The 55499-nt window shown below is 70.6% G+C and carries 58 protein-coding genes, 1 tRNA gene and 1 pseudogene (2 of these 60 running past the window's edge); 24 read left to right on the top strand and 36 right to left on the bottom strand.

Annotated elements, in window-relative coordinates:
- From ACXR8F_RS14975 to ACXR8F_RS14925, 11 genes are all read right to left on the bottom strand, one after another.
- On the bottom strand, window positions 1-58 hold the 5' portion of the coding sequence (locus tag ACXR8F_RS14975; RefSeq protein WP_458801604.1) for an NAD-dependent succinate-semialdehyde dehydrogenase. 1328 nt of this gene lie to the left of the window's left edge; only the first 58 of its 1386 coding nucleotides appear in the window; the start codon lies at window positions 56-58; its stop codon lies beyond the left edge, outside the window.
- Window positions 48-791, bottom strand: a complete 744-nt coding sequence (locus ACXR8F_RS14970) for an SRPBCC family protein (RefSeq protein ID WP_458801602.1) — start codon at window positions 789-791, stop codon at window positions 48-50. The genes ACXR8F_RS14975 and ACXR8F_RS14970 overlap by 11 nt, the downstream gene beginning before the upstream one ends.
- A gap of 49 nt (window positions 792-840) precedes the next feature.
- A complete protein-coding gene (locus tag ACXR8F_RS14965; RefSeq protein WP_458801600.1) occupies window positions 841-1509 on the bottom strand; it encodes a phosphoglycerate mutase family protein in 669 nt (222 codons plus the stop codon).
- Window positions 1510-1520: 11 nt separating this feature from the next.
- Window positions 1521-1814: a putative quinol monooxygenase gene (locus ACXR8F_RS14960; RefSeq protein ID WP_045186737.1), complete on the bottom strand. Its 294-nt coding sequence runs from the start codon at window positions 1812-1814 to the stop codon at window positions 1521-1523.
- Between the two features lie 61 nt (window positions 1815-1875).
- Window positions 1876-2736 (bottom strand): fumarylacetoacetate hydrolase family protein, encoded by an 861-nt coding sequence (locus tag ACXR8F_RS14955; protein ID WP_458801597.1) that lies wholly within the window; start codon window positions 2734-2736, stop codon window positions 1876-1878.
- The gene (locus tag ACXR8F_RS14950; protein WP_458801596.1) at window positions 2733-3176 is read right to left on the bottom strand and encodes a (2Fe-2S)-binding protein; all 444 of its coding nucleotides are present in this window, start codon (window positions 3174-3176) and stop codon (window positions 2733-2735) included. The genes ACXR8F_RS14955 and ACXR8F_RS14950 overlap by 4 nt, the downstream gene beginning before the upstream one ends.
- Window positions 3173-5440 (bottom strand): xanthine dehydrogenase family protein molybdopterin-binding subunit, encoded by a 2268-nt coding sequence (locus ACXR8F_RS14945; protein WP_458801594.1) that lies wholly within the window; start codon window positions 5438-5440, stop codon window positions 3173-3175. The genes ACXR8F_RS14950 and ACXR8F_RS14945 overlap by 4 nt, the downstream gene beginning before the upstream one ends.
- Window positions 5437-6237, bottom strand: a complete 801-nt coding sequence (locus ACXR8F_RS14940; RefSeq protein ID WP_458801592.1) for an FAD binding domain-containing protein — start codon at window positions 6235-6237, stop codon at window positions 5437-5439. The genes ACXR8F_RS14945 and ACXR8F_RS14940 overlap by 4 nt, the downstream gene beginning before the upstream one ends.
- Before the next feature lie 118 nt (window positions 6238-6355).
- Window positions 6356-7183: a PEP/pyruvate-binding domain-containing protein gene (locus ACXR8F_RS14935; protein WP_458801590.1), complete on the bottom strand. Its 828-nt coding sequence runs from the start codon at window positions 7181-7183 to the stop codon at window positions 6356-6358.
- A complete protein-coding gene (locus tag ACXR8F_RS14930; RefSeq protein ID WP_045186754.1) occupies window positions 7176-7823 on the bottom strand; it encodes a GntR family transcriptional regulator in 648 nt (215 codons plus the stop codon). Before ACXR8F_RS14930 ends, ACXR8F_RS14935 begins: the two co-directional genes overlap by 8 nt.
- Window positions 7820-9547, bottom strand: a complete 1728-nt coding sequence (locus tag ACXR8F_RS14925; RefSeq protein ID WP_045186757.1) for a PEP-utilizing enzyme — start codon at window positions 9545-9547, stop codon at window positions 7820-7822. The genes ACXR8F_RS14930 and ACXR8F_RS14925 overlap by 4 nt, the downstream gene beginning before the upstream one ends.
- A 655-nt stretch (window positions 9548-10202) precedes the next feature.
- Between ACXR8F_RS14925 and ACXR8F_RS14920 the strand changes: the two genes are divergently transcribed.
- Together ACXR8F_RS14920 and ACXR8F_RS14915 are read left to right on the top strand one after the other, a co-directional pair.
- A complete protein-coding gene (locus ACXR8F_RS14920) occupies window positions 10203-10607 on the top strand; it encodes a VOC family protein (protein WP_458801588.1) in 405 nt (134 codons plus the stop codon).
- Window positions 10604-10897, top strand: coding sequence for a winged helix-turn-helix transcriptional regulator (locus tag ACXR8F_RS14915; RefSeq protein ID WP_458801586.1), 294 nt, complete (start codon window positions 10604-10606; stop codon window positions 10895-10897). Before ACXR8F_RS14920 ends, ACXR8F_RS14915 begins: the two co-directional genes overlap by 4 nt.
- A gap of 64 nt (window positions 10898-10961) precedes the next feature.
- Here the strand turns inward: ACXR8F_RS14915 and ACXR8F_RS14910 are convergent, their stop codons facing one another.
- On the bottom strand, window positions 10962-11159 hold the full coding sequence (locus ACXR8F_RS14910) for a DUF1660 family phage protein (protein ID WP_458801584.1): 198 nt from the start codon (window positions 11157-11159) through the stop codon (window positions 10962-10964).
- Between the two features lie 114 nt (window positions 11160-11273).
- The gene (locus tag ACXR8F_RS14905; protein WP_458801583.1) at window positions 11274-11885 is read right to left on the bottom strand and encodes a TetR/AcrR family transcriptional regulator; all 612 of its coding nucleotides are present in this window, start codon (window positions 11883-11885) and stop codon (window positions 11274-11276) included.
- Window positions 11886-12011: 126 nt separating this feature from the next.
- Here ACXR8F_RS14905 and ACXR8F_RS14900 point away from each other — a divergent pair, with 126 nt between their 5' ends.
- On the top strand, window positions 12012-12761 hold the full coding sequence (locus ACXR8F_RS14900; protein WP_458801582.1) for an SDR family oxidoreductase: 750 nt from the start codon (window positions 12012-12014) through the stop codon (window positions 12759-12761).
- A gap of 180 nt (window positions 12762-12941) precedes the next feature.
- Here the strand turns inward: ACXR8F_RS14900 and ACXR8F_RS14895 are convergent, their stop codons facing one another.
- Window positions 12942-13265, bottom strand: coding sequence for a hypothetical protein (locus ACXR8F_RS14895; protein ID WP_458801581.1), 324 nt, complete (start codon window positions 13263-13265; stop codon window positions 12942-12944).
- Between the two features lie 85 nt (window positions 13266-13350).
- Here ACXR8F_RS14895 and ACXR8F_RS14890 point away from each other — a divergent pair, with 85 nt between their 5' ends.
- From ACXR8F_RS14890 to ACXR8F_RS14865, 6 genes are all read left to right on the top strand, one after another.
- Window positions 13351-13650 carry a MerR family transcriptional regulator gene (locus tag ACXR8F_RS14890; RefSeq protein WP_045186774.1) on the top strand — a complete coding sequence of 100 codons (300 nt, stop codon included), beginning with the start codon at window positions 13351-13353 and terminating at the stop codon, window positions 13648-13650.
- 265 nt (window positions 13651-13915) lie between these two features.
- A complete protein-coding gene (locus ACXR8F_RS14885; protein WP_045186777.1) occupies window positions 13916-15091 on the top strand; it encodes a magnesium and cobalt transport protein CorA in 1176 nt (391 codons plus the stop codon).
- A gap of 34 nt (window positions 15092-15125) precedes the next feature.
- The gene (locus ACXR8F_RS14880) at window positions 15126-15974 is read left to right on the top strand and encodes a DUF72 domain-containing protein (RefSeq protein ID WP_458801579.1); all 849 of its coding nucleotides are present in this window, start codon (window positions 15126-15128) and stop codon (window positions 15972-15974) included.
- Window positions 15975-16093: 119 nt separating this feature from the next.
- On the top strand, window positions 16094-16636 hold the full coding sequence (locus ACXR8F_RS14875) for an OsmC family protein (protein WP_458801577.1): 543 nt from the start codon (window positions 16094-16096) through the stop codon (window positions 16634-16636).
- A gap of 9 nt (window positions 16637-16645) precedes the next feature.
- The gene (pta, locus tag ACXR8F_RS14870) at window positions 16646-18733 is read left to right on the top strand and encodes a phosphate acetyltransferase (protein ID WP_458801576.1); all 2088 of its coding nucleotides are present in this window, start codon (window positions 16646-16648) and stop codon (window positions 18731-18733) included.
- Entirely contained in the window at window positions 18730-19911 is a 1182-nt protein-coding gene (locus ACXR8F_RS14865) for an acetate/propionate family kinase (RefSeq protein WP_458801574.1), read from the top strand. Before pta ends, ACXR8F_RS14865 begins: the two co-directional genes overlap by 4 nt.
- Here ACXR8F_RS14865 and ACXR8F_RS14860 read toward each other — a convergent pair.
- Together ACXR8F_RS14860 and ACXR8F_RS14855 are read right to left on the bottom strand one after the other, a co-directional pair.
- Window positions 19908-20771, bottom strand: a complete 864-nt coding sequence (locus tag ACXR8F_RS14860) for an SDR family oxidoreductase (RefSeq protein WP_458801572.1) — start codon at window positions 20769-20771, stop codon at window positions 19908-19910. The two genes, ACXR8F_RS14865 and ACXR8F_RS14860, sit on opposite strands and share 4 nt — an antisense overlap.
- Before the next feature lie 51 nt (window positions 20772-20822).
- Window positions 20823-21386 carry a hypothetical protein gene (locus ACXR8F_RS14855; protein WP_458801570.1) on the bottom strand — a complete coding sequence of 188 codons (564 nt, stop codon included), beginning with the start codon at window positions 21384-21386 and terminating at the stop codon, window positions 20823-20825.
- Window positions 21387-21530: 144 nt separating this feature from the next.
- Between ACXR8F_RS14855 and ACXR8F_RS14850 the strand changes: the two genes are divergently transcribed.
- Window positions 21531-22745, top strand: coding sequence for an AI-2E family transporter (locus ACXR8F_RS14850; RefSeq protein WP_458801568.1), 1215 nt, complete (start codon window positions 21531-21533; stop codon window positions 22743-22745).
- A 120-nt stretch (window positions 22746-22865) separates the two neighbouring features.
- On the opposite strand, the gene ACXR8F_RS14845 is transcribed toward ACXR8F_RS14850, so the two are convergent.
- The 5 genes from ACXR8F_RS14845 to ACXR8F_RS14825 form a co-directional block, all read right to left on the bottom strand.
- On the bottom strand, window positions 22866-24011 hold the full coding sequence (locus ACXR8F_RS14845) for a hypothetical protein (protein ID WP_458801566.1): 1146 nt from the start codon (window positions 24009-24011) through the stop codon (window positions 22866-22868).
- A gap of 70 nt (window positions 24012-24081) precedes the next feature.
- Window positions 24082-24720, bottom strand: a complete 639-nt coding sequence (locus tag ACXR8F_RS14840; RefSeq protein ID WP_458801564.1) for a GNAT family N-acetyltransferase — start codon at window positions 24718-24720, stop codon at window positions 24082-24084.
- 64 nt (window positions 24721-24784) lie between these two features.
- Window positions 24785-25279, bottom strand: a complete 495-nt coding sequence (locus ACXR8F_RS14835; RefSeq protein WP_458801562.1) for a MogA/MoaB family molybdenum cofactor biosynthesis protein — start codon at window positions 25277-25279, stop codon at window positions 24785-24787.
- Window positions 25272-25829: a cyclic pyranopterin monophosphate synthase MoaC gene (moaC, locus tag ACXR8F_RS14830; RefSeq protein WP_458801560.1), complete on the bottom strand. Its 558-nt coding sequence runs from the start codon at window positions 25827-25829 to the stop codon at window positions 25272-25274. Before moaC ends, ACXR8F_RS14835 begins: the two co-directional genes overlap by 8 nt.
- Entirely contained in the window at window positions 25829-28471 is a 2643-nt protein-coding gene (locus ACXR8F_RS14825; RefSeq protein ID WP_458801558.1) for a UTP--glucose-1-phosphate uridylyltransferase, read from the bottom strand. Before ACXR8F_RS14825 ends, moaC begins: the two co-directional genes overlap by 1 nt.
- A gap of 59 nt (window positions 28472-28530) precedes the next feature.
- On the opposite strand from ACXR8F_RS14825, the gene ACXR8F_RS14820 reads away from it, so the two are divergent.
- Window positions 28531-29187: a 5-formyltetrahydrofolate cyclo-ligase gene (locus tag ACXR8F_RS14820; protein WP_458801556.1), complete on the top strand. Its 657-nt coding sequence runs from the start codon at window positions 28531-28533 to the stop codon at window positions 29185-29187.
- On the opposite strand, the gene ACXR8F_RS14815 is transcribed toward ACXR8F_RS14820, so the two are convergent.
- Window positions 29184-31715 carry a penicillin acylase family protein gene (locus tag ACXR8F_RS14815; RefSeq protein WP_458801619.1) on the bottom strand — a complete coding sequence of 844 codons (2532 nt, stop codon included), beginning with the start codon at window positions 31713-31715 and terminating at the stop codon, window positions 29184-29186. The two genes, ACXR8F_RS14820 and ACXR8F_RS14815, sit on opposite strands and share 4 nt — an antisense overlap.
- 217 nt (window positions 31716-31932) lie before the next feature.
- On the opposite strand from ACXR8F_RS14815, the gene ACXR8F_RS14810 reads away from it, so the two are divergent.
- Window positions 31933-33453 carry a potassium/proton antiporter gene (locus tag ACXR8F_RS14810; RefSeq protein ID WP_458801554.1) on the top strand — a complete coding sequence of 507 codons (1521 nt, stop codon included), beginning with the start codon at window positions 31933-31935 and terminating at the stop codon, window positions 33451-33453.
- Window positions 33454-33497: 44 nt separating this feature from the next.
- Window positions 33498-33641: pseudogene (locus ACXR8F_RS14805) on the top strand (FmdB family zinc ribbon protein); the annotation flags it as partial.
- 14 nt (window positions 33642-33655) lie between these two features.
- Here ACXR8F_RS14805 and ACXR8F_RS14800 read toward each other — a convergent pair.
- Window positions 33656-33907: a hypothetical protein gene (locus ACXR8F_RS14800; protein WP_458801623.1), complete on the bottom strand. Its 252-nt coding sequence runs from the start codon at window positions 33905-33907 to the stop codon at window positions 33656-33658.
- An 83-nt stretch (window positions 33908-33990) separates the two neighbouring features.
- Between ACXR8F_RS14800 and ACXR8F_RS14795 the strand changes: the two genes are divergently transcribed.
- From ACXR8F_RS14795 to mscL, 3 genes are all read left to right on the top strand, one after another.
- Window positions 33991-34857 (top strand): S-methyl-5'-thioadenosine phosphorylase, encoded by an 867-nt coding sequence (locus tag ACXR8F_RS14795; protein ID WP_458801552.1) that lies wholly within the window; start codon window positions 33991-33993, stop codon window positions 34855-34857.
- Between the two features lie 86 nt (window positions 34858-34943).
- On the top strand, window positions 34944-35603 hold the full coding sequence (locus ACXR8F_RS14790; RefSeq protein ID WP_458801550.1) for an SAF domain-containing protein: 660 nt from the start codon (window positions 34944-34946) through the stop codon (window positions 35601-35603).
- A 187-nt stretch (window positions 35604-35790) separates the two neighbouring features.
- Window positions 35791-36156 (top strand): large conductance mechanosensitive channel protein MscL, encoded by a 366-nt coding sequence (gene mscL / locus ACXR8F_RS14785; RefSeq protein ID WP_045186806.1) that lies wholly within the window; start codon window positions 35791-35793, stop codon window positions 36154-36156.
- Between the two features lie 166 nt (window positions 36157-36322).
- Here the strand turns inward: mscL and ACXR8F_RS14780 are convergent, their stop codons facing one another.
- The 5 genes from ACXR8F_RS14780 to ACXR8F_RS14760 all read right to left on the bottom strand — a co-directional run bounded on the left by ACXR8F_RS14780 (window position 36323) and on the right by ACXR8F_RS14760 (window position 42601).
- Window positions 36323-36760 carry a tetratricopeptide repeat protein gene (locus ACXR8F_RS14780; RefSeq protein ID WP_458801548.1) on the bottom strand — a complete coding sequence of 146 codons (438 nt, stop codon included), beginning with the start codon at window positions 36758-36760 and terminating at the stop codon, window positions 36323-36325.
- 86 nt (window positions 36761-36846) lie between these two features.
- The gene (locus tag ACXR8F_RS14775; protein ID WP_458801546.1) at window positions 36847-41007 is read right to left on the bottom strand and encodes an AAA domain-containing protein; all 4161 of its coding nucleotides are present in this window, start codon (window positions 41005-41007) and stop codon (window positions 36847-36849) included.
- Window positions 41008-41153: 146 nt separating this feature from the next.
- Entirely contained in the window at window positions 41154-41636 is a 483-nt protein-coding gene (locus ACXR8F_RS14770; RefSeq protein WP_045186814.1) for a hypothetical protein, read from the bottom strand.
- A gap of 105 nt (window positions 41637-41741) precedes the next feature.
- On the bottom strand, window positions 41742-42215 hold the full coding sequence (locus tag ACXR8F_RS14765; protein ID WP_458801544.1) for a hypothetical protein: 474 nt from the start codon (window positions 42213-42215) through the stop codon (window positions 41742-41744).
- Entirely contained in the window at window positions 42212-42601 is a 390-nt protein-coding gene (locus ACXR8F_RS14760) for a hypothetical protein (protein ID WP_458801542.1), read from the bottom strand. Before ACXR8F_RS14760 ends, ACXR8F_RS14765 begins: the two co-directional genes overlap by 4 nt.
- A gap of 146 nt (window positions 42602-42747) precedes the next feature.
- On the opposite strand from ACXR8F_RS14760, the gene ACXR8F_RS14755 reads away from it, so the two are divergent.
- The 3 genes from ACXR8F_RS14755 (at window position 42748) to ACXR8F_RS14745 (ending at window position 44599) form a co-directional block, all read left to right on the top strand.
- Entirely contained in the window at window positions 42748-43329 is a 582-nt protein-coding gene (locus ACXR8F_RS14755; protein ID WP_458801541.1) for a DinB family protein, read from the top strand.
- Between the two features lie 22 nt (window positions 43330-43351).
- Window positions 43352-43894: a GNAT family N-acetyltransferase gene (locus ACXR8F_RS14750; RefSeq protein WP_458801540.1), complete on the top strand. Its 543-nt coding sequence runs from the start codon at window positions 43352-43354 to the stop codon at window positions 43892-43894.
- A 69-nt stretch (window positions 43895-43963) separates the two neighbouring features.
- Window positions 43964-44599, top strand: coding sequence for an ATP-binding protein (locus ACXR8F_RS14745; RefSeq protein WP_458801538.1), 636 nt, complete (start codon window positions 43964-43966; stop codon window positions 44597-44599).
- 123 nt (window positions 44600-44722) lie between these two features.
- Here ACXR8F_RS14745 and ACXR8F_RS14740 read toward each other — a convergent pair whose 3' ends face one another.
- Both ACXR8F_RS14740 and ACXR8F_RS14735 read right to left on the bottom strand, forming a co-directional pair.
- Window positions 44723-45127: an NUDIX domain-containing protein gene (locus tag ACXR8F_RS14740; RefSeq protein ID WP_458801536.1), complete on the bottom strand. Its 405-nt coding sequence runs from the start codon at window positions 45125-45127 to the stop codon at window positions 44723-44725.
- Window positions 45128-45268: 141 nt separating this feature from the next.
- Window positions 45269-45655 (bottom strand): hypothetical protein, encoded by a 387-nt coding sequence (locus tag ACXR8F_RS14735; RefSeq protein WP_458801534.1) that lies wholly within the window; start codon window positions 45653-45655, stop codon window positions 45269-45271.
- Window positions 45656-47536: 1881 nt separating this feature from the next.
- Between ACXR8F_RS14735 and ACXR8F_RS14730 the strand changes: the two genes are divergently transcribed.
- The 4 genes from ACXR8F_RS14730 to ACXR8F_RS14715 all read left to right on the top strand — a co-directional run bounded on the left by ACXR8F_RS14730 (window position 47537) and on the right by ACXR8F_RS14715 (window position 50662).
- A complete protein-coding gene (locus ACXR8F_RS14730) occupies window positions 47537-48118 on the top strand; it encodes a hypothetical protein (protein WP_458801532.1) in 582 nt (193 codons plus the stop codon).
- A 74-nt stretch (window positions 48119-48192) separates the two neighbouring features.
- Complete coding sequence (locus ACXR8F_RS14725; protein ID WP_458801530.1) at window positions 48193-48900, top strand: DUF4241 domain-containing protein; 708 nt, start codon at window positions 48193-48195, stop codon at window positions 48898-48900.
- Window positions 48901-48984: 84 nt separating this feature from the next.
- The gene (locus ACXR8F_RS14720; protein WP_458801529.1) at window positions 48985-50055 is read left to right on the top strand and encodes a hypothetical protein; all 1071 of its coding nucleotides are present in this window, start codon (window positions 48985-48987) and stop codon (window positions 50053-50055) included.
- Between the two features lie 172 nt (window positions 50056-50227).
- Window positions 50228-50662: a GNAT family N-acetyltransferase gene (locus ACXR8F_RS14715; RefSeq protein WP_458801527.1), complete on the top strand. Its 435-nt coding sequence runs from the start codon at window positions 50228-50230 to the stop codon at window positions 50660-50662.
- Window positions 50663-50780: 118 nt separating this feature from the next.
- On the opposite strand, the gene ACXR8F_RS14710 is transcribed toward ACXR8F_RS14715, so the two are convergent.
- A complete protein-coding gene (locus ACXR8F_RS14710) occupies window positions 50781-51074 on the bottom strand; it encodes a hypothetical protein (protein WP_045186844.1) in 294 nt (97 codons plus the stop codon).
- Window positions 51075-51412: 338 nt separating this feature from the next.
- Between ACXR8F_RS14710 and ACXR8F_RS14705 the strand changes: the two genes are divergently transcribed.
- Window positions 51413-51488: transfer RNA gene (locus ACXR8F_RS14705), tRNA-Arg, on the top strand.
- A gap of 26 nt (window positions 51489-51514) precedes the next feature.
- Here ACXR8F_RS14705 and ACXR8F_RS14700 read toward each other — a convergent pair.
- The 5 genes in view from ACXR8F_RS14700 to ACXR8F_RS14680 are tightly spaced (at most 17 nt apart) and all read right to left on the bottom strand, a layout consistent with a single transcriptional unit that may run on beyond the window.
- Complete coding sequence (locus tag ACXR8F_RS14700) at window positions 51515-52627, bottom strand: tyrosine-type recombinase/integrase (RefSeq protein WP_458801524.1); 1113 nt, start codon at window positions 52625-52627, stop codon at window positions 51515-51517.
- Between the two features lies 1 nt (window position 52628).
- Window positions 52629-52847 (bottom strand): helix-turn-helix transcriptional regulator, encoded by a 219-nt coding sequence (locus ACXR8F_RS14695; RefSeq protein WP_458801522.1) that lies wholly within the window; start codon window positions 52845-52847, stop codon window positions 52629-52631.
- Window positions 52848-52864: 17 nt separating this feature from the next.
- Complete coding sequence (locus tag ACXR8F_RS14690; protein ID WP_458801520.1) at window positions 52865-54409, bottom strand: replication initiator; 1545 nt, start codon at window positions 54407-54409, stop codon at window positions 52865-52867.
- 4 nt (window positions 54410-54413) lie between these two features.
- On the bottom strand, window positions 54414-54779 hold the full coding sequence (locus ACXR8F_RS14685) for a WhiB family transcriptional regulator (RefSeq protein WP_458801518.1): 366 nt from the start codon (window positions 54777-54779) through the stop codon (window positions 54414-54416).
- On the bottom strand, window positions 54779-55499 hold the 3' portion of the coding sequence (locus ACXR8F_RS14680; RefSeq protein ID WP_458801516.1) for an FtsK/SpoIIIE domain-containing protein. It continues 518 nt past the right edge of the window; the window shows 721 of its 1239 coding nt (coding positions 519-1239); the start codon falls outside the window, past its right edge — the gene reads right to left on this strand; the stop codon is at window positions 54779-54781. The genes ACXR8F_RS14685 and ACXR8F_RS14680 overlap by 1 nt, the downstream gene beginning before the upstream one ends.

The raw sequence follows: 55499 nt of genomic DNA, 5'->3' as shown, positions 1-55499 counted from the left end.
ACTGCTCCAGCGGTTCCCCGGTGGCCGGGTTGATGGTGATGATCGGGTCAGAGGACACGACGAACGATCCTTTCCAGCGTGCGGTTCTTGCCGTACAGGTAGCCGATGACCACGCCCACCAGGGCGGCTCCGGTCGGGACGAGGACGGCCTTGGCTGCGCTCGATCCGAGAAGCAGGGACATCGCGTCGAGCCCGTCGTCGCCGGCGGGCACGAAGGGCGCTGGGGCGGCGGCAGACTGCCGGGCCCCAACTGCATTGGACGGTCCGGGGGACGATCCGGCGTCCAGGGCCCCGGAGGGCGTGGCGGTCTGTGCCGCCCGGGCGGGCTGTGCACCGTCGGCGACCGCGGCCCCGGAGGCGATGAGCTGCGCGAGGTTGGCGGCGAAGGTCCCCAGCATGCGGTTGCTGACGTCCTTCATGACCCCGCCGCCGAACTGGGCGGCCTTGCCGCTGACCCTCAGGTCGGTGATCACGTGCACCTCCGTGGCGTCCCCGCGCTCGTGCAGCGACGCGGTCACGCTGGCCTGTGCTCCGCCGTTGCCCTTGGCGTCGCGGCCTTGTGCCTGAAGGACGACACGTCGCTCCTGGGGGAACTTCTCCAGGACGCCCTCGCCCCTGAAGGTCATCGACATCGGTCCGAGCTTGATCTTCATGCCACCCTCGAAGGCGTCGCCGTCGACCGATGTGACGGCGGCGCCGGGCAGGCAGGGGGCGATCTTCTGGACGTCGACCAGTAGGGCGAACGCCTGGTCGGCGGGGACGGGGACCGTGAAGTCGTGCACGAGTTCCATGTCGAGGTCCTTGGGTGCGTAAGAGGTAGGTGGGTGGAGGCGGGAGGTGTCAGCGTGTTGCGGCGAGCAGGTCGATGGCGTCGACGTGCAGGGTTCGGTCGCCGCCCACGGTGACGTGGGCGCCCGTGACGTAGCCCGGTTCACCGGGGTCGCGGCCCGTGTGAGCCAGTAGCAGAGATCGCAGCAGGGGCGAGTGTGTGACTCCGACGATCAGGCGCCCGGCCAGCGGGCCTGGGTCGGCGATGCTGAGGACGAACCGGCTGAGGCGGATCGCCAGGTCAGATGAGGTCTCACCCGGCGGATCCGTCTGGGCTATCCACCAGCCGATCCGGTCGCCCGCGGAAAAGAAGTGCGCCCACCACGGGTTGGCGTCGGCCTGCTCGGCCGTCATGTCGGGTACCTGTTCGGCCAGGGTCTCGGCGGAGCTGACCATGTTGACGCGCGAGCCGGCGGCGTACATGTCCGGGTTCCTGAGGGCGAAGTTGTCCACGGGCCCCTGCACGCGGGACCGGTCCCCTATGCCGCGGCCGATCGCCTCAGCGGTCTCGCGGGTGCGGCGGGTCCCGCCGTAGAGCAGGGTGATGGGTTGCTCAAAGCGGTCAGCGAGGGCGCTGCCGACGCGTTCAGCGTGCAGCAGCCCGTCCCGCGTCACGGGGACGTCGCCGCGGTGCGAGGCCACCTCTCCGTGACGCAGGAGCAGGACTGTCGTGTCTGGCATGGGTCAGACGGTCAGGCGTCGATGGTCGTGTAGGTCTTCACCGAGCGCTCCTCGAGGTACTCGATGATGTAGCCGAAGACGTTCTCCTGGAAGTGCGGGGTCGCCTTGTGGGCCTCGTAGGCGGCCTCGTCGACGTACTGCTCGTAGAGGAAGAACGTGCGGGGGTCCTCGGGGTTGACCTGGGCCTGGTAGAAGAGGTTGCCCTCCTCGGCGCGCGAGAGCGGGGTCATCTTGACGATGGTCTCCTCGACCCGCTTCTCCTCGCCTTCCTTGGCCAACCACGTTGCTGCCACGACGAATGCCATGAACTTCTCCTTGCTTTTCTTGGGGTCTGTCCGGTGGTGCGGTTTCTGGGGGCGGGCCTGCTCAGTCCGGCCGTGGGCCCACGGTGTTGATCAGGACGCCGATGCCGCTGGCTTCCATCTCGATGAGGTCGCCGGGTCGCAGCCAGCGGTCCAGCTCGAGTCCCGAGCCACCGGTGGCGGTCCCGGAGCCGAGGAGCTCCCCGGCTCGCAGGGTCAGTCCCTGGGAGGCGTAGGCGATCATCGACTCGAACGAGTGGTGCATGGCCGCGGTGTTGTCCCCGCCCCACCGCTCGCCGTTGACCCGCACCTCCAGGTCGACGTCGTGCGGGTCGATCTCGTCAGCGGTGACGATGCACGGCCCAAGGACGTTGGAGCCGTCCCAGTCCTTGGCCTTGCACGGGCCCATGCCGACCGGCAGCTCGCGGGTCTGGGTGTCCCTGGCGGACATGTCGTTCCAGATCGTGTACCCGAAGACGTGCTCCAGGGCATTGGCCTCGGTGATGTCCTTGCCGCGGCGCCCGATGATCGCGGCGAGCTCGAGCTCGTGGTCGAGCTTGTCGGTGTACGCGGGCCATGGGATCTCATCGCCCGGGCCGATGACGGTGTCGGGCAGGCCTTTGTAGTAGGCCGGCACGGAGTACCACTCGTCCGGGATCGCCTTGCCGAGGCGGGCGAAGGCGCTCTTGAGGTGGCCCTCGAAGGCCAAGAAGTCGCGGATCGTCCGCGGACGCAGCGGGGCGAGCAGTCGCACGGAATCTGCTCGGCCTACCAGCGTGGTCGTGCCATGGGGCGCGCCGGCCTCGATGAAGGCGACCATGTCGCCGTCGAAGCCGACGTCGATGACGTCTTCACCGTCGAGGTAGGCGACTCGGCCGGTCGGTGCCGCGGTGTCGGCGCTGGGGGCGTAGGTCACGTACTTCACTGGGCGGCCTCCTCGATGGCGTCGATGATCTTCAGGTAGCAGCCGCAGCGGCACAGGCTGCCCCCGAGCCCCTCACGGATCTCCTCGCGGTCTGCGGCATGGCCTTCGGCCACCATCGCCCGTCCGGTCAGCACCATCCCGGGGATGCAGAAGCCGCACTGGAAGGCGTGATGGCGGTCGAAGCAGCGGACGACCGCGTCGTCCTCGGGAATGCCCTCGATGGTGGTGATCTCCTTGCCCTGCGCGAGCGGGGCCATGAGGATGCACGCGGACACGGGCTGCTCGTCCATCAGGACGGTGCAGATGCCGCAGAGGCCGACGCCGCAGGTGACGCGCGGGCCGGTCAGGCCGGCGTGCTCGCGAAGGACGTCGACGAGCATGGTCTCGGGCTCGACGTCAGCGTGGATGGTGCGTCCGTTGACGCGTAGGGCGAGGTTCATGCGCCCTCCTCTCCTTGGATGTGGCCGACCGGGAGACTGGCCTGCTCGTGGCTGGGGGCCGCGGCCAGGACGCGTTCGGGTGTCATGGGCAGCCGGGTCACGTGGTACCCGAAGGACGCGACGGCGTTGCCGATGGCCGGGGGAACCGGCGGGACGGCGGTCTCGCCGAGGCCGTGAACTTCGGCGCCGGGGATCTGCATGACCTTGTGACTGATCGACACGACGTCGAGGGCGGAGGCGATGTTGTAGTCCGACAGGTTCGGGTTGGTCATCTGCCCGTCGCTGAACTGGAGCTCCTCGAAGAGCGCTGAGCCGAGTCCGAGGATCATCGACCCCTCGTTCTGCAGGTCTGCGCCGTGTGGGTTGACGACCTTGCCGGCGTAGGAGGAGGCGTACAGGGTCCGGAGGGTGATGACGCCAGTCTCCTCGTCGACGTCCAGGCTGGCGGCGGCAGAGCCTTGGTGCCAGTGAGAGGAGGCGACGCCCTGGCCGGTCTCGGGGTCGAGTCCGCCGTCGTTGGAGACGTACCCGTGGCCGACGGTGCCGTGCTGGAGCAGGTCCTGCGCGGCGTCGGCAAGTGCCCGGCTCATCATGTGGGTCGACCGGCTGGAGGTGGTGCGGGTGTCGTAGGGGACGCGGTCGGTGTCCGGGGTGCACACGACGATCTGGTCGACGTCGCACTTGAGGTACTCGGCGGCCAGGCGGGTCAGCATCTCCGAGGCGCCCTGGCCCATGTCGGCGGTACCGGCCTGGACCTCGTACCGTCCGTCGGGCAGCAGCTGGATGCGTGCCTCCGCCTTCGAGGGCGTCTGCATCCCCTTGAGCATGATGGCCACGCCCTTGCCGGCGCGGTCGCCGTCCTTTTCCCAGCCGACGGCCGAGGCGGCGTCGTCGAGCAGCTCCTCGAAGTGACTGTCGTGCATCACCTCGCCGGTGCAGAAGGTGTCACCCTCGCGCAGCAGGTTCTGCCGGCGCAGCTCGACGGCGTCGATGCCGAGTCGGTCGGCCAGCAGGTCGACGGCACGCTCGGAGGCCCAGACGGACTGCATCGCGCCGTAGCCGCGGAAGGCACCACCGGGTGGCAGGTTGGTGTAGATGCAGTAGGAGTCGACGGCGACGTGCTCGAAGCGGTAGGGCCCGACTCCGGCATAGCCCATCTTCTGCGCGACACCGGGGCCGCAGTCGGCGTAGGCGCCCGTGTTGACATACGCCCAGATGCGTTTGGCAACGAAGGTGCCGTCAGCCTTGGCGCCCAAGCGGATGCGGACCGTCGAGGGGTGACGGGTGACCTCGTTGAACACCTCGTCGCGGTCCAGGACGCAGCGCACCGGGCGGCCGCTGACGCGTGCGGCGAGGGCGGTGATGGCTTCAGTGCGGATGAATGTCTTGGCGCCGAAGGCGCCACCCATCGGGGGAACCACGATCCGCACGTCGTCGGCAGCCAGCCCGAAGATGTGCGCGAGGTCCTGGCGCATGTTGAACGGGGTCTGGGTGCCGGTGACGACTTCCAGGCGGCCCTCGACCCACTGGGCGTTGGTGGCGTGCGGTTCCATCGGCACGTGTGCCGCGGCCGGGGTGTGGAAGACCTCGTCGATGATGACGTCCGCCTGCGCGAACGCGTCGGCCAGGGCCGTATCGGAATCGTCGAGCTCGGTGATGACGTTCGGTTCCTGCCGGCCCTGCAGGGCTGCGGTGCGGATCCGGAACCGGTGGCACACGTTGGTGCCGTCCTGCGGGCGCATGTCGAAGTAAGCGGAGTCCGACTCGGAGGTCGCGTGCGAACGGTGGACGAGCAACGCGTCCGGGGCGATTGCGGCCATCTCGTCGAAGACGGCCGGGGCGCGTTCGTAGCTGACCTCGACGAGCGATGCCGCGATCCGGGCAGCGGCCAGGGTGGGGGCAAGTACGGCGGCAATCGCGTCACCGACGAACTTCGGCTCCCGGGTCAGGACGGTCTGGTCGGCGATCTGGCATCCGAATGCGGGCAGGCCGGCGGCGTCCACGTCGTCGGGGGTCAGGAAGATGATCTCGTCGTCCAGAAGGGCGGTCTGGAAGCCGGTGACCCGGCCCGCGGGCACCGAGGAGCGGATGATGCGCAGGTGCCACTCGCCCGGGATTCCGCCGTCGACGGCGTAGCGGATGCCGGCGGTGATGCGCGGGTTGACGCCTTGCACGGCGGAGGTTTCACCGGGTCGCAGTCGTGCGTTACCCGTGCCCTCGTTGTTGTCCTGGTCGCGGCGGGCGCGCGCGGTCGAGGTGTTCATGAGCTCACCTGCATCAGGGCTCGGCGGACCTCGACGGCCACGACGCGTCGCCGGTAGGCCGCGGAGCCGCGGTTGTCGTCGATGTACTCGATCCGTTCCGCGTACCCGGCGCCGATCTCCCGGGCGGAGTCCTCGTTGCCGGGTCGCCAGGTGGCGCAGAGGTCGGCGAAGTGGTGCGGGCGGTCGCTCACGGCTCCGACCACGACTCGAACCGTGCCCTGGTGGACGACGGCGGCGACCGACGAGGAGGGCCGGTCCTCTTGTGACCGGGTGCGCAGCTTGCGGTAGACGGCGCGCCCTTGTGGGCGGGGGACGATGACTCGGGTGATCAGCTCGTCCTCCTCGAGGCAGGTGCTGTAGTGCCCGGTGATGAGCTCCTCGATGGGCACCCGACGGCTGCCGCGGACGCTCGCGATCTCCGCGACGGCGCGCGAGGCGACGAGCATGGAGGGCGGGTCGGAGGCGTAGTCGGCGTCGGCGAGGACTCCCCCGACGGTGGCGACGTTGCGGACGCGCGGGCTGGCCACGGCGCGGAACGCGGCGGCGATGCCGGGCCAGATCCCGCGGACGTCCTCGTCGAGCTCCAGCCGCCGATGTCGCACCATGGCGCCGATGGACAGGTCCCCAGGGGACTGCAGTCGCGTCAGCTCGCGCACGTCTTGCAGGGAGATCCAGTCGTCGGCCTCGAGCATCCCGGCCCGGACGAGGATGCCGAGGAAGGTGCCGCCCGCGACGATGATGGCCTCGGGGTTCTCGGCGCGTGCACGCACGACAGCGTCCACGCTGGTCGGCTGCATCCATGTCATGGTCGGGCCGCTCCTTCCTCGATGTGGTGCTTGTGCGCAGTGGTTCGACTGACGCCTGGTCCGGCCGGTGTGACGGGGGTGTTCACACCGGACGGACCGGGCGGCGTGGCTACATGGTGGTGACGGGTCGGGACTGCAGCATGTAGAGCCCGGTGTCGTCGTAGGCCCACTCGATGTCCTGGGGGCCGCCGTTGAGCTCGGCGAGGTGCAAGCCGAGCTTCACGAGGTCGGCGAGCTCGCTCTCGGCCATGACCTGCTCGGCGACGACCTTGGCCTTCTTCAGGGCACCCTTGCGGTCCAGCGTGTAGTAGTCGGGGGTGACTTCGCCGGAGACGACGTTCTCGCCGATGCCGAAGGCGGCCTCGATGACGACGCGGTCGCGGCGGTGGTTGACCGGGTCGACGGTGAACATGACGCCGGCCTTGGTCGCGTCGACCATCTGCTGGACGACGACAGCCATCTGGATGTCGTCGAGGTCGCCCTTGTGCTCGCGGTAGAACAGGGCGCGCTCTGAGAAGAACGAGAGCCAGCACTCGACAACCTTGTCGATGACCTCGTCGAAGGACTCGACGAACAGGTAGGTCTCCTGCTGGCCGGCGTAGGAGGCATCGCTGCTGTCCTCGGCGCAGGCCGAGGACCGGACCGCGACGGAGCAGCCGGCTGGGAGCTGCTCGTAGGCCTCGCGGATCTGCTCCCGCGGCGGCTGGGTCGCGGCGACGACGGCGCGGGCGGCCTCGAGGTCGCGGTTCTTCAGGTGAGCCAGGAGTGCCTCGCCGTCGACGGCGTCGGTGAAGGCCGCCGAGGTGATGACGAATCCCGGCGGGACCGGCAGGCCGTTGGCGGTCATCGAGGCGAGGCTGGCGCCCTTGCCGCCGGTGAGGTCGACGTCGCGGCATCGCTCGTCGGTGAACGGCAGGACGAGGGGGGCCTCAGGCATCGGGGTCGCCTCCAAACAGCGTGTTTCCGAAATGTTCGATGTGTGCCCGCATGACCTTTCCGGCGAGGTCGCCGTCACGCTGGCGGAGGGCGTCGAGAATCGGCAGGTGGGTGTTCGCGATCGCGACCAGGTCGAGGTTGGACTTGACCACCGAGACGAGGGTGTACGCCTCGATGCGCAGGCCGGACCAGGAGTCGAGCAGGACGGAGTTGCCGGCCTGTTCGACGATGAGCTCGTGGAAGCGGGCGTCGTGCACCAGCAGTCCGTGCTGGTCCTTACGGCGGGCAGCCTCGAGCATGTTCTGGATTTCGCTCTCCAGCATCCTCAGAACGTTGTTGTCCACCCCGGGTGCGGCCATGTGTCCGGCCAGCTCCTCAAGGGCAGCGCGGACCGGGTAGGTCTCGGTCAGCTCCTTGTGGGTGACTTGGCGGACACGTGCGCCACGGTAGGGCTCGGACTCGATGAACCGCATGGCCTCCAGGTCGCGTAGGGCCTCCCGTACAGGGGCCTGGCTGACGCCGAGTTCCTGCACGAGCGCCAGCTCGACGACGCGGTCGCCCGGGGCATACGTGCCGTCCAGGATGCGCTGGATGATGACTTCCTTGATCTGCTCGCGCAGAACGGATCGCGACAGCGTCACGAGAGCACCTCGACGACGCCGGTGGCGCCGTTGACGCGGACACGGTCGCCGGTCTTGATCTGCCGGGTGGCGTCCGAGGTGCCGACGACGGCCGGGATGCCGAACTCGCGGGAGACGACGGCCGGGTGCGAGGCCATGCCACCGGCGTCCGTGACCAGGCCGGCGATCTTCGTGAAGAGCACCACCCAGGCCGGGCTGGTCATGCGGCACACGACGATCTCGTCGCGCTCGACCTGGGAGAACTGCTCCGGCGACAGGACGAGGCGGGCCTTGCCCTCGACGACACCGGTGGAAGCACCGAGGCCGTGGATCTCTCCCTCGACAGTCGACGGCTCGCGGTACACCTTCTCCGGGAAGGCCCACAGGGACAGGTACGGGAAGGCGAGGTTCTCCTCCGTGGCGGTGCCCACCCAGTCACGCGGTCGCAGCTCGTAGGCGGCCTCGCGCTCGTCGCGGCGGTCACCGATGAGGTCCTCGGCGTCGAAGGAGTTGGACCCGGCCATGAGGGTGCGCAGCTCGTTGTACTTGAGGTACATGACGTCCTCGGGGTCGCCGATCTTGCCGTCCTCGACGAGCTTGCGGCCGATGGCGATGAGCACGAGGCGCACCCGGGCGTTGGTGCCCTGGTCGATGTAGAAGTGGTGGTCCGGGGTGAGTGGGTTCATCCGCAGGCTCAAGTTGAGCGCGGCCTCAAGGCGGTCGCGGATTTCACCGGTGACGCCCTCGAGGCACTCGGTCTTGGCGGCCTCGAGGTCCTTGGCGACGGCGGCGATCTCGGCCGGGTAGTCGTAGTCGGCCTCGAGATAGCCGCGGACCGCCTCGACGACGGGGGTCGGGTCCTCGCGCCAGGTGCGGAAGGAGAACTCGTGGGCCCACATCGACTTGAAGCCGTACTCGGCCTGGTAGCCCTCGATGACGGTGGCGAGGAAGTCCTTGCCCTCCGGGGTGGTCTGCAGCGCCTTGATGACGTCGGCGCCGGTCGTGCCCTGGGTGAAGGCCTCGGCGATGGCGCCGCTGTCCTTCTTCACCTGCTCCTTGATCTTCCACAGCTCCTCGATGGAGTCCCAGTTGCGGTTCTCGGTGGAGGACTGCAGCCGGCCCATCAGCGCAGAGTGGTCGCCCTCGCCCTTGGCCTCGGCGATGACCGTGTTGAGGTTGAGGGTGGAGGAGAACTGGCTGAAGTTGAGGACCCAGTGGATCGACCAGTGGCGGTCGTGGATGTCGATGGCGTCCTCGAGCAGGATCGCGAGGTCGACGAGCTCTGCGGCGTTGTAGTCGTAGGTGTCGAGGCGCTCGAAGTTGCGCTTGATCTCGGGGACGAGGCGGTCGCGCCACCAGCCGAGGAAGTTCTCGGCGTACGTCGGTAGGGTCCAGCCGAGGTAGCCACCGATCTCGGCGGCGTACTTCTCGTCCAGCGGCGTCCGCGGCGTGTACCGGGCGCCGTACTCGGACGCCTCGGCCTTGAGGCCGGTCTCTGCCGGGATGGCTGCGGTGTACACGTAGCCGTTGATGACCTTGGAGATCCAGTCGGATGCGAACGGCGTGCCGAAGCGGCGGAACATGTAGTCGCACTTGAGCCACCAGCCGCCGATGTCCGCGTACATGGGCGACACCGGGTTGGGGATGTGCAAGTCGTCGTGCACCCAGAGCAGCTCGCGCTGCCCGTCCTCGAAGGTGACGGGGAACTCGTCATCCCCGAAGAAGGTGGCGATCGCAGTACTCATGAGGTCCTCCTTGACCCGGGCGCTCCACGTTGGGCGGCCAACTGATTATCGATAATCGAGTATGCGCAGGTGGGTGTCAAGGCTTTCAAGGAGATTGGGGCGCCGGAACCTCCAGGCAGCATGGACGTGCAGGCCACCCAGCTGGGAGCAGAAGAACGATCGCGCGGACCTGTTGCAAACTCTCGTGCGACGCTTCCGCGGCGAAACGTGCGAGTGCGGACCGCCTACCGGCCACAGCCACGTTCATCGCCCCGCAACATCCGGCCTCAAGCTGCGCCTCCGGCGCAGAAAAGCGCGGGGACCCGAGCGCGACTTGCCCACTACCGCCCGCGCGGCTGAGTCAAGCAAGCGCCTTCTGGGCGGCGCCACCCAGCGCGAAGCCTTCCAGTCACTGCGCAAACTCGCGTGCTCGAGTCGTGTCCCCCCGGTGTCCCCCGCGTCCCAAAACGCCCACTCGCCAAGGGCGCCGAGGAAACGCATGCACCGCACCAGGACGAGCACGACAACGGCCCCGCACCTGTTCGCAATGAGAAGGTCCGGGGTTCGAGTCCCCTCAGCTTCACCGACGGCAGAGAGGCCGGACACGCTTTTCGTCCGGTCTCTCTGCCGTTTCTGGGCCTTGACGGCCTCACTTGCATTTTGCAAGCATGCCGACATGAGCCTCTTCATCACCCGCCCGGTCGACAGCGTCGAGCGCGCGACCGACTTCTACACAGCCCTTGGTTGGACCCTCAACACCGAGATGTCCGATCACAACGTGTCGTGCTTCGCGATCGCGCCTGAGCAGTACGTCATGCTCGGCAGCCGCGAGATGTACGCGAACGTCGGAGGCGTCGAGGACCTGGTCGGCGGACCTGACACCCCGTCGAAGGTCACGGTTTCCTTCGACCTCGGCAGCCGCGAGGCAGTCGACGAGCTCCTCGAGCGAGCCGGCGCCGCGGGCGGACGGATCGGCGACACCGACGACTACCCCTTCATGTACCAGCGCCAGTTCGATGACCTCGACGGCTACCACTACTCGCCGTTCTGGATGAAGCCGAACACCGATCCGAGCGAGTGACCGACCTCGCCGCGGCACTCGAGATCGTCGGCAGCCGGTGGGCCCTACTCATCGTGGAACGCCTGCTCGAAGGGCCGCAGCGCTACGGCGACCTGCAGCGCAACCTCGGAGCGCCGACGAACATGCTCGCAACTCGCCTGCGCGAGCTCGAAGCGGCCGGCGTGCTGTCCCGACTTCCTCTTCGGCACAACACACGTGCGTACGCGCTGACCGAGCGCGGGCTCGCACTGCGAGAGGCGATCGTCGCGCTCGGACGCTGGGGTGCCGAAGTGGACCAGCGCGCCCCGTAGTGAGCCGTGGATCAGCGGGTCCGGCCGGGAAAGGCCATCGCCACCACCCGACGCTTCGGCGACGTCACACGCCGAAGCCGCCCATGCTGGTGCCGCCGCCGACCTGCTTCCACCTGTCGTCGGCGGGGTCGCGACCGATCTCCTGCTCGACGATGTCGAACTCACGACACCGTTGACAGGTCCGGCGGACGCTCTTGCTGGACGCGCGCTGGTACATCCACTTGTGGCCGAGGATCACGCAGCGCAGAGTGCGGCGAGCCATGCTCCGAGTGTCTCCCCGACCCGGGCTGCTGTCAGCACAACAGATGAGACGCCCCAGTCGCCTCGGGTGTCGTCGAGCCCCTTCGACCACCTGCGTGACCAGACGCCACGATGGTCAGGTGCGGGCGCCGGCGTCGCGCGCGACGAAGGCTGACAGGGCGATCTCGGTCGCAGCCAGGAGCTGCTCCGGTCCCACCCCGGCCGCCGCGTGGACCGCGTTGCCCTCCGCCACCATCATGACGAACCGAGCCAGCGCGTCGGGGTCGGCGTCGGCCGGCAGGTCCCCGTCGGTGACCGCACGCGCAAACCGCTCCGCGAGCTGCCGCTCACCCGCGAGCCGACTGGCCGCGAGGAACTCGGCGACGGCCTCGTTGTCGGCGCCGCAGGCCGTTCCTCCCTGCACGGTGAGACACCCGGGCGGCCGGCCGGGACGGGTGACGGACTCCACGTTCCGCCGCAGGAGCGAGGCCGCGACCTCGGCCGCAGTCTCCTCAGCAAGCGCCTCTCGCGCGTACGCCATGTCGACCTCGGCGTAGCGCGCCACCGCCGCGCGGAACAGCTGCTCCTTGTTGCCGAACGCGGCATACATGCTCGGCCGGTTGATCCCCATCGCACGAGTGAGGTCGTCGAGCGACGCCCCCTCGTAGCCGTGGCGCCAGAACACCTCGACCGCCGCGTCGAGCGCGCTGTCGGCATCGAACCCTCTGGGCCTGCCTCGTGGACTCAAGGACCTCACCCCTTCCGCGCGCCACCCTACCAGTTTGCAACCGATCGGTACAGATTTGCCAAACGCAACGGACCGGCGTAGGTTCTTTCTGTACCAATCGATACACAAACAGGAGAGACGATCATCATGGGACAGCTCAACGGCAAGAACGCGCTCGTCACAGGGGCCACCTCCGGCATCGGCCTGGCCACGGCCCGCCGGTTCGCCGCCGAGGGCGCGCACGTCTTCATCACGGGTCGACGGCAGGAGGCGCTGGATGCGGCGGCCGCGTCGATGGGCGACAACGTCACCGCAGTGCGCGGCGACGTCAGCAAGCACGAGGACCTCGACCAGCTCGTCGAGGTCATCCGGGAGCACGGTGGGGGCCTGGACGTGATCATGGCGAACGCCGGCGGCGGGGAGTTCGCGCCCCTCGGCGCGATCACGCCGGAGCACTTCGCAAACACCTTCAACGGCAACGTGGGTGGCACCCTCTTCACCGTCCAGAAGGCCCTGCCGGTGCTCAACGACGGCGCCGCCATCGTGCTCGTCGGGTCGACCGCCGCCACCGCCGGCACGCCCGCCTTCGGCGTCTACGCTGCGTCCAAGGCCGCCATCCGCTCGCTCGCAAGGACGTGGGCGGCCGAGCTGGTCGGGCGCAAGATCCGCGTCAACACGGTCATCCCCGGTCCGACGCAGACGCCGGGCGTCGAGGGGCTGGCGCCCACGCCCGACGACGCGCAGGCACTGCTCGACACCCTCGCGTCCACCGTCCCGATGGGCCGGATGGGTCAGCCGGAGGAGATCGCGAACGTCGCCCTCTTCCTGGCCGGAGACCAGAGCAGCTTCATGACCGGCGCAGAGATCTTCGTCGACGGCGGAGCCCAGCAGCTCTGAGGCTCCACTCACGACGGCGGGCCGCCCTTGCTTCCCATCGGAAGCAGGGCGGCCCGAATCTCATGGCGAAGAGAAAACCGGGCGTCCGTCCGTGACCCCGGCGGCCGTTCGTCACCTCCTTCTGGTGTGACGGCGGCCCCGCCGTCCAGCGGGGCCGCCTCCGGTTACGAGAACACGAGGTCACGGCTCCGGAGGGCTGCGCTGCCGGTTGCGGCGTCTGGCCGCGGCGATCGTCGCAGCGGGGTGGACAGCCGGATCGAGGGCGTCGCGGGGTCCCGGTCGCGCCCGCCCGTCTCCGGGGTCGTCGTGCGGGACGCCGCCACGGTCGGTCGGGTCGCCGAACTCGGCACTGACGAGCGCCTCGAACTCCAGGTCGACGAGGTCGTCGTCGGCGAGCACGATGTCGGCGAAGGCCGCGTCGACGTCGAGAGCCAGGTCGTCGACCGTCCCGAGCCCGAACGGGTGCTCCATCGTCGTCACCTCCATCACGTCGTGAGCCGCCATGGATCCACCAACAGATCTGTGGTGTGTGCGATAGATTTGTTGTAGCACCGGCGGCACGCCGATGCAAGGCCCGATTCGAGGATCGATGACCCCGGCAGCCACCAGCGAGAACGACCCCGAGCGCGGCCTCTACGGCATCACCGTCGCCGCCGACCTCGTCGGCATGGGGGTGCAGAACCTCCGGCTCTACGAGGCCCGCGGCCTGCTCCGGCCGTCCCGGACCGCCGGCGGCACCCGCCGCTACAGCGACAGCGACCTCGTGCGGCTGCGTCGCATCGGCCAGCTCCTCGACGAGGGCCTCAACCTCGCGGGCATCGAGAAGGTGCTCGGCCTCGAGAGCCGGGTCCGCAGCCTCGAGTCGGAGGCCCGACGCCGGCGTCGCTGACCGACGGACGGCGTGACGAGGTGTCCGACGGGGTGGGAACGCCCGCCCGGCACCCGCCCGTCGCGGCTAGACTCCCCGGGGCGACGGCATACGGGCACGTCGCGGCGACGGCAGGAGGTGGGTCCCCATGTGCGGAGAGCCTCCCAGTCATACGACCGACGAGGGCTGACCGCTCGAGACCCGCACGACACGACGTGCGGCAGGGCTCGCGGCGGCTCTCACGACGCCGTCCGCCGCCCCTTCGTCCCGTCCACGGGAGGTCGTCATGTCCGAGCGCACCCGCACCACCACCCGCACCACCACCCGCAACCCCATCCGCAGCCTGGCCGGTCGCGTCCGCCGACCCGCCCCGTCTGACCACGCACCGCACACCGGGCACCCGGTGGAGCACGCGTCGACCAGGCGACAGCACCGCGAGGGCGCCAGCGTCGTCGACAGCGCCGTCTACGTCGACGGCCGACGCACCGACTCCCCCGCGACCCTCGCAGAGACGTTCCGCACCCTCCGTGAGCGGGACGGCGCAGTCGGCTGGATCGGGCTCTACCGACCCACGCAGGACGAAGTCGCCGCTCTCGCAAACGAGTTCGACCTGCACGAGCTCGCCGTGGAGGACGCGATCGTGGCGCACCAGCGACCCAAGATCGAGCGCTACGGAGACACGCTCTTCGTCGTGCTGCGGGCCGCGCGCTACGTCGACGCGACGGAGCAGGTCGAGTTCGGCGAGGTGCACGTCTTCGTGGGTCCGGACTTCGCGATCACGGTGCGCCACAGCGAGGCCCCTGACCTCTCGGCCGTACGGCGACGCCTGGAGAGCGACCCCGAGCTGCTCGCCCGCGGCCCCGAGGCCGTGCTCTACGCGATCCTCGACCGGGTCGTCGACGGCTACCTGCCGGTCGTCCGTGGCCTGCACAACGACATCGACGAGATCGAGACCGAGGTGTTCCGCGGCGACCCGGCGGTCTCGCGACGCATCTACGAGCTGAGCCGCGAGGTCATCGAGTTCGAGCGTGCCGTCCGCCCGCTCGCGACGGTCATCCAGTCGCTCTCGGCCGGCTTCGAGAAGTACGGCACCGACGAGGAGCTGCGCCGCTACCTCCGCGACGTCGAGGACCACCTCACCGCGGTGCGCGAGCAGGTCGACGGCTTCCGCCACCTGCTCCGCGATATCCTCACGGTCAACGCCACGCTCGTCGCGCAGAAGCAGAACGAGGAGATGAAGACCCTCACCGAGGCGAGCATGGACCAGAACGAGGAGGTCAAGAAGATCTCGGCGTGGGCCGCCATCCTCTTCGCGCCGACCCTCATCGGAACGGTCTACGGGATGAACTTCGACGCCATGCCCGAGCTGCACTGGCGTTTCGGCTACCCGTTCGCGCTCGGCATGATGGGCGTCGTCAGCGCCGCCCTCTACGGCGTCTTCAAGGGTCGTCGCTGGATCTAGCCCGCTCCGGAGGCGCTGTGGGTAAGGGTGATCCATGCCCCGTGCACTCGTCGGCGTCTCCGGGTGGCGCTACCCCTCCTGGCGCGGCGACTTCTACCCGAAGGGGCTCCCCCAGCGCCTCGAGCTGGCGTATGCCGCCGAGCGGATGACGTCGATCGAGGTGAACGGGTCGTTCTACTCCCTCCAACGCCCGAGCTCGTATGCCGCCTGGCGGGCCGCCGCTCCGCCTGACGTCGTCTTCGCCGTCAAGGGCGGTCGCTTCATCACGCACCTCAAGGCGCTGCGTGACGTCGAGACCCCACTCGCGAACTTCTTCGCCAGCGGGGTGCTCGCCCTCGGTGAGCAGCTCGGTCCGGTCTTGTGGCAGCTGCCGGAGCGGCTGCACTTCGAGCCCGACCGGCTGGCGTCGTTCTTCGAGCTGCTCCCGCGCACCACGGGCGCGGCGGCCCACCTCGCTTCGAAGCACGACGACAAGGTCAAAGAGGGCCGCAGTCTCACCGAGGTCGAGGCGGACGTGCCCCTGCGCCACGCGCTCGAGCCACGCCACGAGAGCTTCGACTCGGACGCCGCCCGTGCCCTGTGCACGGAGCACGGGGTGGCGCTCGTCGTCGCCGACAGCGCCGGGAAGTGGCCTGTGATGCGGGACGCCACGAGCGACTTCCGCTACGTGCGGCTGCACGGCGAGACCGAGCTCTACGCGAGCGGCTACACCGACGCGTCGCTCGACCGGTGGGCACGCACGTGCCGTGGCTGGCTCGACGAGGGGCACGACGTGCACGTCTACTTCGACAACGACGCCAAGGGTCACGCACCCCACGACGCCCTGCGCCTGCTCGATCGCCTCGGCATCGCGCGCGGTCCCGCGGAGCGCGAGGACCGGTGACGCGGCCTCGCACGTCGGGCGCGGACGGCACCTGACGGCATACGTTGTCGGTGACCGCGTCCGACGAGCCCGGAGGCCACGATGACACCCTGCCCCGCCCGGCACGCACCCTTCAGGGCGTGCCGGTGAACCGTGACGAGCTGCGCGCGGCGCAGACACCGCTCAAGCAGCGCTACCACGACGACCCCGACAGCGCGCTGACCTCGGTGTCGGCGAGCGCGAGGTTCGACGAGCCGCCCACCGTCGAGGTGAGCACCTGGGCCGGTCCCGTGCGCGCGGGCCTGCACCGCGCCACCGGCGGCGACGGAGCCGACGCGTGCTCGGGCGACATGCTCATGGAGGCGCTCGCCGCGTGTGCCGGCGTCACGCTCCACGCCGTCGCCACCGCCTTCGGCGTCGACCTGCGCAACGTGACGGTCCGCGCCGAGGCCACCTTCGACGCGCGCGGCACGCTCGGCATCGACCGGGAGGCGCCCGTCGGCGTCATCGGGCCCCGCGTCGTGGCAGAGGTGACGACCGACGCCGACGACGCGACCCTCGAGCGGCTCGCCACCGCGACCGAGCGCTACTGCGTCGTCGGGCAGTCGCTGCGCCGGCCGCCGACCTTCACCGTGTCGCGCCGCGTCGGCGGTCCCGACCCGGCATCGGGAACCGTTCGCTAGGTTCGTGTCGTGAGCCGAAGCGTCTACGTCACCTCCCCGGAGGGTCTGACGGGCAAGTCCGCCGTGGCCCTGGGCCTGCTCGACGCCCTCCTCCGCGAGGTCGGTTCGGTCGGCGTCTTCCGCCCGCTGACCACGCTCGGCGGCAGCGGCCCGGACGACGAGGTCGACCACATCGTCGAGATGCTCGTCAGCCAACCCGGCGTCGACCAGACCTATGAGGAGGCCATCGGCGTCACCTACGCCCAGGCGCACGACGACCCCGACGAGGCGCTGCACGTCATCGTCGAGAAGTTCGGCGCCCTGAGCGCCCGCTTCGCCGTCGTCGTGGTCGTCGGCTCCGACTACACCGACGTCTCCACCGGCACCGAGCTGTCGTTCAACGCCAGGGTCGCTGCGAACCTCGGGTCGGCCGTCGTGCTCGTCGTGCACGGTCGCGGCCGCACGCCCGACCAGATCCGCGTGGCCGCCGACGGAGCGGTCGCCGAGCTGCGCGCCCACCACGCCCAGACGGTGGCCGTCGTCGCCAACCGAGTCGAGCCCGACGATCTCGACGAGGTGCGAAACGTCCTGTCGTCGTTGCCTTTTCCCGTCACCGGCGCCATCCCCGAGAACGCGCTGCTGTCGGCGCCGAGCTTCCGCGCGCTCGCCGAGGCCATCGACGCCCGGCTCGTCCTCGGCAGTGAGTCGTGGATGGACCGCGACAGCCTCGGCCTCGTCGTCGCCGCGATGAGCCTGCCCAACGTGCTGGCACGCATCGGGCCCGACGTCACGATCATCGCCCCGAGCGACCGCAGCGACCTCATCCCGGGCCTCCTCCTGGCGCACCAGTCGGGCACCTTCCCGACCCTGGCCGGCATCATCCTCACGGGCGGCTACCCGATCCCCGAGACGATCGCGCGACTCTCGGCCGGCGTGCAGCAGGACCTGCCCATCGCCCTCACCGACGACGGCACCTTCCGCACGGCCGAGCGCCTCATGCAGGTGCGCGGGCCGATGACCAAGGGGTCGCGCAACAAGATCGAGTCGGCGCGGCGCCTCTTCTCCGAGAGCATCGACGCCACAGCGCTGCTCGCCGCCATCGACGTGTCGGCCTCAGAGGTGCGCACGCCACTGATGTTCGAGTTCCAGCTCATGGAGCGGGCGCGGTCCGACCGTCGGCACATCGTGCTCCCCGAGAGCCAGGACGACCGCATCCTCGAGGCCGCCGACATCCTGCTGCGGCGCGGCGTCGCCGACCTCACGCTCCTCGGCGACGAGACGAAGGTGCGGGCCCGCGGCTCGAGTCTCGGCCTCGACCTCGACGCGGCAGCGGTGGTCTCGCCGCACGACCCCGAGCTGGTCGAGCGCTTCGCCGAGGAGTATGCCGCCGCGCGGGCGCACAAGGGCATGACCGTCGAGCGGGCGCGCGAGGTCGTCACCGACATCTCCTACTTCGGCACGATGATGGTGCACCTCGGCCTCGCCGACGGCATGGTCTCGGGTGCCGTGAACACGACGGCCCACACCATCCGGCCGGCCCTCGAGTTCGTCAAGACGGCCGAGGGCGTCAAGACGGTGTCGAGCGTCTTCCTCATGTGCCTCGCCGACCGCGTGCTCGTCTACGGCGACTGCGCCGTCATTCCCGACCCGAGCGCCGAGCAGCTCGCCGACATCGCGGTCTCGTCGGCGCAGACGGCGCAGCAGTTCGGCATCGAGCCCCGTGTCGCGATGCTGTCGTACTCCACCGGCGTCAGCGGGTCCGGCGCCGACGTCGAGAAGGTCAGGGCCGCGACGGAGCTCGTCACCGAGCGAGCCCCCGACCTCGCGCTCGCCGGACCGATCCAGTACGACGCCGCCATCGACCCCGACGTCGGCCGCGCGAAGATGCCCGACTCCCCGGTGGCCGGCCACGCCACCGTGTTCGTCTTCCCCGACCTCAACACGGGCAACAACACCTACAAGGCGGTGCAGCGCAGCGCTCACGCCGTCGCCATCGGCCCGGTGCTGCAGGGCCTGCGCAAGCCGGTCAACGACCTGTCGCGAGGCGCCCTCGTCGACGACATCGTCAACACCGTCGCCATCACGGCGGTCCAGGCCCAGCAGGGAGCAGCCCGTTGAGCGAGAACCACACTCACCCGTCCGATGCGTCGAGCGGCCCCCAGCCGGTCCTCGTCCTCAACGCCGGCTCGTCGTCGCTGAAGTACCAGCTCGTCGTTCCCGAGAGCGGCGAGAAGCAGGCGGGCGGCACGATCGAGCGCATCGGCGAGTCCGGCAGCGACGTCGCCGACCACTCGGCGGCGCTGGAGCGGATGACCGACGAGCTGCGGGGCGACGGCATCGACCTCGGGAGCGTCCGGCTGCGCGCCGTGGGCCACCGGGTCGTGCACGGCGGGCCCGACTTCTCCGAGCCGGTCGTCATCGACGACGCCGTGCTCGACCGGGTGCGCCAGCTGAGCGCCCTTGCGCCACTGCACAACCCAGCCGCCGTCACAGGCATCGAGGCAGCCCGCGCGCACTTCGACGTGCCGCACGTCGCCGTCTTCGACACCGCCTTCTTCTCCTCGCTCCCGCCGGCAGCGTCGACGTATGCCGTGCCCCGCGACCTCGCGCAGAAGCACGCGATCCGACGCTACGGCTTCCACGGCACCTCGCACCAGTGGGTGTCGCAGGCCGCCGCCGACCTGCTCGACCGGCCGGTCGGCGAGCTGCGGCAGGTCATCCTGCACCTCGGCAACGGCTGCTCGGCCTCTGCGGTGCGCGGCGGCGTCGCGGTCGACACGTCCATGGGCCTGACCCCGCTGCAGGGACTCGTCATGGGCACCCGCTCCGGCGACGTCGACCCCGGCCTGCACGCATACCTCGGCCGTGAAGCGAGCCTCTCGCTCGACGAGATCGACACCCTGCTCAACAAGAAGTCGGGGGTGCTGGGGCTCAGTGGTGTCAACGACTTCCGCGAGCTCGAGCAGCGCCTCGCCGACGGCGACGCAGACGCCCGCCTCGCGTTCGACGTCGTCGTGCACCGGCTCAAGCACTACGTCGGCGCGTACCTCGCGATCCTCGGCGGCATCGACGTGCTCGTCTTCACCGCAGGCATCGGCGAGAACAGCGTCGCCCTGCGCTCGGCCGTGACCGAGGGGCTCGAGGGTCTCGGCATCTCGATCGACCGGGCCCGCAACGGTGCCCGCTCGAAGCAGGCGCGGGTCATCTCGCCCGACGGGTCGCGCGTGGTCGTCGCCGTCGTGCCGACCAACGAGGAGCTGGCCATCGCCCGCCAGACCGCTGCGCTGGTCGGCTAGCGCCGCGACTCGAGGTAGGCGCGCAGCGAGAGCGGCGGCCGGCCGGTGAGGCGCTCGACGTCGTCGGTCACGCCGTCGAGCTCGCCCTTCGCAGCGGCCATGTAGGTCGACACCCACGCGTCGACCTGCCAGTCCGGAACCCCGTAGACCGCGCGCGACGCGTATGCCTCCTCCACCGTCTCGTCGTGGAAGCTCACGTCACGGCCGGTGACCTCGCCGACGACGGCCGCCATCTCGGAGAAGGTCAACGCCTCGGGACCAGTGAGGCTGTAGGTCTCGCCGGCGTGCGCGGACGGGTCGAGGAGCACCGCCGTCGCGACCCGCGCGATGTCCTCGTGCGCCACGACGGCGACCCGCCCGTTGCCCGCCGGCCCACGGATGACGCCGTCCTCACCGACCATCTGGTCGACGAACTCGAGGTAGAGGTTGTCGCGCAGGAAGGTCCACGCCATGCCGGAGTCACCCAGGTGCTGCTCGGTCGCTGCGTGGTCGCGCGCCAGCGTGAAGGTCGCGTCCGGCGCCGCACCGAAGAACGACACGTACACGACGTGCCGCACGCCCGCAGCTGCGGCAGCGTCGACGAACGCGCGGTGCTCGGCGAGACGGTGCTCGTTCTCGGCGGCGGACACCATGAAGAGGGTCTCCACCCCTGCCAGCGCCGCCTCCGAGGCGGCCCGGTCGGCGTACGCGGCCCGGACCGGCAGCGCTCCCGCGAGGTCGGGCGCGCGGCCGACGTCGCGGACGAGCAACCGCTGGGGCACGCCCTTCGCCGCGAGGTCGCGGGCGACGAGGCCACCGAGCCAGCCCGTCGAGCCGGTGACGGCAAGCGTGGGACGGTCGGCCGCAGAGGTGTCACTCATCCCCCGAGCGTACGCAGCCGCAGACGCCACCGGGATCGCGGAGGCGGGCGGTCAGGGGAGCCGAACCAGCGCGGTGAGGTCCGCACAGTCGAGCCCCACCGACCCCATGCGCTCGGTGATCGGCAGAGCCCCGCCGCGGGGGACCACCATCCTCGCCGTCGCCCCGCGGGCGAGCGCCTCGGCGACCTTCTCGCGAGCGTCGACGAGCCGCGTCCAGTCGTCGAGCCACTCGTCGACGGGGACGTCATCCGCGCGCACCCGCGGGTCGAGAGCGCCCCTCACGCCGTCCACGAACGTGCGGATGGCCCTGTCCTGCGCCGCGATCGCGGCGGCCCGCTGCGGCGCCTGCAGCGCACGATCGACAGGGTTCGCCGCCAGGTCCGCCCGCAGCCTGGTGCACCCGGCGTCCACGACCTCCATGACCTCCGGACGGTCGATCAGCTCGATCCGGTCGTGGGTCGCATAGACCCACAGCCCCACCGCAAAGATCGTCACGAGCGCGGCAACGGTCACGCCCGTCAGCCCGATCAGCACCGCAGCCACCCACCAGCCGACGTCACGGTGACGGCGCGGCGGAGGTGGCAGCGGCGGCGCCTTCGGCCACGGGATGGTCACCTGCCGAGTGTCGCCAGTCCCGCGCCCGTCGCGCAGCGAGGCTGCCGCTCGATGCCAGATCGTGATGCCTCGAGTGCCGTTTTGGGCGGGGAGGAGAAGGGGTCGGTCCCCCGGAAGCGGCTCGCGGCGGCATACGGTGGCTCCGTGACCGACAAAGCGGCTGACGCCCCCTCCGTCCGGACGCCCGAGCCCCCGGCCCCCGCAAACCCCCCTGCCGACGAGGTGGCGCCGCCCTTCGCGCCCGAGCTGCCAGGCATCGAGGCGGCCGAGGTGCCGCCCGGCATGCGCATCGCAGCCGACTGGGCCTGGCGCATCCTCCTCATCGGCGCCGCCCTCTACGTGCTGTCCCAGGCGGTGCGAGCCGTCTCCGAGATCATCGTGCCGGTGGCCATCGCCATCCTGCTCACCGCGCTGCTGCGACCGGTCGCCCTGTGGCTGCAGGCCCGTCGGCTCAAGCCCGGCGGCGCCGCAGGACTCACCGTCCTCGGCATGCTCATCCTCGTCAGCGCCATGTTCACCCTCGTCGGGTCGCAGTTCAGCAGCGGCTTCTCCGACCTGACGTCCCAGGTCGCCACCGGGCTCGAGCGCATCCGCGACTGGGTGCGCACGACGTTCAAGATCACCGACGCCCAGTTCGACGAGTACTTCAACACGGTCCGCGACAAGGTCAGCCAGTCGGGCAACCTCGGAGACACCGCTACCTCGGTCGGCCTGACGGCCACGCACTTCATCGCCGGGCTGTTCATCGCGCTCTTCTCGCTCTTCTTCTTCCTCTACGAGGGGCCGCGCATCTGGGGCTGGGTCGTGCGGCTCTTCCCGCGCGCCACCCGCCCGCGCGTCGACTCGTCCGGGATCATCGCCTGGCACCAGCTGTCCGCCTTCGTGCGGGCCACGATGATCGTCGCGTTCGTCGACGCGATCGGCATCGCCGCCGGCGCCGCGATCCTCAAGGTGCCGTTCGCCTTCGCCATCGGCATCCTCGTGTTCCTGCTGGCGTTCATCCCCATCGTCGGCGCCCTGCTGTCCGGAGCCGTCGCGGTGCTGCTCGCGCTCGTCGCGCACGGCCCGGGGGTCGCGCTCATCATGCTGGCCGTCGTCATCGGCGTGCAGCAGCTCGAGTCGCACGTGCTTCAGCCGTTCCTGCTCGGCAAGGCCGTCAGCGTGCACCCGCTCGCCGTCATCCTCGCCATCGCGACCGGGTCGATCATCGCGGGCATCGTGGGGGCGCTCGTGGCCGTCCCGTTCGCGGCGGTGCTCAACGCGGTCGGCAAGCACCTCTTCAGCGACGAGAGCCCCCAGCAGCTCGACCGAGAGCTCTCCGAGTCCGCCGACGACGGCAGCGCCCCAGCCAACGCCTGACCGGCCCGGGGCCCCGGCCCCAGCCCCGGCCCCGGGACCGGCCGGGCCGTCCCCCGGCACAGACCGCGACACGTCCGCCGGGGCGAGGTTGTACGTGGGCGAGGTGTGAGCCGGTCAGCCCTACTGCGAGACGGCGCGACGGGCGAAGAGAGCCCGGTCGTCGAGCTCCTCGGCCTCGTCGGCGAACTCCGGGGTGTCGAAGACGTCGGCGGGGATGCCGCCCTCGGTGAAGCGCGGCTCGGCCTTCGCCTTGAGCGCATAGGTGGGCTTCGGCACGGGCACGGGGCTCCAGCTGCCCTCGGGCGTGGCCTCCGGCTCGGACTCAGCGGCCACCTCGTTCGCGACCGGAGCCTGCACGTCGAAGACGCCCGGCTCGACCGGCGCCGGAGCCTGAGCATGTGCCGCCGGCGCGTCGGCCGACGTGGTCTGCACGGTCACCATCTGCTCGACGCCGACAGCCACGGCGGAGGCCGAGCTGCGGATGACCTGGGTGTCCTCGCTCGACAGGACGGGAACGTGCGTCGCGGTCCAGTCGTAGTCGTCGCGACGGCGCTCGCGGCGGCGACGACGGCCGCGGGCCTCGCGCCCGTCGCGCGCCTCGGGCCGGGCGGTGCGCAGCTTGTCGGCCTGGGCCTCGGCCCGCAGCCACACGAGCACGGCGGCGACGGTGAGCACGGCGAACGGGATCGAGATCCACATCAGCAGCCCGGTGACGGTGAGGACGATCGAGGTCGGAACCCACAACAGCGCCACGAGGAGCAGCACGGCGCGAACTCGCCTCTGCCCCATCGGAACTCGAGCAGGTGCCGGAGCACTGACGGGCCGACGGCGGGGCCCGGGAGTGCTCGACTGGCGCGCTGACTCGTGCATGCGGTCCACCTCGGTGGCGTAGGGAGCGATGTCGTGGTCGGTGTGACTCGACGGCGCCGACGTCACGTCGGCGAGCTCGGTCGCGTGGACCAGCTCGTCGGTGCGGCGTGCCACGAGGGGCGAGTGGCGGCGCGAGGAGCCGGCGGGAACGGCCCGCTTCACGTCGACCGTCGGGCCGCCCACGCGGGCGGGCTTGACGGCATACGAGTGGGGCCGGGGGGTGCTCAGCTCGGTCGTGGGCAGGGCGGGACGCTTCTCGAGGACGCGCATGGCCTCGGAGAACCCGTCGACGGAACGCGTGGCGGCGGCGTCCTCGCGGCGGCGCGCCCAGTGCTGGATCAGATAGGCAGCCCAGATCGCCACGATGACGACGAAGATGAGGCTGCTGACTGGCACGTGACCCACGGTAGGACGCGCCTCGACGCACACCCCGCACATTCGAGGCGTGTCGCGCAAGAGGCTGGTGTTACACCTGTGACAGGCGTGTCATGAGGGTCGCTCCCTCGAGGTCCTCGGTCGTCACGGCGAACGACCGGTGGTCGCGCCACGCTCCGTCGATGTGGAGGAACCGCCGGCGTACGCCCTCGTCGCGCAGGCCGAGCCGCTCCACCACCCGCAGCGACTTCTCGTTGTCGAGCCGGATGTTGACCTCGACTCGGTGCAGGCCACCCGCGCCGAGGGCATGGTCGACGGCCAGGGCCAGCGCGCGGGTGGCGATCCCCCGCCCGGTCACCGACTCGTCGAGCCAGTAGCCGGCAGCGCCGGACTGCTGCGCCGCGCGGACGATCCCGAAGAGGTGCACCTGCCCGACGATGCGGCCGCCGACCTCGATGCACCACGGCATCGCGCGGTCGGCGCGGGCCTCGGCGTCGAGGTCGCGCACGAACTGGCGGAACGACACCGGCGGCCGCGCCGGCGCACCCGGGGGCAGGGTCGGCTCCCAGGGCTGCACGTGAGCGGCGTTGTCGCGGCGCACCCGCTGCCAGTCACGCTCGTCGTCGAGGCGCAGAGGTCGCAGCACCAGCGGCGGGTCGGCCGAGGCGTCACGCAGGACGACGGGCCACTGGGCCCGGCCGTCGCGGTGCGGACGCCACGGCATCCTCATGCCGGCCCCGCCGTCGGCAGGGGGACGAGACCCGTCGTGCAGACCGCGGACGTCGCAAGCGCCATCAGTGGTCGCTGCCCGGGACCTGGTCGAGGGCGTGCCCGAGCACCGGCTCGAGCACGTCGAGCGCGTCGGCCACCCCGCCGCGCGAGCCGGGGAGGTTGGCGACGAACGTGTGGCCGGCCAGGCCGACGAGCCCCCTCGAGAGCATCGCCGTCGGCACGCCCTTGGCCACGCCGGCCGCCCGGATCGCTTCCGCGACACCGGGAACGAGCCGGTCGAGCAGCGGGGCGGTCTGCTCCGGCGTCACGTCGGTGGGCGTCAGACCCGTGCCGCCGCTGGTGAGGACGAGCGCCGGCTCGCCGGCGAGGGCCACGCGAAGCGCGCGACCGAGCTCGTCGCCGTCGGGCACGACCACCGGGTCACCGACCTCGAAGCCCCAGGCCCGCAGACGCTCGACGACGACCGGCCCCGACCTGTCCTCGTAGGCGCCGGCCGCCGCCCGGGTCGACGCCACGACCACGACCGCGCTGCGCCCGGCGCCGAAACCGTCACTCACGCCAGTCCCCCGACCGTCCCCCCGATTTCGCGGTGACGCGCACGTCGGTGATGCGGGCGTGCTTGTCGACCGCCTTGACCATGTCGATGAGGGCGAGCGCCGCGACGGACACCGCCGTCAGCGCCTCCATCTCGATGCCGGTGCGGTCGGCCGTGCGCACCGTCGCCGAGATGTCGGCACCGTCGTCGGCGACCGTGACGTCGACCTCGACGCCGTGGACCGCGATCGGGTGTGCCAGCGGGATCAGCTCGGGGGTGCGCTTGACCGCCTGTATGCCGGCGATGCGGGCCACCGCGAGCGCGTCGCCCTTCGGCACGGTGCCCGACCTCAGCGCCGCGACGGCGTCGGCACTCAGCAGCACGCGCCCGGCGGCGCTCGCCTCACGGGCCGTGACCGCCTTGGCGGAGACGTCGACCATGTGGGCGGTGCCGTCGGCGCGCACGTGGGTGAGCGACGGATCTGTCACGTCTGGCGGGTGAGCCGGTGCGGTGGGGTCGGCAGGCTCGTTGGGGTCCGAAAGGCCGCTCGGGCTCGTCCCCGGCGTGCTCATCAGGCGTCCCGGTCGAGCACGAGCACGTCGACGACCTCACCGGCGACGAGCTCGGTGACGTCCTCGGGCACGACGAAGAGGGCGTTGGCCTTCGCGAGGTCGGCGACGAAGTGCGACCCCTGCCCGGCGACCGGCACGGCCACGAGCGTGCCCTCGGCGGACCGCGAGACGACGGCGCGCCCGAACTGACGCCGCCCGCCGTACGACTCGACCCCCGAGATCAGGGTGGCGGGCCGCAGGCGGCGCTTCTCGGGGTTGAGCCGCATCAGGCGACGCAGCGCCGGACGAACGAACACCTCGAACGAGACGAACGACGACACCGGGTTGCCGGGCAGCGCGAAGAGCGGCACCCGACGCCCGTTCGGGCCGGTGAGCAGTCCGAAGCCCTGCGGCTTGCCGGGCTGCATGGCCACCTTGACGAAGTCGATGCCCTCACCCTGGAGGGCGCTCTTGACGACGTCGTAGGCGCCCATCGAGACGCCGCCGCTCGTGATGACGACATCGGCCTCGCCGACCACCTCGTCGAGCGCCTTGACGAGCTCGTCGTCGGAGTCGCCGACTGCGGCGCGGATCTCGGCGGAGGCCCCCGCACCCACGGCGGCAGCCCACAGCATGGACGAGTTGGAGTCGTGGATCTGACCGGGCTGCAACGGTTTTCCGGGCTCGACGAGCTCCGCACCGGTCGAGAGGACGACGACGTGCGGGCGACGGTGCACCTCGACCTCCGCGTAGCCGCACGCGGCCAGCAGTGCGATCGTGCGCGCCCCGACCACCTCGCCGGCCGAGACGACGACCGACCCCGAGGCGACGTCCTCGCCGCGCGGTCGCACGTAGCGACCGGAATCGACCGCGACGCGGCACTCGACCTCTCCGGTCGCCGCGCCGTCGGTGTCCTCGACCGCGATGACGGCGTCGGCGCCCTCGGGCATCGGTGCACCCGTCATGATGCGCGCCGCCTCGCCCGGGCCCACCGAGAAGGTGGGGGCGTCTCCCGCAGCGACCTCGCCGACGATGCGCAGCCGGACCGGAGCGTCGGACGCACCCGCGAGCGACTCGGCGCGGACGGCATACCCGTCCATCGACGAGTTGTCGAAGTGCGGCAGGTCGACCTTGGCGCGCACGTCGCGAGCCACGACGAGGCCGAGGGCCTCGGTGAGCGGGGTCCACTCGGTCGGGGACGGCTCGAGGGTCGACAGGATCGCCTTGAGGTGCTCGTCGACCGTGCGCACGTCGCCGGGCGTCTCGACGGGCACCGTTGCCGGAGTGGGCAGCTCGCCCAGAACGGCGTCATCGAGCACGCGCCGGTAGCCGTCGATGAGCACCTCGCCGACGCACCTGACGTTGCGGCCGAAGACCGGGTCGCCGATGACGCGCAGGCTCGTGCAGTCGCGCATCGAGGGCACGCCGTTGGGGAAGCGCTTCTCGAAGCCGGGCACGAAGCGGTAGGCGGAGTCGAGGTCGACGAACGGCTCGGGCCCGTCGACGGCCGCCACGACGTGGTACTCGTCGTCGAGCGAGAAGAAGTCGGAGCGGATGACCAGCAGGTCGTTGGTCGTCTTGACGGGACGGAACCGCGTGCGCGGCACCAGCAGCGCCTCCGAGCCCTCGAAGACCTCGATCGCCGTGCCCATCGCCGACTCCATCTGGATGACCTCAGGCGAGGACGGGTCGGCAGGGTCGACGTTCTTGCGGTTGACGATGATGGGCAGCCCGAGCACGCCCTCCTTGGCGGTCATCCGCTCACGCAGCACCCGCAGGTCGATCCACACGTTGTTGGCGTTGAAGGTGTTGTGCCGCTTGATGTCGCGGAAGTGCCGCTCGTCGCCCTCGGCCACCTGGGCGGTGTCGCGCAGCACGATGCGCCCGTCGGCCTTGCGCACCGCCAGGTGACCGCCCTTGCGGTCGCTCTTGGTGCGCTTGCAGACCTCGGCGACATACGGGAGCCCGTGCTCGACCATCCACGCGGCGACGTCGGGGTCGCACGTGGCGCCGAGGTTGTCGGAGTTGGAGAGGAACGCGTAGCGGATCCCCTTCTCCAGCAGGGCGTCGAGCACCCCGGAGGTCACGAGGGAGACGTAGACGTCACCGTGACCCGGCGGGCACCACTCGAGCTCGGGGTCGGCGGGCCACTCGACCGGCATGAGGTCATCGGGGCGCAGCTTCGGCTCGGCGTTCTGGATGAAGTCCAGCGGGAGACCCTCGACGGGCAGGTCGGCGTACTTCGAGAGGATCTTGAGCGACTCCTCCGACGTGCGGAAGGAGTTCATCAGCACGAGCGGCAGCTCGACGTCCCACCGCTTGCGCAGCGCGAGCACCTGCAGGGCGATGATGTCGAGGAAGGTCAGGCCGTCCTTGACCTCGAGGGCCGACTTCGCGCCGGTCATGCCCATCCCGGTGCCGAGGCCGCCGTTGAGCTTGATGACGGCCGTGCGCGACAGCGCCTCGCGCGCCTCCTCGTCGGAGACCTGCACCTCCGTAAGGGTCTGCACCTCGCCGAGGGGCTCGATGGAGTCCTCGGGGATCGTGCCCTGGGCGCCGTCCTGCAGCTGCGTGTAGTAGTGCTCGAACACCTTGATCGCCTCGGGACCGAGGCCCCGCTCGCGCATCAGTGCGACGGACGCCTGGAGCCCCTGGTCACTCATGGCCATCACCTTACGATGGGCGGTATGTGGCGCAGCCGAGTGCGGCAAATGTGGACCCCGTGAGCGCTCCCGACAAGCGTGACCTCCGTCACGCCGCACGTGCCCGCCGGCGTGGGCTCGCCGCCTCGATGGACCGCGAGGCGTCGGCGGCCGCCCTCGCAGAGGCGGTGCTGCGCTTCGTCCCCGACCCGTCCCGGGTGGCCGTCTACGAGTCGCTGCCCGACGAGCCGCCCACCGGACGCCTCGTCGAGGAGCTGCTCGACGCCGGGCACGAGGTCATCGTGCCCGTGGTCCTCGACGACTGGTCGCTCCAGTGGAGGTATGCCGTCCGCGGCGCCTCGGGCGACCGCACGACCGTGAGCCGGCCCAGCCGTCTCGCCGCGGCCGCCGACACCGGTACCGCCACCGACACCGCCACCGACACCGACGAGGACACCGACGCGTATGCCGCGCGGGACGGCTGGCTCGGCACCGACGCCCTCGCGACGTGCGACCTCGTCGTCACTCCCGGCCTGTCCGTCGACGCGCACGGCACCCGCCTCGGCCAGGGCGGTGGCTGCTACGACCGCGCCCTGCTGCACCGCGACTCCGCGGCGCCCGTCATCACGCTGCTGCACGAGGGCGAGCAGAGCGAGGCCGACCTGCCGAGCGATGACCACGACGTGCCGGTCGACGGCTACGTGACGACGACGGGTCGCGTGGTCCGCCTGCGCTAGGGCGTCGTCGCCGGCTTCAGCGGGACGAGGGTGAGCTCGTCGGCGGAGGCGTCGCGTACGGCGTTCTGGTTGAACGGCCACGGGAAGGTCTCGTTGGCCGCCCACGCGTCCACCTGGTCGGCGTAGTGGTCGTCGTACGTGTGCCCGGACTGCCCGGTCGAGTTGACCCAGCGTGACGCGTCGAGGTTGCCGAGGTCGACGACCATGCGCATCGACGGCCCGTTGGTGACGTCGTAGCCCGGCTTCGAGGCGTTCCACGAGTTGGCGTTGACGATAGAGTTGCCGCCGCCGAGCTCGATGTCCTCACGGTTGAAGAGGCTCTGCACCACGGACGGCACGCCCTCGGCGCCCATCACCTGGTGCTTGAGGTCGAGCTGGTGCAGCCGGCCCCAGCGCCACGTCGCCGGCACCTTGCCGAGCTCACGGGCCAGGTCGAGCCGGGCCTCGACGAGGGCGCGCTTGAGGATCTCGCCCGAGCCCTCGGTGACCCCTGGCGTCGTCTTGTCGTCCCACCAGTCGTTCTTGGGGTCCTTGAGCAGCTGCTCCATGACGACCATCCACCGGCTGCCGCCGTCCGGGGCGATGTCGGGCGGCAGCTCGTCGAAGGTCAGCTCGAGGAGGTACTTCCACACCGCGTTGTAGTACGCGGCGGAGGCGGAGTCACGGGACTTGTCGCTGGGCTGGCCGCCGTCCCAGTCACGCAGCAGCCGCTGGGCCTGGGCCGTGAAGTCGTCGACCTGGACGGCGAGCAGCCGCTCGACGAGGCCCGACGCGTACGTGTTGCGGCTGTCGCCCTGGATCTGCGTCATCGTCTCGGGCGAGACCTTCGGCGCCGCCGCCAGCAGGGTGCGGATGCGCTGGGCCCGGAAGCCGTAGTCCCACTCCGAGGTGAGGAACGGGGTCTGGCTCGCCGTGACGGCCTGGTTGGCGGTGACGATGAAACCCTCGGCCGGGTCGAACGTCTGCGGCAGGTCGTCGAAGGGCACGTAGCCCTTCCAGTCCCACTGCGAGTCCCAGCCGGGCGCCGGCCAGAAGCCGGGCGGCGCGCCCGGGGTCGAGGAGCGGCGGACGGGGATCTTGCCCGGCGCCTGGTAGCCGATGTGGCCCGCGGTGTCGGCGTAGACGAGGTTCTGCGACGGCACCGAGAAGAGCGCGGCCGCCTTGCGGAAGTCGGACCAGCTGCCGGCCTTGTTGAGCGCGAAGATCGCGTCGGCCGTCGTGCCCGGGGTCAGCGCCGTCCAGGCCAGCGACACTGCATACCTGTTGGACTGGGCGGCCCCACGCACGACGCTGCGGTCGCCGGCGGTGTCGATGGCCGGCACGACGTCGGACAGGATCGGCCCGTGCACGGTCGAGCGCACGGTGATGGGGACGTCGGCCCCGCCCCCGACCTTGATGACCTCCTTGCGCTGGACGAGCGGCTCGTTGCTGCCGTCGCGCAGGTACGAGTCGCCGGTGACCTGCTCGAGGAAGAAGTCGGTGACGTCGGGGCCGAGGTTCGTCATGCCCCAGGCGACCTTGTCGTTGTGGCCGATGACGACGCCGGGCAGGCCCGAGAAGGTGAAGCCCGAGACCCGGAACGGGCACGCAGCGCTCACCGTGCGGCACTGGAGGTTGACCTGCCCCCAGATGCCGGGGATGGACAGGGCCAGGTGGGGGTCGTTGGCGAGCAGCGGTTTGCCGGTGGTCGTGCGGCTGCCGGAGACGACCCACGAGTTGGAGCCGATGCCGTCGCCGCGCCCGAGCAGGGCCGGCACGGCCTCGATCGACGCGAGCGCCGACGCGACGGCCGTGCTGCCGTCGGCGGAGCGGAACTGCCGGAGCGCGGCAGGCTCGGCGCTGGCTGCCTGGTCGACCTCGGCCGCTGGCTGCCAGTCCTGGGGCGAGAGGATCGGCAGGTTCCGGTCGACCGGGTAGGGCGGGTAGAGCAGGTTGATCTGCTTGAGCGAGCGCGTGGTCCGCGACAGCTGCGCGCGGGCGAGCTCGTCGCGGTAGTCGCCGCGCAGGTCCCAGGCCATCGCCTTGAGCCATGCCAGCGAGTCGACGGGGGTCCACGGCTCGACGCGGTAGTTCGGGTTGCGCCGCGAGAGCACGGTGTACTCGAGCGACATCTTCTCCGGAGAGCCGGCCTGCTTGATGTACGCGTTGACACCGTCGGCGTACGCCTGGAGGTACTGCCGCGTCTCGGGCGCGAGCTTGGGCAGCTCCTGCTCGGCGACGCGACGCCACCCCATCGTGCGGATCACCTTGTCGGTGTCGACGGCCGAGCTGCCGACGAGCTCGGCGAGCCGGCCGGCCGTCACGTGCCGGCGCAGGTCCATCTCGAAGAAGCGGTCCTGGGCGCTGACGAAGCCCTGCGCGCGGAAGAGGTCGTTGGCGTTGTCGGCGTAGATCGACGGGATGCCGCGGTCGTCGCGGCTGACGGAGACCGCGCTGGTCAGGCCCTCGATCTGCAGCTCGCCGGCCGTCTCGGGGAACGACTGCCGCACCACGGAGATCGCCACGATGCTCGTCCCGACCACCGCCATGACGAGGAGGACGACGAGGAGCAGGACGATCTGACGAGCGCGCTTCAACCGTGACACGCGAACGAGCCTAGGCCACCGCCGAGAGGCGCGGCCCACGCCCGGAGGGCGCCGCGCCGCATCGTTGCCGAGCCGTCACGTCAGGCGCCGACTGCCGCGGACACGTGCCCGGGTGCGCGCGTCGGGATGGTTGGATTGCCCCACACCTCAGGAGCTGCCGTTGCCCGCACTCGCGTCCATCACGTCGTCGAGCATGACCCTCGACGACCTGACACGTGTGCTCCTCATCGGCTCGCTCGTGCTTCTCGTGGCCGTCGCCGCCGTCCGCCTCTCGGTGCGTTCGGGCCTGCCCTCGCTCCTCATCTACCTCGGCATCGGTCTCGCGCTGGGCAACGCCGGCGCCGGCATCCAGTTCGACGACGCGTCGACGACGCGCGTGCTCGGCTACGCGGCCCTCGTGCTCATCCTCGCCGAGGGTGGCCTGACGACGTCGTGGAGCAACATCAAGCGGTCGGTGGCCCCCGCTGCCGTGCTCTCGACGGTCGGGGTGGTCGTCTCGGTGCTCGTGGTCGCCGTCGCGGCCCACACCTTCCTGCCCCTGTCGTGGACCATCTCGCTGCTCATCGGGGCCATCGTCTCCTCGACCGACGCCGCCGCCGTCTTCGCCGTGCTGCGCAACGTCGCGCTCCCCCGCCGCATCTCGGGCATGCTCGAGGCCGAGTCCGGCTTCAACGACGCCCCGGTCGTCATCCTCGTCGTCGCGTTCGCCTCGCAGGGCTTGCCGGGAGGGACCAGCGATCCCTGGTGGGTGCTGCTCTTCCACACCGTGGTCGAGCTCGCGGGTGGCGCGCTCGTGGGTGGCGTCGTGGGGTGGGCCGGCGGGCAGCTGCTGCGCCGGGTGGCGGGCGCGTCGTCCGCCCTCTTCTCCATCGGGGTCGTGTCGCTCACCGTCCTCGCGTATGCCGTCGGCGCCGCCGTCCACGTGTCCGGCTTCCTCGCGACGTACCTCGCCGCGCTCGTGCTCGGCAACATGGGCCTGCCGAACCGCGCGGCCTTCCAGAGCTTCGGCAACGCGATGGGCTGGATCGCGCAGATCGGGCTCTTCGTGCTGCTCGGCCTGCTGGCCGACCCGCGGCGCCTCGACGAGATGTTCGTCAAGGCCCTCGTCATCGGGCTCGTGCTGCTGCTGGTCGCCCGGCCGCTCTCGGTCGTCGTGTCGGTGTCGTGGTTCCGGGTGCCCTGGCGCGAGCAGGCATTCCTCTCGTGGGCCGGTCTGCGTGGGGCGGTGCCCGTCGTGCTCGCCACGGTGCCCCTCGTCACCGGGACGCCCGACACCGAGTGGATCTTCGACCTCGTCTTCATGCTCGTCGTCGTCTTCACCGTCGTTCAGGGCCCGACGCTGCCGTGGGTCGCGAAGCGGCTCGGCCTCACCGAGCAGGTGCACTCGGTCGACGTCGACCTGGAGTCGACCTCACTCATGGAGATCGGTGCCGACGTCATCCAGGTGACGGTCGGCGCCGAGTCACGGCTGCACGGCGTCGCCGTCTTCGAGCTCCGCCTCCCCAAGGGCGCCAACGTCACCCTCGTCGTGCGGGGCGGCGAAGGCTTCGTGCCCGAGCCGCACACGACGATCCGGCACGGCGACCGGCTGCTCGTCGTGACGACCTCGAAGGTCAAGCAGCGCACGGAGCGCCGCATCCGCGAGATCAGCCGCGGCGGACGCCTCGCCGGCTGGCCGTAGACTGGCCTGCGGTTCATTCCCCATCCGACGTCCGAGGTTCACCTGTGCCTACCTACTCCTACGCCTGCCAAGAGTGCGGCCACGCGTTCGACATCCGCCAGTCGTTCACCGACGACGCGCTGACCGTGTGCCCGAGCTGCGGCGAGCCCCGGCTGCGCAAGGTGATCCACCCGGTCGGCATCGCGTTCAAGGGCTCCGGCTTCTACAAGACCGACTCGCGGGCGGCGGCGAAGGGCTCGTCCAAGGCCTCGGGAGCGTCGACCCCGTCCGGTGGCGACAAGAAGGACACCGCGAGCGCCTCGTCCTCGAGCTCCTCCGACACCTCGGGCAGCTCCTCGGGCGGCTCGTCGACGTCCTCGACCGGCGGCTCGTCGAACGGCTCCGGCGGCTCCTCCTCGACGTCGGGCAGCGCCAGCACGTCGTCCTCGTCGTCCTCGTCGTCCTCGTCGTCCACAGCCTCCTGACGTCACGGGGCGTTGTCCCCACCCGTTGGCGTGGGTCGCGCCGGCTTGCCGGCGGCACCCCTAGGCTCGCCGCATGATGACTGACCAGGTGCCTCTCCCGACGATGCCCGACCCCGCCGGCCAGCGCGCCGAGATCGGTGTCATCGGCGGCTCGGGTCTCTACGAGTTCCTCGACGACTACGAGACGGTCGACGTCGACACCCCGTTCGGGCGCCCGAGCGACCCGCTCGTCGTCGGCCAGGTCGAGGGCCGCTCGGTCGCGTTCGTCGCCCGGCACGGCAAGGGGCACCGCTTCGCGCCCCACAAGGTCAACTACCGGGCCAACCTCTGGGCCCTGCGCGCCGTGGGGGTGCGCCAGATCCTCTCCCCCTGCGCGGTCGGGTCGCTGCGGCCCGAGCACGGGCCCGGCACGATCGTCGTGCCCGACCAGGTCGTCGACCGCACCTGGGGCCGCCCCCACACCATCTACGAGCAGGAGGGGCCCGTCGTCCACGTCGGTTTCGCCGACCCCTACTGCCCCAACGGGCGCCAGGTCGCCATCGCTGCCGCCCGCCTGTCCGACCTGCAGGTCGTGCCCGACGGCACCCTCGTCGTCATCAACGGTCCCCGCTTCTCCTCGCGTGCCGAGTCGGCGATGCACCAGCAGGCGGCCTTCGGCATCGTCGGCATGACGGCGATGCCCGAGGCGGCCCTGGCCCGTGAGCTGGCGATGTGCTTCACGACCATCGCGATGGTCACCGACCACGACGCCGGCGTCGAGGGTGGCGAGGCGGTCACGCACGAGGAGGTGCTGCGCGTCTTCGCGACCAACGTCGAGCGCCTGGGTGCCATCCTGCGCGACGCCATCGGCCAGATGCCGGCCTACGAGCCGGACGAGTCCGCGACCTGCCCGTGCCGGCGCAGCCTCGACGGGCTGGAGCTGCCGCTCACGCTGCCGTGATGTCCGGTCTGCATCGACCCCGCTCCGGGTCTCGCTCCGTGTCTCGCTCCGGGTCTCGCTCCGTGTCTCGCTCCGTGTCTCGCTCCGTGTCTCGCTCGCAGTGGCCCGACGGGCCGCGCCGTCGCGGTGCTCGTCGGTCGCGGTGGCGCCGGGGGCTCGCGGCCGGCCTGGCCGGAGCCGCGGCCCTGGTCACCATCGGAGCCCTGCGCCCCCCGCCGGCCGACGGTGTCGGGGCCCCGACGCTGGTCGTGCTCCGGGACGTCGCTGCCGGTGAGGTCGTCTCGGCCGACGACGTCGAGGTCGTCAACCGGCCGGGCAGCCAACGGCCGGCGACGGCGCTCACCTCCCCCGAAGCCGTCGTCGGCCGCATGGCCGCCGGGCCTCTCGCCGCGAGGGAGGTGCTGACGCCGGAGCGGCTCCTCGGCGGCGACCTGCTCGCCGGGCAGCCGTCCGACCACGTGGCGCTCAGCGTGCCCGTCGTCGACGCGAGCTCCGTCGGGGTGCGGCCCGGCAACCGCGTCGACCTCTACGCCACCGGCACCGGCACGCAGGTCGCCACCGACGTCGTGGTGCTGGCCGTGCACGACTCCGGAGAGACGACGGGGCTCGGCGTCGCGGTCCCGCCGCGGCTCACCCTGGCCCTCGCGCCGCAGCAGGCCGCCGACGTGGCACGCGGACTCGGCGCCCTCGAGGCCGGCCAGAGCCTGGTGCTCGCCATCCACCGCACCGGCCCTGCGACGCAGTAGGGTTCGAGACGTCCGGCACGACACACGAGCCACAGCCGACCCGTGTGCAACTTCCACCGACACACTGGAACCCCTGGCAACGCCACGCAGACGAGGGTCGAGGTCGCGCCCGGCGACGGCCCGGTGCTCGTCTCGGCGATGGGCGAACTGCCTGATCCTCGGGGGTCACGAGAGACAGGACAAGCGAATGATCAAGGGCTTCAAGGACTTCCTCATGCGAGGAAACGTCATCGACCTCGCGGTCGCGGTCGTCATCGGCACGGCGTTCGGCAAGGTCGTCGACGCCTTCGTGAAGATCATCATGGACCTCATCGGGAAGCTCGGCGGACAGCCGGACTTCTCCTCCTTCAAGCCCGGCGGCGTGTCCGTCGGCAACTTCCTCACCGCGCTGGTGAGCTTCCTCATCGTGGCGGCAGCCGTCTACTTCATGGTCGTCGTTCCCATGAACCACCTGGCCGAGCGTCGCAAGGCGGGCGTCGAGCCCGAGCCCGAGGCACCCTCGGAGGAGGTCATCCTCCTGCAGGAGATCCGCGACGCCCTCCGGGCACGCTGACCCCGGGGTCACACCGTCCCGGGACCGACGCCACGTCGAGGGCCCACTTCCCCACACGCACCAGCCCGGAGGAACTGAGCACGCGACGCGCACGGACAGACGAGTGCCCACTTCCCGACTCGTCGGGAAGTGGGCACTCGATGGTGTGGGGACGGCTGGGGGCAGGTCAGGCAGTCGTCGAAGCCGCGGGGCTCGGGTGGTCAGCCGGCTCAGGAGCGTTCGTCCCGTAGGCCTTCGGGCGCTCGTAGCCACCGAAGATCTCGGCCAGCGCCAGCGGTCGGGCCGCCTCGTCGTGGCGGCCGGCGCGCTGGAGGGTGCGGCCGAGCAGCAGGTGGGCGTACGCGTCGGTCGGGGCCTCCTCGATGACGCGGGCCAGCGTGACCTCCGCGCGCCCGAGCTGGGCGGACTTGAAGTAGGCGCGCGCCAGCAGGAGCCGCAGATCGGTCACCGAGTGCAGCACGCCCTCGGACGAGGAGGCCTGCAGCGCGGAGTCGATCTCGTCGACGAGCTCGGCGAGCGCGGTGGCAGCGGCGAGGAAGTCACCTCGCTCGAACAGACCCTCGGCCCACGAGAGTCGCAGCGAGAAGGGAGTCGTCGTGTTCATGCCGCCCACAACGCCGCGAGATCGTACAACATTCCACGACCGGGAGGGCCCCAGCCCGACCTAGCCGCATTCTGGGGCCCGCCACCTCACTCGTAGTGCGGCGGCCGCTGCTCCTCGAGCCAGCGGTCGCCGACGCCGGAGCCGGACGGACGTTCACCCCAGCCGAGGTCCAGCTCGTCGCTGCTGTGTCGCAGCCCGGCACCGGGCTCGGCACCGTCACCGTCGCCGTCGGTCCCGGTGTCGGCCGTGCCCTTGCGGAACACGCGACGGCGCTTGCGCTTCGGGCGGGCCGGCGCGGCTGCGTCGTCACCGCGAGTGTCGCGGGGAGTGCCGCCGCCGAGAGTGCCGACGCTGATCTCGCCGCCGCCCGGGTTCGCGGTCGCGCCCTGAGCGCCCGTGTCCGGGGTGGGTGCGGCCGGGTCGCCCGAGGCGCTCGCGCCGTTCTGGTGAACGTCCGGCTGCTGCGCCGCTTCCTCAGCCTCCGCCTCCGGTGCAGGAGGCGGTGAGATGGTGCGGGCGACGGTGAGCAGCCGGGCGATCTCGCGGGCGGGGTCTCGGAAGAGGTCGGTGGTCCAGACGCGCTCGTGCACCCAGCCGAGGCGGGCGAGCTGTTCGGGCCGCAGACGGTCACGGTCGCGCGTGCTGCGCAGGGCGGCATACCGGTCGCCGTCCGTCTCGACGGCGACCAGCGCGCGACCCCGGTGGTAGGGGTCCTCGATCGCGATGTCGATGCGGTGGCTCGCCGTGCCGTAGTCCTCGTGCACGGTGAGCCCCTCGCGGCGCAGCCGCCTGGCCAGGTCGCTGCGCAGCGGGTCGGTCGTCACGGGGGCGGTCGCGAAGAGCGTGCCGTCGTCGGAGGCGACACCGCGACTCTCGGCGTACGCGAGGAAGTCGCGCAGCATCGTCGCCCCGCGAGCCTTGAGGCGGCTCGGGTCGAGGTCGCCGGCGCGCAGGGCCGACACCACGGTCATGCGCGAGCGGGCACGCGTGATCGCGACGTTGAGACGTCGCTCGCCGCCCTCGTTGTTGAGCGGCCCGAAGCGGTGCAGCACCCGGCCGTGCGGGGTCTTGCCGTAGCCGATCGAGAGGATGATGGCGTCACGCTCGTCGCCCTGGACCCGCTCGAGGTTCTTGACGAAGAAGCGCTCCTCGCGCGCCTCGTCGAAGAACCGCGCGACGTCGGGCGCACCCCTGAGGGCCTCGGTGACGGCGTCCTCGAGCCGGTCGGCGTGCTTGATCCCGAGGGCGATGACCCCGAGGGACTCCGTGGGCCGGGTGCGGGCGTGCTCGAGGACGAGCTCGACGACGCGGGCGACCTCAGCCTCGGTCGTCTCGATGGCGTCGACGCCCGGTTGCACCTCCGCCTGGCCGTCGACCGGTTCGAAGGTGACCGCCGAGTCGATGGACGTGCCGGGGAACGTCGTGAGCCGCCCGTCGTACATCGACTGGTTGGCGAACGCGATGAGGCGCTCGTCGCGGCTGCGGTAGTGCCAGGTCAGGTTCCGGGTGGGGAGGGCCGCGGCCAGCACGTCGAGGACGGACTCGAAACCCTCGGTCAGGGCCTCGTCCACACCGGCGGGGCTGTCGGCCTCGTCGTCGGAGACGACGGTGAAGAAGTTCGTCGGCGGCAGCTGACGCTCGTCGCCGGCCACGACGACCTGACGCGCACGAGAGATCGCCGAGATGGCCTGGGCCGGCTGCACCTGCGAGGCCTCGTCGAAGATCACGACGTCGAACCAGCGCCCGGGTGGCAGGGTGGACGCGACGACGAGCGGGCTCATCGCCCAGCAGGGCTTGATCGCGGTGAGGATCGTGGCTGCGTGCGGCATGAGGTCGCGCAGCGGCCTGTGACGGCGGGCCTTGCCGGCCTCGGCCCGCACGAGGGCCTCGTGGGCGGGGTGGTCGGCGAGGACCTCCCGCACGTTGCGGGCCACCGCCGAGCGCACCCGTTCGACCGTCGCCTTCTGGTGGTCACGGTCGGCCTCGGCGAACTCGGCGACGTCCCGGCGCAGGCCGGCCCCGTCGTGCGCGCCGTAGGCGGGGTCGCGCACCGTGATCTCCTGGGCGAGCGAGGCCCACCAGACGTGCTCGACCTCCGCCGTCACCTGTTCGGTGGGCGTGCCACGACGCGCGAGGTCGTCGACCAGGGCTCCCAGGCCGGTGGCGCGCACCTCGTCGAGGACCGACGTCACCTGCGGCAGGACGGCGATGCGGTCGGGGCGGGCCGCCAGCGCGACCAGCCGCTCACGCAGCTCGGCGAGCGGCAGCGAGGTCAGGGTCTGCCCGCCGGGTCCGGGCTGGAGCCGCTCGTCGAGCCACTCGAGATCGGTGGTCAGGCTGCCGAGCAGGGCCAGGCCCTCGTCGAGCCGGGGCGAGATCTCGGGGCGGCCGCCGCCGCCCACGAGCGCGAACCAGTGCTCGCGCTGCTCGCTCGCCGACACGAGCTCCTCGTGAAGGTTGGCCGGCGGACGGCCAGGACGCAGCAGCCGCTTGGTCTGCTGGCGGATGCGCCAACGCTCGAGCCAGCCCATCTCGATGTCGCGGTTGTCGCGCCAGTCGCGCGTCGCCGTCGCCGCGATGTGCTCCTTGAGCGGGATGTCGAAGACCTCTGGCCGGAACACCTCGAGGGTCTCGCGGACGTCGGCCATCGTCGCGAACGCAGCCTTCCAGTCCTCGAGCGAGTTCGCCTCCGGCACATGCGATTCCGAAAGAATCGCGTTCAGCTGACGAGCGGCGTCGTCGAGCCCGCTCGTGCTGTGACGGGTCGTGATGTCGAGCGCCTTGGAGGCGTCCTCGGCGGTGAGGATGCGCGCGGCGTACCAGGGGTCGTCGCCGTCGCGCGTCCACGCGCCGAGGCCGGCGGCGTCGCGGAGGCGCCGACCGAGCTCGACGGCCCGGGTGCGGCTGAGGCCCGCGAGCTCGCGACCCCCGATGCGCACGTGGCTCGTCGGCGCCGGCGTGCGGGTGCCGAGCTCCACGAGGGCCTCCTGCGCCTCGTGCGCGGACACGCCCCACGGGTCGCGCACGGCGTGCAGCGCCTGCACGTGCGCCTGGAGGCGGGCGCGCCGCTCGCGCAGCGTCGCGGTGGTGCGGTCGCTGACCGGACCGTCGTTGTCGACCGCGGCGTCGAGGCTCCGCGCGAACTGTTGCGCCGTGGCTCGCTTGTTCGTCGGGCCGTCGTACGCGTCGAGCACCAGGTCTCCGAGGCCGAGCCGGTCGAGACGGCTGAGCACCGCGTCGATGGCCGCACGCTTCTCGGCGACGAAGAGCGTCGACTTGCCCTCGGCAGCGAGCGACGCGATGAGGTTGACGATGGTCTGCGACTTGCCCGTGCCGGGAGGGCCCTTGATGACGAGGTGGGCGCCGGCGCGCACGGCGTCGATGGCCGCATGCTGCGACGAGTCCGCGTCGAGGACGAGGTGCTCGTGCTCGGGGTCCGGGTCGGGCTCGCTCTCGGGCACGCGCAGCCGCACCGCCCCGAGCGCCGACTCGTCACCGGCGAGTGCCGCCACGACGTCGTGGTCGGCGAGGCCGGCGCCCTGCAGGGCGAGGTCGGCGACCATCGGGAGCTTGGCGTAGGAGAAGGTGCCGAGCACGAGCCGCGGTGCGATCGCGAACTCGGGCACGGCCGCGCACTCGTGGCCGAGGGCGGCATACACCGGGTAGGGGTCGAAGCCGTTGCCGACGGTGGCGAGGTCGGCGAGCGCGTCGCCGTCGATCTCGATGCCCTGCTCGGAGCGGAGGTACTCGCGCAGCACCGGGTTCAGCTCGACCTCGGGCCCGAGGTCGAGCTCGAAGTCCTCCTGCGCCGCGCCGGTGGGGCGAAGCACGCACGACCGCAGCAGCACGGGGGCCGCCGGTGGGCGGGCCGCACGGGGCACCGACCACGTCGCCATGCCGATGGCCACGAAGCCGGCCGCGATGCCGCGCTCCTCGCGCAGCTCGAGGGCCTTGGACCGGATGGCGCGAGCCCGGCGGCGCGCCTCGTCGAAGGCGACCGGCTCGCGCACGAGGTCGGACAGGCGGGTGCGACGGCCGGCGAGCAGCATCGAGACGCCGCCCGGGTGGGCGGTCGTGAGGTCGAGCGTTCCCGAGGGCAGGTCGCGATACCAGAGCAGCGTGTTGCGGCCGCCGAGGTCGACGAGCGTGCGCTGCCATGTGCGCACCGCCGCCGCCACACGGTCAGCGCGGGGATCGCCCGACGACTCGGCCTGGAGGGCAGGGTCGGTCCTGGGGGCGTCCGTCATTCCAGCAGGCTAACCAACGAAGCCGTGCGGGCCTGCCATCGACAGACCCGCACGGCGGAATCGCGTCCCGGCCGGACGGCATACGTGCTCGGGGTCCGCGTGGCCCCGCCCCCTACGGTCGGCGGGTGTCGTCGGGAAGAGCGCGGTCAGGCCTCGATCGGGTGGCCGCTGAACGAGCCGGTGCCGCTCTGCACCACGGCGCCCGAGGGGTCGAAGACCGAGAACCGGTAGGTGCCGGAGATCGTGTACCTGCGGGCCTTGCCGCGCACGCGCACGCGGATGGTGATGCCCGGGCTGCCGGGCCCGCCGGGTCCGGGCTGGCCGAACCAGAACGTCGCCTTGAACGCGCCGCCGCCCAAGGACGCCCAGGTCCCCGTCCCGGGAGGACCGGCCGGGGAGATGTCGTGCACGACGATGACCCGGCCGGCCGCGAAGCTGACGACCGTCTTCGCTCGGTCGGTGCTCGGGGCGTCGTCCCTTCGGTTGATCACCCAGCTCCCACTCGGGGCAGCACCGCTGCTCCCGCTCGCCGACGCCGACGACGCACCCGTCACGCTGCCGACGGCCACGGCACCCGCGGCCCCCGCGCCGACCAGAACTCGCCGGCGGTTCATGACCTTCTCGTCCATTAGGACCTCCTCGTCGGGGCCCGGGTGGGCCCCGTGGAACTCCCAGAGTCGAGGCCCGCCCGAGAGCACGTCAAGAGGGCGACTTGCTTATGCGCAGCATGCGTGCTATGTGAGCTGCGGCTGCGAATCGGCTTGCCGGAAAGGGGTGGCCGCGGGCTCCAGCTGCGCCATGACGGAGCCCGCCGCGAGGGTCACTCCGGTGAGGTGCAGCCGCGGCGGCGCCGTGTCGCGTGCCTCGTCCGTCATGGCCGATGCCCACGCTTCCGAGCGCGCCTCGGCAGGGTGGGCGGCCTCGCGGTAGGCCTCGAGGGCGCGGATGGTCACGTGGCTCGCGTCGGTGCGGCCCGTGAGGAAGTGCCCGGGACCGGCGAACGCGCGGGCCTGCGTCATCCACCCCTCCAGCGTCTCGCGCGTGGACCGGGGCGGGATGGCGACGACGGTCACGGGCCAGCGACCGCCGTCCTCGGGCGGTGCGTCCTGGCGATGGGTCCCGGCGAGCACCGCCGCACGGCCGTCCTCGTAGAGCCGGTCGAAGACCTCGTTGCGAGATCGTGCCGGGACGAGCCGGTCCGGTGTCACCGCGGGCCCTCCGACGACGATCGGCCCGGCACCACGTCCCCAGACCGGCGCTTCCGACGCCCCAGCGCCACCATGAGACCGATGGCACCACCCGCCATCGCCAGCCAGATGATCGCGAGCCCGACGAAGGCGCCCCGGCGGTCCGGCTCGGACGTGACGGCCAGCACCGCGAAGGTCGCGGCCGCGGCAAGGAGGCCGGCGCAGAACAGGATGGAGTACAGGCGGAGCGCGCTGTCGTTTTTTGCGAACCTCCTTGCGTACCAGGGGCCCCCGATAGCGAGCAGCGCGAGCGCGCCCCAGAGGTAGCCCCACGCCTTGCCCTGCGCCACCGACACCGCAGCAGCGGCCAGCATCCCGCCCGGCAACGCCCATCGCAGTACTCGCACCGTCGCGTGTCCCTTCTCCCACAACCCGATCGCTCCGCGGGATCTTGCCAGAAGCGCGCCACCTCCCGTGGAGCGCGGCCGGCGCGGGCCGATCCACGCCGCCGCTGGGCAGGCTCTCGCGACCGTGCGCTGGCAGAGTGACCCGCATGACGCAAACCCCTGAGGCGCACGGGACGCGGTCGGAGTCAGGCCTGTCCGACGAGGACTTCGCGCCGGTCTGGGCCGACGACGACCGGCCGCGCATCCCCCGCGTGGCGGACGAGCGCGCGGCGCTCACGGCATACCTCGAGTACTACCGGGCCACCGTGGAGATGAAGTGCCGCGGACTCACTCCCGAGCAGGCACGGACGCGATCCATGCCGCCCTCGACGATGTCGCTGCACGGCCTCGTGCGACATTTGGCCGGTGTCGAGCGCTGGTGGTTCCAGCAGAACTTCGAGCGCCGCGACGTGCCGTTCCTCTTCTTCACCGAGGACAAGCCCGACCTCGACTTCGACCCGCCCGCCGACGCCGACTTCACCGAGGACCTGGAGACCTGGCGCGCCGAGTGCGCGGTGTCGCGCGAGATCGTCGCCGCCCACGACCTCGACGACACGGCACGGCCGCTCGACTGGTACGAAGACGTCGACCTGCGCTGGCTCGTGCTGCGGATGATCACGGAGTACGCGCAGCACTGCGGTCACGCGGACCTGCTCCGCGAGGGGGTCGACGGCCGCACGGGCGCCTGAGGATGCCGAGTACATTGCCGAGGTGCCCCAGCAGCCCCCTCGCCTGACGACCGCTCGGCTGTCGCTGCGGCGGCCGGAGGAGCATGATGCCGCGGAGATCCTCGAGATCCTGTCGAATCCGTCGGTCGTCCGCCACAACCCGTCGGACCGGGTGACGCAACTGGACGACGTCGACTCGCTGGTGCGGCGGTGGCTGCGTCACTGGGAACAGCACGGGTTCGGCAACTGTGGCGTCTTCGAAGAGGAGACGGGACGGCTCGTCGGCAACTGCGGTGTGCGCTGGACGACGATCCACGAGGAACGCTTCCTCAACCTGATGTACCGCTTCCATCCCTCGACCTGGGGGCGGGGTTACGCCACGGAAGCCGCGGCCGCTGTGGTGGGCTGGGCCCAGGAGTCGCTCCCCGGCGAGATCGTCGTCGCCCGCATCCGCCCCTCGAACCGGGCCAGCCAGAGAGTCGCGGCCAAGGTCGGCCTGCGACGAGATCCCGACTTCGACGGCGAGGGCGACGACGGCCTGGACTGGGCCTTCACCGACCGTGCGATGACGTTCTCCAGCCCCTGATCGCCCGGCATACCTCTCCGCCGATCCCGCGACCACAGCTCATCCTCGAGATCCCGTTAGGTTCGGGACATGACCGACCGGACGACCTGGACCACCACCACCCACCGCTGGGCCGCCGACGTGGACCGTGTCCACCTGGAACACGTCCGCCGCCAGCTCGGTCGGGGACAGGCCGCCGGTGGCCGTCGGCATCTGATGCTCGAAGTGCTGGCGTACGCGCAGGACGAGGCCGCCAGTCTGGGCCACATCGGCACCGTGACGGTGACCGTTCGATCCGACGGAACCGTCACCATCGACGACGACGGGCGCGGCACGGACACGCGCGCCGACAGCGACGGCGCCGTCGTGCGCAAGCCGGTCATGGCGACCGCGGACGTGCGCTTCAACGACGTGGTCCAAGCGCCGAGGCTCCCGGACGGCCTCCCCCGACGCGGCATGTCGACCGTCTCGGCCCTGAGTGACGAACTCGTTCACGACAACCATCGCGGCGGCTCCTCCTGGTCGCAGACGTACCGCTTCGGCATCCCCGACGACGAGCTGACCTCGATCCCGTACCGGGGCCGGACAGGGACGCGCATCACCTTCCGCTCCGATGTCGGCGGACCGAGCGACCTCACCGACGCAGACCTTCGAGCCTTCCCGAACCTGGAGGTCACCCGCGACATAGTGCTCGCCGCCGGCGGATCCGGTCATGCCCCCCGCTGACGATGCGCGCCGGGGGCACCATGCGTCCGTGTGTCGCGCGTGCCCGTGGGCTCGGTCGAGCTCTATGGCTCATGGAACGCGGAAGCACTCTTCCTCTCGTGCCGATGACAGCGCATCTGCAGTTCAGCGCCGATTGCTCCGTATCGCGGCCACCAGCGCGGCGCGCACAGGAACGTGCACGGGGGGCGGCATGTCGTCGATGTCGAACCATCGGATGTCGTCGTGTTCCTCGGGAGCGACGTTCGCTGGGCTTCCCTCCCAGCCGGAAACGAGCCAAGCGCTGAGGAGGGCCGGCTCTTCCGCCGGTCCTGCGGTCAGCCGGCACAGATGAGACGCCGAGTCAGTCGCTATGTCCACACCGAGTTCTTCGCGCAGTTCTCGCCGGAGCGCGTTGAGTTCTGACTCGCCGGCCTCAACCACTCCACCGGGCAGCTCCCAAACGGCTGGGTACGCGCGCTTGTTCTGGCTCCGATACGCGAGCAGAACTCGACGTTCACGAACCAGCGCGCCGACGACGACCTCAATCATGTGCACATAAGAGCACGAACGTACGACATGCGAACGTCCGCTCCTGCCGCTCGTCGAACGGGCATCGGGTTGTGCCGCCCGTCGAACGTGCCGATCATCGGACGTAGCAGATCTCCGATCCCGAGAACTGCGCGAGGCCGGTCAGGACGTGAACCAGTCGTTCCTACAGCCCGTGGTCGTCCGCATCTGCATTGCCGGTGACCACACCCAATCGCAGACCGTCATCCTGACGCTCACACCATCGGCGACCCCACCTTCTGCCACGCAGCCGTTGTAAACGATGTTGCCACCCCAGGCCCATCCACCCCCCTGGATCGAGGCGTTCGCCCCGTCGCCGTCCCCGCTGGCCATGTCGCAGATAACGATTCGATTGTTCGAATCGTCGTACCAGCCGTAAGCCTTCCCACTCGCCGAGAACAAGGTGTGGTCTGCTGCATTGGCCGGCGCTGCCATCGTCACCACCGCTACGGACGCCGTGGCCGCGGCCACGGCCACGGCCACGGTGGCGAACTTCGAGACGAACTTCATGTGCTACTCCCCTGTGATTGGCTGTGAAGAGGCGGGCGCGCTCCCTCACTCATATGGACGAACGGATGGTCAACGTGCCACGTTGACCATCAGCGGGGAGCATATCGTCACGAAAAGGCGTAATGCGGACTCGCGCACGGCTCTCTGTTCACGGTCGACACCTCCACGGCTGCAGCGAGCAGGCCGACGTGGCAATGGCGTTGAGCGTCCCGGGAAAGTTGGCCCAGCGGCTCAGCCGATTCAGCCTTGGCGGCCGGGCACAGGGGTGCCCCCACCCTCGAAGCGCCAGAACGCGTGGAGCGCCCGAGCACCCCGTCGGCCGTCCGTAGGCCACCGCATCGCGGCTCGGTCCCCGGCGATCGCGACGCGAACCCGCACGCCGGACCGTCGGCCTCATCCTGGCCGTTGCCCTCCTGGGCAGCGGCTCATTCGCACTCGGACCCGCCACGAGCGATGACGTCACCTGGCACGAGGGCACCGCGACCCTCGGAGGCACTGAGACCTCCCCGCAGTTCACCGCCACCTCTAACGGCGAGGAGGACTGGACCTTCGGCGCACGCGATGGCGTCCCGCGCTGGGTGGACGCTCGAGGAGAGAGCCACGACGGAGGATGGCCCGACTGCTTGCTGCCGCCGACCGAACGGCACCCCTCTCGGTCGCAGGTGGTACCCATCAAGTTCGCCACCGTGCCGGTTGACGAGGGCAGCTTCGGTTCGGGCCACCGCGTGGTCGCCGTGGACTGCCAGTCCTGACAACCGAAGACCAACGTCCCAATCTGCCATCCTTGGGGCTTGACTCGGCAGGGCGGTGGCGGCCCCGGTAGTTTCGCGCCCATGAGGACTGCAGGGGGCCTGCCGCTGGTACTGGCTGTGCTCGCGCTGAGTGCGTGTGCTGACACAACAGGGGACACGCAACGCGCAGTAGCCAAGTGCTCACTGCCAGTCGAATCGCAGCTCGGGCTGACGTCCGGGCAGTCGTGGGACAAGACCCAAGTGTCGGTCGAGGAACTCGCTGACGGAGGGCTACGGGTATCCGCAGTGGCCACCGTCCGCACAGCTGGCAGTGGCGACGTGATCGACCGCCCTTATGTGTGCGTAGTCGCTCCGGACGCTAGCGACGAGCGCGGTTACCGCGTCGTAAGCGTTCAAGTGCAGCCGACATAGCTCCCTCGACGCGGAACGTCCGGATCTGCCGCAGGAGGTCCGGCCTTGACCCGCGCGGTCCTACGAGACGCGGCTTGCTCGTACGAATCGCGCTTGGTCGGTTGCGATTGCCACAAACAGGGAGCACCCCAGCCACAACCACGAATCGCCGACGATGGCGAGCACCACGCAACCAATACCTGCCAGCGCGCAGACCACAACGTCGGTAACTAAATCACTCCTGCCGGTCCGCCGAATCTGTGCCATGTCCAGACGAGCCAACGCCGACGCGTAGACCCCGCGGACCAGAGCCAGCCAGGACGGGCGCGCCGCAGCGACAACCAACAAGTGCACATTCTCTGACAGTGGGACTTCGAAGGCCCGTAGCGAGGTGATGACCACCACGGTGAGTGTTGCGATGACAGCGCCCCATGCCGTCACCCGCTCCTTGGTAAACGGGATTGGGTCTTCGATGGGGGAATTTGCGCGCCATTTGATGGCTACCAACTGTTCCCCTGCACGCGTCGATGGTAACGGCGCTCATCGGCGACTCGTGAAGAAGGGCTCGCGGCCGTGGGGACATCCCATGATGCCGCGCCGAGGACTTCAGTCGTGCGCGTACCTGAACGAGCGAATGTGTCACTCTGACGCGCGTGACCATGGCAGTCCTGCTTGGACGACTTCCATCTCCAGACCGCCTGCGCGAGCTGTCCTTGGCCCTTGCCGTCTTGACGTCGCGATGAGCCCAGAAGACGACCCGGACGATCGCTACTTTCGCTTCGATCCGCACGACCCCTCTGGTGTGGCGTTGGCCAGCATGGACAACGGTTCAGGCGATCGCTACTTCATCGCCTTCACCGACGAGGCAGTCTTCGGCTGGGGATTCGCGCACGAGTCCCCGATGAACCCCTTCACACTCACACCTGTCGCGCCGTGGCCGGGACTCCTTGACGGCATGCCAACTCAGTTCGAACTCCTGACCCGAGACGCTCGCTTCCAGCTCGCTGACGTTTTCATGGCAACCGCAGCCTTCTGGTCCACGGACGGACGGACTTGGCATATCGGGAACGCCGCCCCGCCGGCGTACGATCCGGACCCTGACGGAGCCGAAGAGCTCTTCGATCTGATCCTCGAGGACAGCCCTGGCGCGTACGCGCGCTTCGCCCAGAACCACCTCGAGATGAGCCCCAGCGAAGCAGCCCTCAGGGCCGTGTACCAGTCACACCCGCTCGACCCCTCGACCCTCTCCGCACTCAACCCCGACGCCGACTACGAGAGAGTCCGCGAACAGCTCGACGAGCTGGGTCTTTCCACGTCGTAAGCGACATCCGCGCAAGTGCCGCAACCCGATCGCTTGATGAACCTCGCTGGATCCGAGCCGCTAACCTCCCCTTTGTGCACGAGACCGCGCTGACGCTGGCTGAGTTCTTCGGCGCCAGGCCCGGGCGAGCCGTTGGGGACGAGGGCCAGCTGGTCGACCTTGTCCCCACGCAGATCGGGTCGCTGGCCGTGCCCTCGGGCAGGCTGGGGGCGGTCGACCCGTTTGCTTCGTTGGACAGTCCACTCGAGGTGCAGGTCGAGCCTGGCGTCTACCCAGTCATCCTCACGCAGGCCACCTGTCCTTCGGATGACGACACAGAGTTCAGTGATGCCGACTACCTATCCGTCGTGCTGGCCGACGGGGAGCCCGTCAGCGTCGAGCCGGCGCCCGGAACCTGGGTCGACGCAACGTTGTACGGCGTCACGACCTACGGAGGTGGAGTGGGCCTCGTCGACGCCCTCGCCGCTGCCGGCCGGATCCTGCCGCCCGAGTCCCCGGAATTCGAGGCGTGGACCACCAAGGCCGGTCAGCACCCGCAGGGTGTCCTCGATGCGACGCTCCCGTGGGCCGCGCACGGGGAGAACGTCATCGGGGTCATGAGTCCCAGCGACGACGGTGAGTACCCGCTGTACGTGACGCGTGACGCGAGCGGCAATCCGCTGGCGGTCCATGTCGACTTCCTCGTGGTTGGAGAGGGCCGCTACCAGCTCGACGTCCATGAGTGGCCACCATCGCCAGAGGTTCCCGCAATCCGGCTCAAAGCCGCACCCACCAACCACTGAACGTGACCGACGATCATGCCGCACCAGCCGCACCTGGCCCAGACGTACACGGTGACCGTCCCTGAGGAGGCTTCGGCGCGCGCCGTGGCCGACGAGCTCGCCGCCCGTGGGCACGCCCTGGTCGCCGTCCGGGAGGTCGACTGGGCGCTCCGTGACCCGTCCAGTTTCTGGTTCGGCAAGCCGACGATGCGACCGCGCGAGCAGGGCTATTGGGACGTCACCTCCATCGCGACCGGGCCCCTCCCCGACGACGACGAACGCTGGTGGCAGGCGCAGGAGGACCATGCGGTGCGGATGCTGGCTCAACAGTTCGGGGGCCGCTCCTCTGGCAGCGGCACCGGGCACACCGCAACGCTCATGCGGTCGTTCACGCGGGTCGGCCTCGTCCACGAGCTCGACGACGCCACCGTGCACGAGCGCCGGTTGACAGCCTTGGCGGGGAGGCCGGCCCGGGCCGGCGACCGTGAGCGGCACGAGTCGGACGCCGTGGACGAGGACCTGCTGGACGGGCCCGGGGAGCCGGTGAGGCTGGCCGGCGTCGAGGACGTGAACTGGGCTCGGCTCGAGCACGCCTACGGCAACGCCGCCGACGTCCCCCGGATGCTGAACGGGCTTGCAGCCAACAACGACCAGTGGAGCAAGCACCTGGACGACCTTGTCGGCTCCGTTACTCACCAGGGCAGCAGCTACAGCTCCACCGCGCCCGCATTACGGCTCGTCGCCCATCTGGCCGCGGCACCTCAACTCTCTCCGAAGCGACGCCTGGACCTCCTTTACACCTTGTTCCTCGCAGCCGCCGCGTTGGACAAGGCACGCGCGTACGGGTACCGCCCCGAGCCGCACCACGAGGCGGTGCGCGTGACCGTCACCGACGCCTCCGAGGACCTCCTGGCCCTGTGGCCGACGATCTCGCGCGCCGAACAGCGAGTCCTCCTGCTCCTCGCGGCGTTGCCGCGCCACCCGGTCCCCCCGCATGACCTGACCGACCCGGCCAGCAGACTGGCCATGACCATGATCCGCGAAGAGGACGAGGCAGGCGCCCTGCTCGTGAGGCTCGCCAAGAGCAACGAGGACCTCATCGAACTCGCCCAGGAACAGGCGCCTCTGCGCTCCCGTCTGGTCGCCGCGCTGGAGGTCCTCCTCTGGGACCGTTGAACGCCCAAACCGGGCTACAACGAGCCGGGCGACCCCAGCAGGTCAAGGCGGCCGTCCCCTGTCGCCGCACTGCCGGCGAACGCCCGACCCTGCCAGGCTCAGGAACCTCATGGCCGCCTTGGAGGCAACCCAGGTAAGGCACCTCGGCACAGGCGGCTGACAAAATAGCGAGGTGAGCGCCCACCGCAGCACTGACTACGAGATCGACTCCGACCTCGCCCGCATGGACCTCGATCGTGTTCATCAGTGGCTGTCCACCGATGCTTTCTGGGCACTCGGGCGCACCCGCGAGACCGTCGAGACGGCGGCGCGCAACTCGTTGAACTTCGGGGCGTTCACCCGCGACGGAACTCAAGTGGCGTATGCACGCGTCGCGACCGACCATGCAACCTTCGCCTGGCTTTGCGACGTGTACGTCGACCGCGACCACCGCGGCCAAGGGCTGGGCACCCGATTGTCGGAGGCCGTCGTTGCCAGGCTCCGGCCCCTGGGTCTGAAGCGGGTGCTGCTCTCGACACTCGACGCCCACGACGTCTATGCCCGCGTCGGATTCGTACCCATGCCCAACCCTGAGAAGCTCATGATCCTCGACCAGTCAGGCAGCTAAGCCTTCGCATGCTTATGCCGCCCAGCGGTCATCCCGGGACCAGCAGCGGTGGGCGCGGACGACGTTGGACCAGTGACCGACCGGGACACACGGAGCGTCGGCGAGGGCCTCCGATCGGCTATAAGGCAAACGCCCACCGGGTCAGCAGTTCGTGCGCTTCTCGTAGAGGCTGCGCGGCAGCCACCTCGTGCGTGTCGGCGCTGCCGCGCCGCCGCTCGACCTGGAACGACCCGTCGGAAAGCCGGAGCGCCTGCGCGTACGTCTGACCTGACGCGTCCACGACCTTCTCGACGATGACCCACGACCCGTCACCCGCAGCCAGGTCCTCGAGTAGCAAGAGGAGGACGTCCTCGGAAGGGTCGTCATAGGTGTCGCCGTTCTCCATCACTGCTCTGAACGTGCGTGTGGGCATACCTGAAGCCTCTCGCATGCCAGCGCCGCCACCAACACATCGCAGGAACCCGCCGGAGGTTGCCTCAGCGCGGCCGGCCCGGCAGGGCCTCGCGGCAGCGAGGTTTACGGCAACCCTTCCGGCGAGGTTTCAGCGAAGGTTTCGGCCATGCCCCGCCCGTGGAGTATGGCTGAAACGCGCTGCCGCCGATGGTGCGCTCCGCCGCGCCGTGGGCAGCCACGCACCGGCCGCCAGCCGCGGTCCAGTAGCCTGTCTCCCGTTGGTCGGCCCGGCAGGGCCTGGTTGCATCAAGGGTTACAGCTGCGACGAGGTTTCCATCGAGGTTTCAGCCATGCCCCGCCCTCGTAGCTCAGGGGATAGAGCACCGCTCTCCTAAAGCGGGTGTCGCAGGTTCGAATCCTGCCGGGGGCACCACACGTTTTCGCAGGTCAGAGGCAGTGTCACTCATCCGCCACTCCCCCTTCGATGAGCGCGACAGGCCCGTTGTGGCACATCTGTGGCACATGGGTGTCCAGGGAGAGGGCGACCGCGTCGAGGTCGTCGGGGAACAGCCCGGCGTAGATGTCGAGCGTCATTGCGGCCGACGCGTGGCCGAGCATCTGCTGGACCGCCTTGACGTTCGCGCCACCGCGGACCGCGAGCGAGGCAGCCGTGTGGCGCAGGTCGTGCGGCGTCACACCATCGAGGCCGGCCGCCCTACACGCTGGGTCGAAGACCCGCCGACGCCAGTTGTTGAGGATGATCGGTCCACCCATCGCAGCCGGGAACAGCAGGTCGTCGCGCTCCTTGCCCTGGCACATGCCGAGCAGCGCAGGCATGAGGGCCGGTGGCACCGGGACCGAACGGGTGCGATGCGTCTTCGGCGTCGAGAACACCATGGCCGAGCCGACGCGGGTCACGCTCTCTGAGATCGTCAGCCGCCGCCGTTGGACGTCGAGCCGCGACACCTTGAGGGCTGCGAACTCCCCGAACCGCAGACCGGTCAGCCCGAGCACCGCGATGGCGAGGCCGTGCGATCCCGCGGCGTCGACGAGCCGGGCGAGCTCCTCCGGGGTCAGGAACCGCGGCTCGCGCCTGACCTGCCTCGGTAGCCGCACTCCCTTGGCCGGGTTCCGCGCGATCCGCCCGTCCTGCACCGCCCCGTCGAGCACGAGCGAGGCGACGAGGTAGATCTTGCGGACCGACCCCGCCGACAGTCCCGACGACGCGAGGTCACCGACCCACCCTGCAACGTCGGAGTGGGCGATGCGCCCGATCGGCCAGCCACCCCACTGCGGCAGCACATGCGTCCGCAGGGTGTCGCGGTAGCGGTCTGCGGTCGAGGGCTTGAGGTGCGCCAGTCCCTTGCCCCACGTCTCGGCGTATGCCGCGAACAGCAGCTTGCCGGCCGCAGGGTCGATGTACGTGCCGCGGTAGAGGTCGGCCATGAGCGCCGCCAGGAACCGGTCGGCATCGATCCTGCGGCCGAAGGACTTCTTGCGCTGCCGCCCGGACGGGTCGCGCCAGCGAGCGAGCCACCGCCCATTGCGACTGTCCTTGACGACGTGGGCCACCTCAGGCCACCTGGTCGCCGAACCACGCCCGGACCCGGTCGGGGTCGAAGCGCAGGTGCTTGCCCAGGCGAACACACGGCGGACCCTCTCCACGGGTGCGCCACTGGTACAGCGTGTTCCTCGGCACCCCGAGGAAGGCTGACACGTCGTCGACGGTCCAGAGCTTGTCGCACGTGGGGGCCGGGTTCTTGGGTGCGCTCGGCACCGGGGGTGTTCTCATTGCGATCTCCTTGTCTCTCAGTTGGTTTGCTTGCGGGGTTGGGCGGCTCGCCATTGCGCGTGTTCGCGGGCGCGGGCTGCGGCGGCGCGGGCGAGTTCGGCGTCGCCGTCGGTGTCCCAGCCGGATCCGGCGTACGTCCACTGGCCGACGACGAGGGTGGTCTCGGTGTCGTCGTCTTCGAGGAGGTCCTCGAGGTCGCGGGCCTCGAGGGCGCGTCGCTCACGGCTGGCGGCGGCGAGGCGGCGCTGGAACCGGACACGGGCCCTGCGCAGCCGGCCAAGGGTGACGCTGTAGCGGCGGGACTTTGAGGAGAAGTGGCCGCGGAAGCCGATCATGTGGGCCCACTTCCCGAGGAGCGCGTACGGGTGCTCAGCCATGGGTGTTTCTGTGGCGGCCGCTTCGAAGCGCTGCCGGTCGACCGTCCCGGCGATGGTCGAGCGGAGCCGGTGCAGGTGCGGGCTGGCCGTGTCGGTCGAGTCGGTCGCGGACTTCGTCGCGTACTTCGCGAGGTAGCCGGCGACCTGCTCGGCCTCGAGCTGATTCTCGGGGTCGTCGGTCCGGTGGGCGTCACGGACGGGTCGGGCGTCGACCTCGCTGCCGAACCGGAGCCGCCGCGCCAGGTCACCACCGACCAGGGGCGGGGCGTCGAACCACACACTCGCGGCCGCGGTCTCGATCGCGGTAGCGAGCAGGGCGGCGGTGATCCCGGCCGGGGCCGGCGCGTATGAGCCCTCGTCGGTTGCCTTGCCGTCGACGCGGACGAGGGCGTGGAAGTGGACGATGCCGCGCAGCTGGTACTCGGCGACCTTGGCGAACTGGACGGTGGCGATCTTTGCGAGCCGGTTCGCGCTGATTCCCAGGGCGCGGGCGAGGCTGCGGCGCAGCGCGATGGTGAACCGGCGCCACAGCTCGGGAGCCCACCACTGCCACACGATGTGCGAGGGGTAGTCGTAGCAGTCCCCGCACAAGGGCTGCCCGAGCAGCGGATCGCCGTCGACGTGCGTGGCGTGGCAGACCGTCGACCGGCCGTGGGCGCACCGCTCTGCTTCGTCCTTGGTTCGGTATGGGCGGCAGCGGCGTCCGCTGCGGGTGCCGTGAACCGGGCCGAAGGAGGGCGCGGTGAGAGTCGCGAAGACGAGCGGGTTCTCCGACACCGCGTCGGGGACGCCCTTCCCACCGACGACCCCGGCACGGATCAGCTGGAAGGTGTCGGCGGCGTAGATGCGGGAGCAGGAGGGGCAGTCGGAGGCTCGGCGGTTGCCGCAGCGGACATGCAGGACGCCGAGGGGTTCCTCTTCCGACGAGTACGAGCCGAGGACCTCGCCGGTAGCCGCATCGACGGTCTGCGAGGAGCCACGCAGCCGGATCGGTCTGGTGCAATGACCGACCCGGGCGGCGGTGGTGGCCCAGGCGTTGAAGTCGCGGGAGACAAGCCGGGCGGTGATCTCGCGCTCAAGGCGGGGCGTGAGGTCGGGCAGGTCCAGCCCGGCGTCCGCGCTGTAGCCGGGGAACGATCCAGTTTTGGCGTGGTGCGACGTCGGGCTGGACTGCTGCACCGTCACGGGGTCACGCGGCCTTCGGGATGGGCGGGGCGGCAATGGGAGACCCCATCGCGTCGGCGAGAACGACCGGCAGGGGCTCCCCCGTGGTCAGCCGTCGCTGAAGCGGGAGGCGTTCGGCTGCGTCGAGGCCACCCCACAGCCGGTACTCCTCATCGGAGACGAGCGCCCAAGCGAGGCACTGTGGGCGGACCGGGCAGGAGGCACAGATGGAGGCTGCACGCGCCTTGACGCGTCGACTGGTGTCGGCGAACCAGAGCTCGGGGTCGGTCTGGTTGCAGGTGCCGCGTTCCTTCCAGCCGCCGCGGGCGAGAGCCCGGAGCGTCGAGTCGGGACGGCCGTGAAGGACGCCGAGGGCGGTTCGGTTGGACATCAGGCCGCCTCCCCTCCAGTGCTCGAACCCGCCGCGGATGTGGACGACTGGCCCGCAGGCCGGGGTCGGCGAACACTCCGCGGCTGGCGCGGGGCTCGCGGCTTGCGTGACCGCACCGACGTGACGCCACTTGACTCGACATCCACGACCGATCCGAGGTCGTCCGCGGTGTCATGGACAGGCTCGACGGGTTCCGCAGCCTCGGGGACGTAGGGCGCTGGATGGTGGGTGGCCACGTCGCGGACGAGGTCGTCGGGCCAGTAGTCCGCCCGGACCCGATCGGCAGACCCGTCCTCCTCGATGACCCATGCCGTGCCGGGGGTGGAGGGCGAGATGCGGTGTGCGGGCGCGAGGGCCGCAGCGCCGTCGCCCAGGACCATCCGGGTCTCGTCGGCCGACCGCAGCCGCAGCGCAACGGTCTGGGTGAACAGCCCCCGCAGGCCGATGACCTCCTTTCGCGGGTCCTGCACGCACGCCAGCACGATGACGCCGAGGGCGCGGCCTTGGGTCAGCACCTCGGCGAGCAGCCGCGAGGCCTCCTTGCGGATCTCCGGGTCGGCGTACGCGGTCAGCACTGCGAGCTCGTCGATGGCGAGCACATGCAGCGGATCCGCCGAGGTGGGCTGGTGCAGCCGGGTGACACCGGCCATCCGGTGCCCGCGTTCGTCGACCACCCGCAACAGCCGGTTCAGCACGTCGAGCGCCTGCGCCGGGGTCGTG

Source organism: Terrabacter sp. AAH1, from assembly GCF_054456855.1.
The sequence above is the reverse complement of the archived record's forward strand: the minus strand, read 5'-3'. Positions and strand labels throughout refer to the sequence as shown.

What these genes read in the sequence shown, in the direction of transcription:
- ACXR8F_RS14970 (WP_458801602.1), bottom strand. Translation starts at nt 791, where the DNA reads ATGGAACTCGTGCACGACTTCACGGTCCCCGTCCCCGCCGACCAGGCG.
- ACXR8F_RS14965 (WP_458801600.1), bottom strand. Translation starts at nt 1,509, where the DNA reads ATGCCAGACACGACAGTCCTGCTCCTGCGTCACGGAGAGGTGGCCTCG.
- ACXR8F_RS14960 (WP_045186737.1), bottom strand. Translation starts at nt 1,814, where the DNA reads ATGGCATTCGTCGTGGCAGCAACGTGGTTGGCCAAGGAAGGCGAGGAG.
- ACXR8F_RS14950 (WP_458801596.1), bottom strand. Translation starts at nt 3,176, where the DNA reads ATGAACCTCGCCCTACGCGTCAACGGACGCACCATCCACGCTGACGTC.
- ACXR8F_RS14945 (WP_458801594.1), bottom strand. Translation starts at nt 5,440, where the DNA reads ATGAACACCTCGACCGCGCGCGCCCGCCGCGACCAGGACAACAACGAG.
- ACXR8F_RS14940 (WP_458801592.1), bottom strand. Translation starts at nt 6,237, where the DNA reads ATGCAGCCGACCAGCGTGGACGCTGTCGTGCGTGCACGCGCCGAGAAC.
- ACXR8F_RS14935 (WP_458801590.1), bottom strand. Translation starts at nt 7,183, where the DNA reads ATGCCTGAGGCCCCCCTCGTCCTGCCGTTCACCGACGAGCGATGCCGC.
- ACXR8F_RS14925 (WP_045186757.1), bottom strand. Translation starts at nt 9,547, where the DNA reads ATGAGTACTGCGATCGCCACCTTCTTCGGGGATGACGAGTTCCCCGTC.
- ACXR8F_RS14920 (WP_458801588.1), top strand. Translation starts at nt 10,203, where the DNA reads ATGAGCCTCTTCATCACCCGCCCGGTCGACAGCGTCGAGCGCGCGACC.
- ACXR8F_RS14910 (WP_458801584.1), bottom strand. Translation starts at nt 11,159, where the DNA reads ATGGCTCGCCGCACTCTGCGCTGCGTGATCCTCGGCCACAAGTGGATG.
- ACXR8F_RS14900 (WP_458801582.1), top strand. Translation starts at nt 12,012, where the DNA reads ATGGGACAGCTCAACGGCAAGAACGCGCTCGTCACAGGGGCCACCTCC.
- ACXR8F_RS14895 (WP_458801581.1), bottom strand. Translation starts at nt 13,265, where the DNA reads ATGGCGGCTCACGACGTGATGGAGGTGACGACGATGGAGCACCCGTTC.
- ACXR8F_RS14890 (WP_045186774.1), top strand. Translation starts at nt 13,351, where the DNA reads ATGACCCCGGCAGCCACCAGCGAGAACGACCCCGAGCGCGGCCTCTAC.
- ACXR8F_RS14885 (WP_045186777.1), top strand. Translation starts at nt 13,916, where the DNA reads ATGTCCGAGCGCACCCGCACCACCACCCGCACCACCACCCGCAACCCC.
- ACXR8F_RS14880 (WP_458801579.1), top strand. Translation starts at nt 15,126, where the DNA reads ATGCCCCGTGCACTCGTCGGCGTCTCCGGGTGGCGCTACCCCTCCTGG.
- ACXR8F_RS14860 (WP_458801572.1), bottom strand. Translation starts at nt 20,771, where the DNA reads ATGAGTGACACCTCTGCGGCCGACCGTCCCACGCTTGCCGTCACCGGC.
- ACXR8F_RS14840 (WP_458801564.1), bottom strand. Translation starts at nt 24,720, where the DNA reads ATGAGGATGCCGTGGCGTCCGCACCGCGACGGCCGGGCCCAGTGGCCC.
- moaC (WP_458801560.1), bottom strand. Translation starts at nt 25,829, where the DNA reads ATGAGCACGCCGGGGACGAGCCCGAGCGGCCTTTCGGACCCCAACGAG.
- ACXR8F_RS14825 (WP_458801558.1), bottom strand. Translation starts at nt 28,471, where the DNA reads ATGAGTGACCAGGGGCTCCAGGCGTCCGTCGCACTGATGCGCGAGCGG.
- ACXR8F_RS14815 (WP_458801619.1), bottom strand. Translation starts at nt 31,715, where the DNA reads ATGGCGGTGGTCGGGACGAGCATCGTGGCGATCTCCGTGGTGCGGCAG.
- ACXR8F_RS14795 (WP_458801552.1), top strand. Translation starts at nt 33,991, where the DNA reads ATGATGACTGACCAGGTGCCTCTCCCGACGATGCCCGACCCCGCCGGC.
- mscL (WP_045186806.1), top strand. Translation starts at nt 35,791, where the DNA reads ATGATCAAGGGCTTCAAGGACTTCCTCATGCGAGGAAACGTCATCGAC.
- ACXR8F_RS14780 (WP_458801548.1), bottom strand. Translation starts at nt 36,760, where the DNA reads ATGAACACGACGACTCCCTTCTCGCTGCGACTCTCGTGGGCCGAGGGT.
- ACXR8F_RS14775 (WP_458801546.1), bottom strand. Translation starts at nt 41,007, where the DNA reads ATGACGGACGCCCCCAGGACCGACCCTGCCCTCCAGGCCGAGTCGTCG.
- ACXR8F_RS14770 (WP_045186814.1), bottom strand. Translation starts at nt 41,636, where the DNA reads ATGGACGAGAAGGTCATGAACCGCCGGCGAGTTCTGGTCGGCGCGGGG.
- ACXR8F_RS14755 (WP_458801541.1), top strand. Translation starts at nt 42,748, where the DNA reads ATGACGCAAACCCCTGAGGCGCACGGGACGCGGTCGGAGTCAGGCCTG.
- ACXR8F_RS14745 (WP_458801538.1), top strand. Translation starts at nt 43,964, where the DNA reads ATGACCGACCGGACGACCTGGACCACCACCACCCACCGCTGGGCCGCC.
- ACXR8F_RS14740 (WP_458801536.1), bottom strand. Translation starts at nt 45,127, where the DNA reads ATGATTGAGGTCGTCGTCGGCGCGCTGGTTCGTGAACGTCGAGTTCTG.
- ACXR8F_RS14735 (WP_458801534.1), bottom strand. Translation starts at nt 45,655, where the DNA reads ATGAAGTTCGTCTCGAAGTTCGCCACCGTGGCCGTGGCCGTGGCCGCG.
- ACXR8F_RS14730 (WP_458801532.1), top strand. Translation starts at nt 47,537, where the DNA reads ATGAGCCCAGAAGACGACCCGGACGATCGCTACTTTCGCTTCGATCCG.
- ACXR8F_RS14710 (WP_045186844.1), bottom strand. Translation starts at nt 51,074, where the DNA reads ATGCCCACACGCACGTTCAGAGCAGTGATGGAGAACGGCGACACCTAT.
- ACXR8F_RS14695 (WP_458801522.1), bottom strand. Translation starts at nt 52,847, where the DNA reads ATGAGAACACCCCCGGTGCCGAGCGCACCCAAGAACCCGGCCCCCACG.
- ACXR8F_RS14685 (WP_458801518.1), bottom strand. Translation starts at nt 54,779, where the DNA reads ATGTCCAACCGAACCGCCCTCGGCGTCCTTCACGGCCGTCCCGACTCG.